This is a genomic window from Mesorhizobium sp. B2-1-1, from assembly GCF_006442975.2.
GTDB lineage: Bacteria > Pseudomonadota > Alphaproteobacteria > Rhizobiales > Rhizobiaceae > Mesorhizobium.
In genome coordinates this window covers 1,297,172-1,353,099 of sequence record NZ_CP083954.1, presented here as the reverse complement: position 1 = coordinate 1,353,099, position 55,928 = coordinate 1,297,172, and the positions used below count along the sequence as shown (strand labels likewise).

Annotated in this window: 55 protein-coding genes and 1 tRNA gene (2 of these 56 running past the window's edge); 21 read left to right on the top strand and 35 right to left on the bottom strand. The window is 63.2% G+C overall.

The annotated features are described in order from the left end of the window. The 4 genes from FJ972_RS06605 to FJ972_RS06590 all read right to left on the bottom strand — a co-directional run. A protein-coding gene (locus FJ972_RS06605) for an extracellular solute-binding protein (protein ID WP_140525482.1) crosses the window boundary here: on the bottom strand, positions 1–931 show its 5' portion. 146 nt of this gene lie to the left of the window's left edge; the window shows 931 of its 1,077 coding nt (coding positions 1–931); its start codon is at positions 929–931; its stop codon lies off the left edge, out of view. Positions 932–1,037: 106 nt separating this feature from the next. After that, complete coding sequence (locus tag FJ972_RS06600) at positions 1,038–2,138, bottom strand: ABC transporter substrate-binding protein (protein WP_140525481.1); 1,101 nt, start codon at positions 2,136–2,138, stop codon at positions 1,038–1,040. Positions 2,139–2,172: 34 nt separating this feature from the next. After that, positions 2,173–2,859, bottom strand: a complete 687-nt coding sequence (betI, locus tag FJ972_RS06595; RefSeq protein WP_140525480.1) for a transcriptional regulator BetI — start codon at positions 2,857–2,859, stop codon at positions 2,173–2,175. A 27-nt stretch (positions 2,860–2,886) separates the two neighbouring features. Further along, positions 2,887–3,687, bottom strand: a complete 801-nt coding sequence (locus FJ972_RS06590; RefSeq protein ID WP_140517901.1) for a class I SAM-dependent methyltransferase — start codon at positions 3,685–3,687, stop codon at positions 2,887–2,889. A gap of 201 nt (positions 3,688–3,888) precedes the next feature. Between FJ972_RS06590 and FJ972_RS06585 the strand changes: the two genes are divergently transcribed. Genes FJ972_RS06585 through FJ972_RS06570 form a run of 4 tightly spaced genes read left to right on the top strand, consistent with a single transcriptional unit; the run spans position 3,889 to position 8,592 of the window. Next, a complete protein-coding gene (locus FJ972_RS06585) occupies positions 3,889–5,508 on the top strand; it encodes a phytoene desaturase family protein (protein ID WP_140525479.1) in 1,620 nt (539 codons plus the stop codon). Then, positions 5,495–7,060: a phytoene desaturase family protein gene (locus FJ972_RS06580; RefSeq protein WP_140525478.1), complete on the top strand. Its 1,566-nt coding sequence runs from the start codon at positions 5,495–5,497 to the stop codon at positions 7,058–7,060. Before FJ972_RS06585 ends, FJ972_RS06580 begins: the two co-directional genes overlap by 14 nt. Positions 7,061–7,111: 51 nt before the next feature. Further along, positions 7,112–8,335: an aminomethyltransferase family protein gene (locus tag FJ972_RS06575; RefSeq protein WP_140525477.1), complete on the top strand. Its 1,224-nt coding sequence runs from the start codon at positions 7,112–7,114 to the stop codon at positions 8,333–8,335. 2 nt (positions 8,336–8,337) lie between these two features. After that, the gene (locus FJ972_RS06570) at positions 8,338–8,592 is read left to right on the top strand and encodes a hypothetical protein (protein ID WP_140500602.1); all 255 of its coding nucleotides are present in this window, start codon (positions 8,338–8,340) and stop codon (positions 8,590–8,592) included. Between the two features lie 5 nt (positions 8,593–8,597). On the opposite strand, the gene FJ972_RS06565 is transcribed toward FJ972_RS06570, so the two are convergent. The 4 genes from FJ972_RS06565 to FJ972_RS06550 form a co-directional block, all read right to left on the bottom strand. Next, positions 8,598–9,656: a dipeptidase gene (locus tag FJ972_RS06565; RefSeq protein WP_140525476.1), complete on the bottom strand. Its 1,059-nt coding sequence runs from the start codon at positions 9,654–9,656 to the stop codon at positions 8,598–8,600. Positions 9,657–9,808: 152 nt separating this feature from the next. Beyond that, positions 9,809–10,108 carry a GNAT family N-acetyltransferase gene (locus FJ972_RS06560; protein ID WP_140500600.1) on the bottom strand — a complete coding sequence of 100 codons (300 nt, stop codon included), beginning with the start codon at positions 10,106–10,108 and terminating at the stop codon, positions 9,809–9,811. Next, positions 10,101–10,730: an alpha/beta hydrolase gene (locus FJ972_RS06555; RefSeq protein ID WP_140525475.1), complete on the bottom strand. Its 630-nt coding sequence runs from the start codon at positions 10,728–10,730 to the stop codon at positions 10,101–10,103. The genes FJ972_RS06560 and FJ972_RS06555 overlap by 8 nt, the downstream gene beginning before the upstream one ends. Then, a complete protein-coding gene (locus FJ972_RS06550; RefSeq protein WP_140500598.1) occupies positions 10,727–11,674 on the bottom strand; it encodes a VOC family protein in 948 nt (315 codons plus the stop codon). Before FJ972_RS06550 ends, FJ972_RS06555 begins: the two co-directional genes overlap by 4 nt. Positions 11,675–11,895: 221 nt before the next feature. Here FJ972_RS06550 and FJ972_RS06545 point away from each other — a divergent pair, with 221 nt between their 5' ends. Then, complete coding sequence (locus FJ972_RS06545) at positions 11,896–13,461, top strand: alkaline phosphatase family protein (RefSeq protein ID WP_140525474.1); 1,566 nt, start codon at positions 11,896–11,898, stop codon at positions 13,459–13,461. 62 nt (positions 13,462–13,523) lie between these two features. Here the strand turns inward: FJ972_RS06545 and FJ972_RS06540 are convergent, their stop codons facing one another. Further along, positions 13,524–14,834, bottom strand: a complete 1,311-nt coding sequence (locus FJ972_RS06540; RefSeq protein WP_140517892.1) for a PRC-barrel domain-containing protein — start codon at positions 14,832–14,834, stop codon at positions 13,524–13,526. 276 nt (positions 14,835–15,110) lie between these two features. Here FJ972_RS06540 and FJ972_RS06535 point away from each other — a divergent pair, with 276 nt between their 5' ends. After that, a complete protein-coding gene (locus FJ972_RS06535) occupies positions 15,111–16,031 on the top strand; it encodes a diacylglycerol/lipid kinase family protein (protein WP_140525473.1) in 921 nt (306 codons plus the stop codon). A gap of 29 nt (positions 16,032–16,060) precedes the next feature. On the opposite strand, the gene FJ972_RS06530 is transcribed toward FJ972_RS06535, so the two are convergent. Continuing rightward, positions 16,061–16,234: a hypothetical protein gene (locus FJ972_RS06530; RefSeq protein WP_181165417.1), complete on the bottom strand. Its 174-nt coding sequence runs from the start codon at positions 16,232–16,234 to the stop codon at positions 16,061–16,063. 203 nt (positions 16,235–16,437) lie between these two features. Here FJ972_RS06530 and FJ972_RS06525 point away from each other — a divergent pair, with 203 nt between their 5' ends. After that, positions 16,438–17,925: a sensor histidine kinase gene (locus FJ972_RS06525; RefSeq protein WP_181173497.1), complete on the top strand. Its 1,488-nt coding sequence runs from the start codon at positions 16,438–16,440 to the stop codon at positions 17,923–17,925. A gap of 43 nt (positions 17,926–17,968) precedes the next feature. On the opposite strand, the gene FJ972_RS06520 is transcribed toward FJ972_RS06525, so the two are convergent. The 3 genes from FJ972_RS06520 to FJ972_RS06510 all read right to left on the bottom strand — a co-directional run bounded on the left by FJ972_RS06520 (position 17,969) and on the right by FJ972_RS06510 (position 19,725). Next, positions 17,969–18,433 carry a hypothetical protein gene (locus FJ972_RS06520; protein ID WP_140500594.1) on the bottom strand — a complete coding sequence of 155 codons (465 nt, stop codon included), beginning with the start codon at positions 18,431–18,433 and terminating at the stop codon, positions 17,969–17,971. A gap of 10 nt (positions 18,434–18,443) precedes the next feature. Further along, on the bottom strand, positions 18,444–18,770 hold the full coding sequence (locus tag FJ972_RS06515) for a DUF883 family protein (RefSeq protein ID WP_140517891.1): 327 nt from the start codon (positions 18,768–18,770) through the stop codon (positions 18,444–18,446). Positions 18,771–18,963: 193 nt separating this feature from the next. Then, on the bottom strand, positions 18,964–19,725 hold the full coding sequence (locus tag FJ972_RS06510; RefSeq protein WP_140525472.1) for a Crp/Fnr family transcriptional regulator: 762 nt from the start codon (positions 19,723–19,725) through the stop codon (positions 18,964–18,966). 44 nt (positions 19,726–19,769) lie between these two features. Between FJ972_RS06510 and FJ972_RS06505 the strand changes: the two genes are divergently transcribed. Further along, the gene (locus FJ972_RS06505; protein WP_140500637.1) at positions 19,770–20,219 is read left to right on the top strand and encodes a response regulator; all 450 of its coding nucleotides are present in this window, start codon (positions 19,770–19,772) and stop codon (positions 20,217–20,219) included. Positions 20,220–20,296: 77 nt separating this feature from the next. On the opposite strand, the gene FJ972_RS06500 is transcribed toward FJ972_RS06505, so the two are convergent. After that, positions 20,297–20,848, bottom strand: a complete 552-nt coding sequence (locus tag FJ972_RS06500) for an RNA polymerase sigma factor (protein WP_140500591.1) — start codon at positions 20,846–20,848, stop codon at positions 20,297–20,299. 3 nt (positions 20,849–20,851) lie between these two features. Further along, positions 20,852–21,055, bottom strand: coding sequence for a NepR family anti-sigma factor (locus tag FJ972_RS06495; protein WP_181165418.1), 204 nt, complete (start codon positions 21,053–21,055; stop codon positions 20,852–20,854). 219 nt (positions 21,056–21,274) lie between these two features. Here FJ972_RS06495 and FJ972_RS06490 point away from each other — a divergent pair, with 219 nt between their 5' ends. The 5 genes from FJ972_RS06490 (at position 21,275) to FJ972_RS06470 (ending at position 24,357) form a co-directional block, all read left to right on the top strand. Then, the gene (locus FJ972_RS06490) at positions 21,275–22,069 is read left to right on the top strand and encodes a response regulator (RefSeq protein WP_140500589.1); all 795 of its coding nucleotides are present in this window, start codon (positions 21,275–21,277) and stop codon (positions 22,067–22,069) included. A 183-nt stretch (positions 22,070–22,252) separates the two neighbouring features. Beyond that, a complete protein-coding gene (locus FJ972_RS06485) occupies positions 22,253–22,417 on the top strand; it encodes a DUF1328 domain-containing protein (RefSeq protein ID WP_006203859.1) in 165 nt (54 codons plus the stop codon). A 177-nt stretch (positions 22,418–22,594) separates the two neighbouring features. Then, the gene (locus tag FJ972_RS06480) at positions 22,595–23,629 is read left to right on the top strand and encodes a sensor histidine kinase (protein ID WP_140500587.1); all 1,035 of its coding nucleotides are present in this window, start codon (positions 22,595–22,597) and stop codon (positions 23,627–23,629) included. A gap of 129 nt (positions 23,630–23,758) precedes the next feature. After that, a complete protein-coding gene (locus FJ972_RS06475; protein WP_181168298.1) occupies positions 23,759–23,929 on the top strand; it encodes a hypothetical protein in 171 nt (56 codons plus the stop codon). Between the two features lie 182 nt (positions 23,930–24,111). Next, entirely contained in the window at positions 24,112–24,357 is a 246-nt protein-coding gene (locus FJ972_RS06470) for a YMGG-like glycine zipper-containing protein (protein WP_140500585.1), read from the top strand. A 202-nt stretch (positions 24,358–24,559) separates the two neighbouring features. Here FJ972_RS06470 and FJ972_RS06465 read toward each other — a convergent pair whose 3' ends face one another. From FJ972_RS06465 to xylF, 4 genes are all read right to left on the bottom strand, one after another. Then, a complete protein-coding gene (locus FJ972_RS06465) occupies positions 24,560–26,182 on the bottom strand; it encodes a CHASE domain-containing protein (RefSeq protein ID WP_140525471.1) in 1,623 nt (540 codons plus the stop codon). Between the two features lie 136 nt (positions 26,183–26,318). Further along, positions 26,319–27,119, bottom strand: a complete 801-nt coding sequence (locus FJ972_RS06460; protein WP_140500582.1) for an ATP-binding cassette domain-containing protein — start codon at positions 27,117–27,119, stop codon at positions 26,319–26,321. 15 nt (positions 27,120–27,134) lie between these two features. Then, positions 27,135–28,487 (bottom strand): sugar ABC transporter permease, encoded by a 1,353-nt coding sequence (locus FJ972_RS06455; protein ID WP_140500580.1) that lies wholly within the window; start codon positions 28,485–28,487, stop codon positions 27,135–27,137. A gap of 142 nt (positions 28,488–28,629) precedes the next feature. After that, positions 28,630–29,670, bottom strand: coding sequence for a D-xylose ABC transporter substrate-binding protein (xylF, locus tag FJ972_RS06450; RefSeq protein ID WP_140500579.1), 1,041 nt, complete (start codon positions 29,668–29,670; stop codon positions 28,630–28,632). 259 nt (positions 29,671–29,929) lie between these two features. Between xylF and FJ972_RS06445 the strand changes: the two genes are divergently transcribed. Continuing rightward, entirely contained in the window at positions 29,930–31,171 is a 1,242-nt protein-coding gene (locus tag FJ972_RS06445) for an ROK family protein (protein ID WP_140525470.1), read from the top strand. A 7-nt stretch (positions 31,172–31,178) separates the two neighbouring features. Here the strand turns inward: FJ972_RS06445 and phoB are convergent, their stop codons facing one another. The 8 genes from phoB to FJ972_RS06405 form a co-directional block, all read right to left on the bottom strand. Beyond that, on the bottom strand, positions 31,179–31,868 hold the full coding sequence (phoB, locus tag FJ972_RS06440) for a phosphate regulon transcriptional regulator PhoB (protein ID WP_010911896.1): 690 nt from the start codon (positions 31,866–31,868) through the stop codon (positions 31,179–31,181). Between the two features lie 19 nt (positions 31,869–31,887). Continuing rightward, positions 31,888–32,595, bottom strand: a complete 708-nt coding sequence (gene phoU / locus FJ972_RS06435) for a phosphate signaling complex protein PhoU (RefSeq protein ID WP_140500575.1) — start codon at positions 32,593–32,595, stop codon at positions 31,888–31,890. Between the two features lie 25 nt (positions 32,596–32,620). Then, entirely contained in the window at positions 32,621–33,424 is an 804-nt protein-coding gene (pstB, locus tag FJ972_RS06430; RefSeq protein WP_140500574.1) for a phosphate ABC transporter ATP-binding protein PstB, read from the bottom strand. Beyond that, positions 33,421–34,272, bottom strand: coding sequence for a phosphate ABC transporter permease PstA (gene pstA / locus FJ972_RS06425; protein WP_140500572.1), 852 nt, complete (start codon positions 34,270–34,272; stop codon positions 33,421–33,423). Before pstA ends, pstB begins: the two co-directional genes overlap by 4 nt. 3 nt (positions 34,273–34,275) lie before the next feature. Further along, positions 34,276–35,265, bottom strand: a complete 990-nt coding sequence (gene pstC / locus FJ972_RS06420; protein ID WP_140500571.1) for a phosphate ABC transporter permease subunit PstC — start codon at positions 35,263–35,265, stop codon at positions 34,276–34,278. Between the two features lie 65 nt (positions 35,266–35,330). Next, positions 35,331–36,389 (bottom strand): phosphate ABC transporter substrate-binding protein PstS, encoded by a 1,059-nt coding sequence (gene pstS, locus FJ972_RS06415; protein ID WP_140500569.1) that lies wholly within the window; start codon positions 36,387–36,389, stop codon positions 35,331–35,333. Between the two features lie 517 nt (positions 36,390–36,906). Continuing rightward, positions 36,907–41,043: a PAS domain-containing protein gene (locus FJ972_RS06410; RefSeq protein WP_181173495.1), complete on the bottom strand. Its 4,137-nt coding sequence runs from the start codon at positions 41,041–41,043 to the stop codon at positions 36,907–36,909. 608 nt (positions 41,044–41,651) lie between these two features. After that, positions 41,652–42,575, bottom strand: coding sequence for a DUF2865 domain-containing protein (locus tag FJ972_RS06405; protein ID WP_140525468.1), 924 nt, complete (start codon positions 42,573–42,575; stop codon positions 41,652–41,654). A 304-nt stretch (positions 42,576–42,879) separates the two neighbouring features. On the opposite strand from FJ972_RS06405, the gene FJ972_RS06400 reads away from it, so the two are divergent. Continuing rightward, a complete protein-coding gene (locus FJ972_RS06400; protein ID WP_140500562.1) occupies positions 42,880–43,083 on the top strand; it encodes a hypothetical protein in 204 nt (67 codons plus the stop codon). A 179-nt stretch (positions 43,084–43,262) separates the two neighbouring features. Here the strand turns inward: FJ972_RS06400 and FJ972_RS06395 are convergent, their stop codons facing one another. The 4 genes from FJ972_RS06395 to FJ972_RS06380 all read right to left on the bottom strand — a co-directional run bounded on the left by FJ972_RS06395 (position 43,263) and on the right by FJ972_RS06380 (position 45,027). Next, positions 43,263–43,640 (bottom strand): hypothetical protein, encoded by a 378-nt coding sequence (locus tag FJ972_RS06395; protein ID WP_140500560.1) that lies wholly within the window; start codon positions 43,638–43,640, stop codon positions 43,263–43,265. Between the two features lie 403 nt (positions 43,641–44,043). Next, positions 44,044–44,118: transfer RNA gene (locus FJ972_RS06390), tRNA-Glu, on the bottom strand. An 89-nt stretch (positions 44,119–44,207) separates the two neighbouring features. Next, complete coding sequence (locus FJ972_RS06385; RefSeq protein WP_140525467.1) at positions 44,208–44,615, bottom strand: VOC family protein; 408 nt, start codon at positions 44,613–44,615, stop codon at positions 44,208–44,210. A 13-nt stretch (positions 44,616–44,628) separates the two neighbouring features. After that, positions 44,629–45,027, bottom strand: coding sequence for a fimbrial protein (locus FJ972_RS06380; protein ID WP_140517879.1), 399 nt, complete (start codon positions 45,025–45,027; stop codon positions 44,629–44,631). A gap of 25 nt (positions 45,028–45,052) precedes the next feature. Between FJ972_RS06380 and FJ972_RS06375 the strand changes: the two genes are divergently transcribed. Continuing rightward, positions 45,053–46,108, top strand: a complete 1,056-nt coding sequence (locus tag FJ972_RS06375; protein WP_140517878.1) for an RluA family pseudouridine synthase — start codon at positions 45,053–45,055, stop codon at positions 46,106–46,108. 211 nt (positions 46,109–46,319) lie between these two features. Beyond that, on the top strand, positions 46,320–47,231 hold the full coding sequence (rpoH, locus tag FJ972_RS06370) for an RNA polymerase sigma factor RpoH (RefSeq protein WP_027023478.1): 912 nt from the start codon (positions 46,320–46,322) through the stop codon (positions 47,229–47,231). A gap of 86 nt (positions 47,232–47,317) precedes the next feature. Here the strand turns inward: rpoH and FJ972_RS06365 are convergent, their stop codons facing one another. The 4 genes from FJ972_RS06365 to FJ972_RS06350 form a co-directional block, all read right to left on the bottom strand. Beyond that, positions 47,318–48,190 carry an MBL fold metallo-hydrolase gene (locus FJ972_RS06365; RefSeq protein ID WP_140525466.1) on the bottom strand — a complete coding sequence of 291 codons (873 nt, stop codon included), beginning with the start codon at positions 48,188–48,190 and terminating at the stop codon, positions 47,318–47,320. A gap of 219 nt (positions 48,191–48,409) precedes the next feature. Next, entirely contained in the window at positions 48,410–49,069 is a 660-nt protein-coding gene (locus tag FJ972_RS06360; protein WP_140500553.1) for a peroxiredoxin, read from the bottom strand. A gap of 169 nt (positions 49,070–49,238) precedes the next feature. Beyond that, positions 49,239–49,604, bottom strand: a complete 366-nt coding sequence (locus FJ972_RS06355; protein ID WP_140500552.1) for a cell division protein ZapA — start codon at positions 49,602–49,604, stop codon at positions 49,239–49,241. 4 nt (positions 49,605–49,608) lie between these two features. Next, positions 49,609–49,881, bottom strand: coding sequence for a DUF4164 domain-containing protein (locus FJ972_RS06350; RefSeq protein WP_140500550.1), 273 nt, complete (start codon positions 49,879–49,881; stop codon positions 49,609–49,611). Positions 49,882–50,140: 259 nt separating this feature from the next. On the opposite strand from FJ972_RS06350, the gene tkt reads away from it, so the two are divergent. The 4 genes from tkt to FJ972_RS06330 all read left to right on the top strand — a co-directional run. Beyond that, the gene (gene tkt / locus FJ972_RS06345) at positions 50,141–52,132 is read left to right on the top strand and encodes a transketolase (protein WP_140525465.1); all 1,992 of its coding nucleotides are present in this window, start codon (positions 50,141–50,143) and stop codon (positions 52,130–52,132) included. Positions 52,133–52,337: 205 nt separating this feature from the next. Beyond that, a complete protein-coding gene (gene gap / locus FJ972_RS06340) occupies positions 52,338–53,348 on the top strand; it encodes a type I glyceraldehyde-3-phosphate dehydrogenase (RefSeq protein WP_140500546.1) in 1,011 nt (336 codons plus the stop codon). 213 nt (positions 53,349–53,561) lie between these two features. Continuing rightward, positions 53,562–55,445 carry a potassium/proton antiporter gene (locus FJ972_RS06335; protein WP_140500544.1) on the top strand — a complete coding sequence of 628 codons (1,884 nt, stop codon included), beginning with the start codon at positions 53,562–53,564 and terminating at the stop codon, positions 55,443–55,445. Positions 55,446–55,615: 170 nt separating this feature from the next. Beyond that, positions 55,616–55,928, top strand: the start of a protein-coding gene (locus FJ972_RS06330; RefSeq protein ID WP_140500542.1) for a phosphoglycerate kinase. Its footprint extends 884 nt past the window's final position; only the first 313 of its 1,197 coding nucleotides appear in the window; it begins with the start codon at positions 55,616–55,618; the stop codon falls past the right edge of the window.

Below are 55,928 nucleotides of genomic sequence, written 5' to 3'. Positions count from 1 at the left end.
CCATGCCGGCGCTGTTGCCGTGGCCGTAGCCGAAGGTCTTCACCAGATAGTCCGAAACGGCAGAAGCGTTGACTGCATTCAGAAAGTCATAGGCCTGATCGAGCTTGCCGGGTGCATCCTTCATCAGCACATAGCCGCACACCCAGGTCGAGATGCCTTCCTTGCTGTCGCGGTTCATGGCGATCGGCAGGCCTTGCCCCTTCAGCGTCACATAGGTCTCGTTCCAGCCCCAGACGAGATCGACCTCATTGCCGATGAAGGCCTGGTTGAGATCGGTGTCGTCGGTCCAGTAGAAACGGATGTTCTTGTGCACGTCGCGCAGGAAGGCGGACGCCTTCTGGAACTGGGCATCGGTCATCCCGGTCCAGTCTTTCAGCCCGATGACCAGGCTCGCCAGCGCATAGGCGTCGTCGACATTGTCGCCGATGGTGACGCGGCCCTTGAACTTCGGGTCGGCGAAGATCCTGAGCGATTGCGCCTGCTCCGGCGTCACCTTGTCGGTGCGGTAGAGAAGCGAGGTGTTGCCCCAGTCGAATGGCATGAACCACGCTTTGCCGTCGTCGGTGGTGGCGAGATCCTTCATCGCCATGATGCCGGGATTGAGGTCTTTCCAGCCTGCTATCCTCGACGTGTCGAGCGGCTGCAGTAAGCCCGCCTCGCGCCACTTGACCACGCTTTGCGAACAGGGATGCGCGATGTCGGCCTTGAAGCCGGCCCGCATCTTCTCGAAGGCCTCGTCCTCGTCGCCGAAGAAGGCGAAGGTCGGCTCGGCGCCGTATTTGGCGGCATAGGCAGGGTGCAGCAGCGGGTCCTCATAGCCGGACCAGTCGAACACGACGAGGTCGCCGCCACCTTCCGCCCAGGCATAGACGGCGCCGGCGCCGATCACGCAGGCGGCGGCAAGGGCAAGGCTGCGTAGCACTGGCTTCATGGTGCGAATTCCCCCGTCGCGAAAGGCTGCCGCGAGGTTATGAGAATTCGCCTCTCTTGGCGAGCCCACCCACCATCTCCGCAGGCGGGCGGGCGGCCGAACCGGCTCAATATCCGGCTTTGATCTTCTCGAATTCGGCGATCATCTTGAGCTTGAGCTGCGAGGGCACCGGCGACTGGAACAGCGTCTTGTCGACGAATTTCTGCACATCGTCATAGCCTTTTTCCTTCAGCACGGCCTGATCGACGCCGGCCATGCCCTTGGCGTTGGCCTGGCCATAGCCCCAGTCCTTGACCAGCACCTTGGCGGTTTCGGGATCGTTGACGGCGTTCAGATAATCATATGCCTTGTCGACATTGCCGGGCGCATCCTTGAACAGCACATAGCCGCAGACCCAGGTCGAAATGCCTTCGTCCGTGTCCTTCTTGGCTTTGATCGGCACGCCGGCGGCGACCGATTGCACGGTGGCGTCGTTCCATGCCCAGGCAAGATCGACCTCGCCGCCGCTCAAAAGCTGCACCACGTCCGTTGTGTCGGTCCAGTAGGAGCGCACGTTCTTATGCACCTGGCGCAGGAAATCCGACGCCTGCTTGAACTGGTCGTCGGTCATCTTGGTCCAGTCCTTGACGCCGATGGCCAGGCTTGCCAGCGCATAGGCGTCGTCGACATTGTCGCCGATCGAAACCCGGCCCTTGAACTTCGGATCGGCGAACGCCTTCAGCGACTGCACGTCCTTGGCGTCGACCTTTTCGGAATTATAGGTGAGCTGGGTGTTGCCCCAGTCCCAGGGCATGAACCAGGCCTTGCCATCGGCCGTCGTGGCGAGATCCTTCATCGCCATGATTCCGGGATTGAGATCTTTCCAGCCTGTTATCTTCGATGTGTCGAGCGGCCGCAGCAGGCCGGCCTCGCGCCATTTCACCACGCTCTGCGAGCAGGGATGGCCGAGATCGGCCTTGAAACCCGAGCGCACCTTTTCGAACGCCTCGTCCTCGTCGCCAAAGAAGGCGAAGGTCGGCGAATCGCCGTTCTTTTCGACATATTTCGGATGGAAGCTCGGATCCTCATAGCCGGACCAGTCGAACACGACCAGGTCTTTGTCGGCGGCAACCGCCAGGGCTGCGGCCGAGGCCGCCAGCACGCCGGTCAATGCCAGAGTCAATGTCAGGCGTCGGGCCAATGTCAGCCGCTGGATTGATGTCTTCATTGCTGTTCCATCCTCTTTTATTTTATCGATTGCTTCATGCCTTGCGACGGGTGGCGGCTGCTCCCTGGTAATGTTTAGGGAATGCGGCCGACAGGAATTCGTTGGCTGCCTGCAAGGCGCTCTCGCGGGTAGTGTCTTCGGTGCCCATCATCAAGCGCAGCCACAGTCCCTCCAGCATCGCGCTGAGCGCCAGCGCCATGACCTGCGGCTCATAGGCATAGCCGCCGCTTTGCTTGAGCGTCGCGCAAAGCTCGATGAAGATGTTCTGGTAGACGGCATCGCGGGCGCTGCTCAGCGCCTGATAGGTCGGCCGCGACTTGGCCTCGCCCCAGAAGGCGCACCAGGCCGCCAGCTTGCGCTTGTTGCAGATCGAACGGTCGAAATCGGCCGCGACCAGGGTCCGCAACTGGTCGGCGGGGTCGTTACCCGCTTTCTCCAAGGCATTGCGCCAATGCGCCGAGTACTCGTCATACATATGTTGCAAGGTCGCGATCAGCAGTTTTTCCTTGCTCTCGAAATGGAAATTGACGATGCCGCGCGACAGGCCCGCGCCATCGGCGACGTCGGCCATCGTCGTCTCCGAATAGCCGCGCTTGGCCAACGAATCGATCGTCGCCTCGATCAGCTGAAGCTGCCTGACCTCCTTGGAAGCCTTACGCCCGCGTTTCTCGGGTTCGCTCGATGCCTCGGCGGACTGCTCTTGGCGTGCTGCAATTTTCATGGGTGCGGTCATGCTCCACATCGCCGGCTAGCCGACCATCTTCGGTTTTTGCCCGCGAAGATGAGTGGGACGGTGCTCGCCACTGTCAAGCACCTTCTGCATGGCCTCCCAGGTTCGTATGTTCTTGTCGACATAGGCGGCGCCCACTGCCGCCGCGACCGTCGGATAGAGCGGCCCCTTCAGCCTTTCCAGTTCGCCCCGCGCCACCTCGCGGTACCAGGGATTGCGGTCGCGAACCGCGATCTCGGCAAAGCCCGCCTGGCGCATCGCCTGTGCGTAACGCGCCGGCGAGGCCATCGCGAAGGACAGCCCTTCGGCGGCGACATAGGCCTTCATCTCCGGTGATGGTTCGCCGTCATGCGAGATCATCCAGTTTGATGCCGCAAAGGCGCCGCCGGCCTTGAGCACGCGGAATATCTCCGCAAACAGCGCATCCTTGTCGGCGACATGCAGCAGCGCATCCTTGGAGAAGACGACGTCGAACGACTGATCCTCGAAAGGCAACCGCCCAGGCGGCGCCTGGATGAAGCTGGCGCGGTCGGCAAGCCCGCGGGAGGCTGCCCGGCGCCTGGCCGTTTCGATCACCGGCCGCTCGACATCGAAGCCGGTGACGTGCGCGGCGCCATGCCGTTCGACCAGATGCAGCGTGATGCCTCCGGACCCGCAGCCGATGTCGAGCACGGTCTTGCCTGCGAGCGAAAGTCCCTCGAGCACGCGGTCGACTTCGTCGGGCCCGCCCGGCGACAGGTAGCCGTCGCCCCACAGCGCCTCGAGGAAGCGGATGGCGGCTCCGTCATACTCCGGCTCGGCCTCGGCCGTTTCGATCATCAACCCTCGATCCCCAATCGACGAATGTCCGTCTCGAACGCCTGCAAAGCCTAGCCCATGTCTGGGAAAACGCAACATCATTTGTTGAACATTCATTCAATATAGCTGGACAAAACGACGACTACCATGCCAAATTTCGCGCATTGAGGGGACGGATTACGCCAAGATGAACAGCGGATCGCATGGAAAGACTGGGCCAAAATGAAAGCTTGGGATGCGATCGTCATCGGCGGCGGACACAACGGACTGGTCAATGCCTGCTATCTCCAGCGCGCCGGGCTCGACGTGCTGGTGGTGGAGAAGAATCCCTGGGTCGGCGGCGCCGCCACCAGCCGGGAACTGACGCCGGGCTTCCTCTATTCCAACTGTTCCTATGTTTGTTCGCTGTTTCGCCCTGAAATCATGCGCGACCTCGAACTGCCGCGCTTCGGCCTGCAGGTTATTTCCTATGAGGGCGGCGCGGTGTTCACCAGGGATGGCGATTATCTCGCCAATTACCGGGACCATGATGCACACCGGCGCGAATTTGCGCGCTTCTCGAAACGCGATGCCGAAGCCTACGACCGTTATGCGCGCGACGTGACGCGCCAGTGCCGTTTCATCCAGCCGCTGTTGATGCGCACCGCGCCCGACCCGACCAGTCTGCGGCCGCGGGATCTGGGCGAGCTCCTTTATCTGGGCAAGAAATTCGCGGGCCTGTCGGCGGAGGAAATGGCGCTGACGCTGCGCTTCTGGACCATGTCGATCTCGGACTTCCTCGATGAATATTTCGAGACCGATGTCGTCAAGGCCAATTTCGCTTTGTCCGGCATCATCGGCACGGCGCTCGGGCCGATGTCGCCCGGCACGGCTTATGTGCTGCTGCACCACTATATGGGCGAGGTCGACGGCTCGGTCGGCGCCTGGGGCTATGCGCGCGGCGGCATGGGCGCGGTGACAAAAGCGCTGGCGGCATCCTTCAAGGCGTCGGGTGGAACCATTCGCACCGGCGCCGAGGTCGACCATGTTCTGGTGAGCCGCGGCAAGGCCAAGGGTGTGGTGCTGGCCGGCGGTGAGGAGATCCGTGGCAAGCTCGTCGTCTCCAACGCCGACGTGAAGCGAACCTTCCTGAAACTGGTCGAGGAAAAGGAACTGCCCGAGATTTTCCTGCGCCGGGTCAGGAACTTCAAGATCCGAGGTTCGTCCGGCAAGGTCAACATCGCGCTGGACTCGATGCCCGAATTCCCGGCTCTGCCGAAGGATTCGCCGGTCTATCGCGGCGACATGCATTTCACCGATTCGATGGAGCGCATGGAGCGCGCCTATGACGACTGGAAGGCCGGGCGCTGGTCGGCCGATCCTTTCCTCGACATGGTCATCCCGACGACGCTCGACCCGACGATGGCGCCGCCGGGAAAACACTTCATGAGCTGCTTCGTGCAATACGCGCCGCCCAAGGTAAACGCCCATGAATGGTCCGACGCCGATCGCGACGGATTCGCCGAAAGCGTGATCGCGCAGATTGCCGACTACTCGCCCGGCTTTCGCGACCGCATCGTCCACATGGAGGTGCGCACGCCGCGCGAAATCGAGGCCGAGGTCGGGCTCACCGAAGGCAACATCTTCCAGGGCGAACTGACCTTCGACCAGCTTCTGTTCAACCGCCCGGTGCCGGGCTACGCGCAATACCGCTCGCCGGTCGGCGGTCTTTATATGTGCGGCTCCTCGACCCATCCCGGCGGCGGCGTCATGGGCGCGCCCGGCCGAAATGCCGCGGCCGAGATCCTGCGCGATCTCGCCAAATCGACCTCGCATATGAGCCCGGCCCATGACGTCATATGATGCAATCGTCATTGGCGGCGGCCATAATGGCCTCGTCACTGCTGTCACGCTGGCGAAGGCAGGGCGCAAGGTGCTGCTGCTGGAAGCGGGAGCCGATCTCGGCGGCGCCGCGCGCACGGAGGAATTCGCGCCGGGTTTTCATGTCTCGTCGATCGCCCATCTGCTGAACCGCCTGCATGCCGACGTGGTGAAGACGCTGGAGCTGGAGAAGCATGGCTTGCGGATCACCCCAGACGACTTCGCGCCGTCGGTTGCGCTGTCGATGGACGGCCCCTCGCTGGTCCTGCACGGCGCCTATGGCGAAATGCTGACCGGTGCAAGTTCGTCGGAGCAATCCGCGTGGAAGCAGTTGCGCGCGCAGCTGCTGCGCTACGCCGGCATCCTGGAACCCTTCCTCTCGCGTCGTCCGCCCGAGCTGGCCGGCATGTCGCTGCTGGAGACAGCGGCGCTCGGCCAGGCCGCACTGGCGCTGAAAAGGCTCGGCAAGGAAGACATGCGCGATTTCCTGCGCGTGCTCTTGATGAACGTCGCCGACCTGCTCGACGAGCAGCTTGCCGACATCAGGCTGAAAGGGCTGCTGTCCTTCGACGCGACGCTCGGCAGCCATCTCGGTCCGCGCTCGCCCACCTCGCTGCTCGGCCTCTATTACCGGCTGGCCGGCGAGGCCGGCGGTGCGGCCGGCGCGCAGATAGTGCCGAAGGGCGGCATGGGCGCGGTGATCGCCGCCATCCGCGCCTCGGCCGAAAAGGCCGGCGTGAACGTCCGCACATCGGCGCCTGTCGCAAGGATCATTGTCGAGAAAGGCCGTGCCGTCGGTATCGCATTGGACAATGGCGAGGTGCTGCGCGCCAGGACGATCGTCTCCGCGACAAATCCGGCGACGACTTTGCTCGACCTTGTCGGTCCACGCGAACTCGACACCGGCTTCGTGCGCAAGGTGAACAACATCCGCATGAAGGGTGATGTCGCCAAGCTTCACCTGGCGCTCGACAGGCCGCCGCAATTCACAAATGTCGATGCCGCCGGCCACAGGGGGCGGCTGGTTATCGCCCCCTCGCCCGATCATGTCGAGCGCGCCTTCAATCCATCCAAATACGGCGCGTTCTCGCCCGACCCGGTGATGGAGATCACGCTGCCCAGCCTCGCCGATCCATCGCTCGCGCCCGACGGCGCCTGCGTGCTGTCGGCGGTGGTGCAATACGCGCCCTATGCGCTGAAAGAGGGATGGTACGCCGGCAAGGCGAAATTCCTGGAGGCGATCATGGCTCAGCTCGAAGCCTACGCGCCAGGCATCGGCAAGACGGTGCGCCACACCGAGCTCTTGACGCCCGCCGATATCGAAACGCGCTACCGTATGCCGGGCGGCCACTGGCACCATGGCGAATTGCAGGCCGACCAGATGCTGATCTCGCACCCGGTCTCGGGCTGGTCCGGCTACGACACACCGCTCGACGGGCTGTTCCTCGCCGGTGCCGGTTCGCATCCCGGCGGCGGCGTCTCCGGCGCGCCTGGATTGAACGCCGCTCGACGCATCATCGCGATGAAGGGGTAAGGCGATGTTTCAGTTGGCCGCGGTCGCGTTCTACGGCGAAGGATCGCCAGCATGAATCAGCAACCATCATCCGCCCGCATCGCCGCCCAATCCCACTTCCACACGTTGCGTCTCGGCACGCCGTTCCAGCCGCGCATCGATGCTCTGGCCAAGACCCAGGATTGGTACAACTGGGCGGGCTACCGCGCCCCGCATTCGCTGTGGGACGAGGAGCTGGAATATTTCGCCATTCGCAGCCAGGCGGCACTCTTCGACATCTCGCCGATGACCAAGTACCGCGTCGAGGGACCGGACGCCGAGGCCTTCCTCGACCGCGTCACGCTGCGCGACGTGACCAGGCTGAAGCCGGGCCGCGTCCATTACACCGCGTGGTGCAACGACGACGGCTTCGTCCTCGATGACGGCACGCTGTTCCGGCTCTCGCCAAGGCGGTTCCGACTGTGCTCGCAGGAGCGGCATTTGCCTTGGCTGCTCGACAGCGCCCTCGGGTTCGATGTGACGGTGGAGGAAGAGACCGAAGCCGTCGCGGGCCTGGCACTGCAAGGTCCGACCTCTTTCGCCGTGCTGCGTGATGCCGGTTTTGCCGATGTCGAAAAGCTGAAGGCATTCGACCTCGCCGAATTCCCGCATGATGGCGAAACCGTCACCATCTCGCGCACCGGCTTCACCGGCGATCTCGGCTATGAACTGTTCATGCCGGCCGACAAGGCGCTGAGCCTGTGGGACCGGCTGATGGCGGCCGGCGAACTGCGCGGCATCCGCGCCATCGGCTACACCGCGCTCAACCGCGCCCGACTCGAAGCCGGGCTGATCGTCGCCAATGCCGACTTCACGACAGCCGAACACGCCATCCGCGCCGACCGCTTGCGCATGCCCGACGAGATCGGGCTCGGCTTCATGATTGATCTGGAAAAGGCCCATTTCAACGGCCGTCGCGCCATCTTCGAGGCGCGCGCCAAGCGCAAGCTGCGGCATGTGCTGGTCGGGCTGGAGATCGAAGGCAACATCCCGGCCGAACACGCCATCGTCTATCACAGAAAGAGCCAGGAGGTCGGGCTGGTCAGCGCCGCCATGTGGTCGCCGATGGCCAAGCGCAACATCGCCATCGCTTCGCTGGTGCGACCATATGGTGATACTGTCGTCGACGACCTCTGGGTCGAGATCTACGCAATGCGCGAGCTGCAATACCAAAAGCTGATGAAGCGGGCCAAGGTGGTGCCGCGGCCGTTCATCAAGCTCGATCGCCGCACCGCCAATCCGCCGGCGGATTTCTGACCATGGACGAGGAAGCCGACAAGCAGCAAGAAGAGGCGGCCGAACAGTGGGAACTGGTCAACACGCCGCTCGGCGAAAAATGGTCGGGCCGCACACGCTATGCCGCCGCCATGTTCTTCTACAAGCGCGGCGAGATGAGCGCCGAGACGCTTGAGGTCTACCGCATCTGCGCGCGGCTCGATTCGGAAAACCCGCTGCCGATCATCCGCGACCGCGGCGTCGGCAAGGACTGGCTGAAGCGCATGGGGTTCGGCTGACCTGCCTATCCTATGGTTCTTTCCAGCATGGCCAGCCAGTTTCGGTAGGCGATCTTTTCGATCAGCGCGCGGCCGAAGCCGCGTGCGGCGAGCGCATCGATGAGCTTCGGCAGACCGGCGGCGTCGCCAATGACGGCCGGGATCATGGCTCCGTCGAAATCGGAGCCGAGGCCAACCCCATCCTCACCCAGCGCCTGCAGCAGGGAATCGATGTGGCGCACCATGATGTCGAGGCCGGTATCGGCATTCATCTTTCCGTCCTCGCGCAGGAAGCCGGTGGCGAAGTTCAGCCCGACCATGCCGCCGGTTTCGCGAATCGCGCCGAGCTGCCAGTCGGTGAGATTGCGTGAGTGGCCGCAGATCGCATGCACGTTGGAATGGGTCGCGACCAGCGGCGCATCGCTGAGCGCGGCGACATCGCGAAAGCCCTTCTCGTTGAGATGCGACAGGTCGATCATGATCCTGAGTTGGTTGCAGGCCTTGACCAGCGCCTTGCCGGCATCGGTCAAGCCGGGACCGGTATCGGGCGAGGACGGAAAGCGGAACGGCACGCCATGGCCGAAAGCGTTCGGGCGGCTCCAGACGATGCCGAGCGAGCGCAAGCCGGCGGCATGCAGCACGTCGAGCATGGTGAGTTCGGGATCGATCGCCTCGACCCCTTCGATATGGAATACCGCAGCGATCGAGTCGCGCACCATGGCGCCGCGCACATCTGCGGCATTGCGGCAGACGCTCAGCGCTCCGGCCCGTTCCAGCCTGAACAGGATCGAGGCCATCGCGATCGTCGAGGCCAGCGCATCGCTGTGCGGGAGTTCGGGCGGCAACGGCTCGGCATCGCTGGGCGTCGACGGGACAGCGCCGCGCCGGCCTCTCTCGACAGGGGGCGGGAAGATCGCGAACATGCCGCCGGCGAACCCGCCGGCCCGTGCGCGCGGCAGGTCGATATGGCCGCCCGATTTCCCTTCCATGAACAGCTTTCCGACGTCCGGGTCTTTCGACTGATAGAGTCTGAGCAGCGTGTCGTTATGGCCGTCGAAGACGGGAACGAGATCGGTTTCGGTCATGAAGGGATCATTCGGTTCGATGTGCGCACGCCGCCCGCGATATATCATATCTACTTAGGCAAGATGGGCCGAGCGTGCAAATGCCAAAGCCGTGCTGGCCTATCACACTGTTTTACTCCCGAGGGTCCGGACTGGCAAAGCGCCGGCTGATCCTACCCCTTCAGCACGTCGGCCCACTCCGGATGACGGCGGAACTGGGCGTTGGCAAAGGGACAGAGCGGGATGATCTTCTTGCCCGCCGCGCGCGCGTCCTCGACGGCGCGGGTGACGAGCCGAAGCCCGGCACCCTGGCCGCGAAACGCGTCGGGCACTTCGGTGTGGTCGATGATGATCTGGTGCTCGCCGATCCTGGTGAAGGTCATCTCCGCCTCGGCGCCGCCCGGACCACGCAGCACGTAGCGGCCCTTGGAACCACGATCTTCGAGTTCGATCTCCGGCAGTTGGTCAGGCATCACTTACTCCTTGGGCCACGCCGGCAAGGAGCTGCCGCGCCGCCTCGATTTCGTTCGGCCGCACTTCGTGCCCGCCTTCATGCCACTCCACTGTGACATCGGCGCCATCGGCGCGCAAATAGGCTTCGAGCCGCGAAGTCAGGTTCGGCGGACAGATCGGATCCCGCCTGCCGGCGGTCACCAGAATGCGGCGCCCGGCAAGACTGCCGTTCACCTCCGGTTCGAACGGGATCAGCGGGTGCATCAGCACCGCCGCGTCGAACAGGTCAGGGGCTTCGAACAGCAGCGACGCCAGGATGTTGGCGCCGTTGGAGTAGCCGAGAGCGTGTATCGCCGACGGCTTCGCCGCTGCTATCTGCGCCTTGACGAAGCCCGCCATCTTCCGAGTCGCGCGCGCCAGGTCCTGCATGTCATAGACGCCCTCGCCGGTGCGACGGAAAAAGCGCGCAGCGCCTTGTTCAGACACATCGCCGCGTGGCGAGATGATGGTTGCCTGGGGCGCGAGATCGCGCCCCAGCGAGACGAGCTGGCCCTCGTCGCCTCCGGTGCCATGGAAGACGAAGAGCAGCGGACCGCCCGGCGAACCGGGCAGCACCTTGTGGATGTAGCTGTCTGTGCTCATGACCCCGCCCCTCGGTCTTCCAGCTTCTGCAGATGCTGTTCGAGATAGGGCCGCAGGTGTTGATGCTGCGCCGGCAGCTTCAAAGCTTCACCGAGATGGGCGGTGTCCTCGTCGCGGTCGAAGCCCGGCTCGTTGGTGGCGACTTCGAACAGAACGCCGCCCGGCGTGCGGAAATAGATCGCCCAGAAGTAATCGCGGTCGATCACTGGCGTCACCTGGTAGCCGGTATCCATCAGCGCCTTGCGCACTTCGAGCTGCCTGGCGCGATCCTCGACGGCGAAAGCGACGTGATGGACCGAGCCCGCGCCGAGATCGGCAAAGGCGGCACCGGGTAGCGATTCGATGTCGACGACGTCGGCGCCATTGCCGTTCCTGATCGCCAGCCGCCTGACATTGCCGGATTTGTCGAGCTCCTCATAGCCCATGAACTTCAAGAGTTCCTCGGTGGCGCCGCCATCCTTCAGGCGCAGCGACACGGAGTGAAAGCCCCGGATCGCCTCGTCGGCGGGAATGCCGCCCTTCGCCCATGGCGCGCGCGTGTCGGCCCTGTCCTCGACGAGCGCGAAACCGTCGCCGTCCGGTCCGGCGAAGGCCAGACGCTTCTCGCCAAAGGTCTCTTCGCGCGAAAGGCCGGCGATACCTTCCTCGGCGAAGCGCCTTTCCCAATAGGCGAGCGTGCCTTCCGGCACCGAATAGGCGGTGGTGCCGACTTCGCCGACGCCGTGACGGCCCTTGCCGATATTGGGAAACGGAAAATAGGTCATCACCGAACCCGGCGTGCCGAGCTCGTCGGCATAGTAGAGGTGGTAGACGTCGGGCGCGTCGAAATTGACCGTTTTCTTGACCCGGCGCAGGCCGAGCTTCCCAGTGAAGAACTCATTGTTCTGGCGGGCATCGCTGGCCATCGAGGTGACGTGATGCAAACCCTTGATCTGGTCGAGCATGAGTGCTGCTCCCTTGTTCTATTGCGGCCCCTGCCGCTGTCCTCGCCAATATGAGCATCGGCCTGTTCCCGTCAAAGGCGACAAAGACGGGATGGACTGTACTCTGGAAGTGAACAATCGAAAGCAGTTTGTTCACCGAACCACCAGCAGCCCGGGCTTGCGCCGGGGCGGGATTTCGGTTCCATGAGCGACGCTCGCACATTAGCCAAGGATTATCGCCAGTGACCGGAAAAGGCAGGCGTCCGAACGTTCTCCTGATCACCTGCGACCAATGGCGCGGCGATTGCCTTTCGGCGGCCGGCCATCCCCTGGTGAAGACGCCGAATGCCGACGCATTGGCAGCGGAAGGCGTATTGTTCAAGCGGCACTATGGCGGCGCGGCACCCTGCTCGCCGGCCCGTGCCTGCCTCTATACCGGCCTCTACCAGATGAATAACCGGGTTTGCCGCAACGGCACGCCGCTCGATGCCCGTCACGGCAATATAGCGCTTTCGGCGCGCGCGCTGGGCTACGATCCGACGCTGTTCGGCTACACCGACGTATCGCTGGATCCGCGCCGGCTCGCTCCGGCTGATCCGCGGCTGCGAAGCTATGAAGGCGTGCTTCCTGGTTTCACGGTGCGCCAATTGCTGCCAGAGCATCAGAAGCAGTGGCTGTCATGGCTGGGAATGCAGGGCATCGATACCGACGCCGGCTCCCCCGCGATCCATCGACCGGCGAACGGGGCAGGCGACGCCGGCTCCGTGACGACTGCGCCGCCCGTCTATTCGAAGGAGCAGACGCCGACGGCTTTTCTTGCCGGCGAATTCATCCGATGGCTGGGCGAACAGGATCATGCCGCGCCCTGGTTCGCGCATCTCTCTTTCATCAGCCCACATCCGCCCTTCATCGCGCCTGCACCATACGACGCGATGTACGACCCCGCCGACGGCCCCGGCTTTCGCCGCGCGGCAGGCTGGCAGAAAGAGGCGGACAGCCATCCCTATCTCGCCTACGATTTCGGCAGGCAGAAAAAGCACAAGTTTCGACCTGGCGCCGCCGGCAGCGTACATGACTGGAGCGAGGATGATTTCCGCCGCATCCGCGCGATCTATTACGGCATGATCTCGGAAGTCGATGCGCAGCTCGGCCGTATCTGGCAGGCGGTCAAGACGGCGGGCGCGTGGGACGACACGATCGTTGTGCTTACCTCCGACCATGCCGAGATGATGGGCGACCATTTCATGCTGGGCAAAGGCGGCTTCTTCGACGCTAGCTATCATATCCCCCTGGTCATCCGCGACCCGCGTCACGGCCACACCGCAGGCGTGGCCGTCGACCGCTTTACCGAGGCGGTGGACATATTGCCGACCTTGCTCGACCTGCTGGGCGGCGAACCGGCGCCGCATCTCGACGGTCACTCGCTGCGGCCGTTCATCGTCGGCGAGGAGCCGTCGGACTGGCGCGACGCCGCGCATTGGGAATTCGATTTTCGTTCGATCGCGGAAGGCGAAGCCGAACGGCATTTCGGCCATGCCTCGCGCCAGTGCAATCTCGCCGTGATCCGCACGGAAAAATTCAAATATGTGCATTTCGGCGGCGGCCTGCCGCCCTTGCTGTTCGACCTGGAGAAGGATCCCGCCGAGCTCGCCAATCTCGCCGCCGATCCCGCCTATCTCCCGACCAGGCTCGAGTTCGCCGAACGGCTGCTTGCCTGGCGGGCCGAACATCTCGACCAGTCGCTGGCGCTGGCGGAGCTGACCAGGGATGGCGTTGTGGGCTGTGTAAGTAGGGCAGTAGGGGAATAGGGAATCCCTACTGCCCTACTGCCCTACTGCCCTACTGCCCTACTGCCCTACTGCCGTTGTTGCTATCTCACGATCATCCGCTGCTGCTCGCGGTTCTGCGCATAGCTGCCTTTGTCATAGGCGGCCTGGGCCTCGAGCTGCTCCTTGGTGAAGGTCGTGTAGAGATATTTGTTACCGTCCTTGTCGGTCATGAATTTCAGGTTGTCCATGCCGACGGCGACTTCCTTCTCGCCGACGCCGAGGAAACCGCCGACATCCACGATGACCGCGTCGGTCTTGTTGTCGGGCGTCAGCACGACATCGCCGATCTCGCCGACCTTGACGTCGTTGGCGCCATAAACTGTGGTACCCTTGAGATCGTCGCCCCTGACCTCGCCGACAGGCATTTCGGTCAGTTTGGATTTGTCGATCGCTGCGGTCTTCGTCTGGTCGGGAGCGGTCGCATCAGGCGTGGAGGCGGACGGGGCCTGCGCCGTCTTGTCCATCGGAGCCGTATTGGTTGTCGGCGCGACGGCCGGGGTGGACGCAGCAGGTGCGTTGGATGCGGTCGTGACCGGAGCCGGATCATAAGCCTTGCGGTTGAAGTCCGGCAATGCCTGCAGCTCTTCCTTGGTGGTTTGGGCCACCAGCCAGCGGTCGCCGTTTTTCTCGGCCCACTGGGCCTTGCCGAAATCATAGGTGACGTTCTTCTCGCCGATGCCGAGGAAGCCGCCGACGCCGATGACCAGTGATTGCGCCTTGCCTTCCTTGGTCAGGACGATGTCGTTGACGTTGCCGATGTTCTGCGCATCGTCGCCGGTCCCGTTATAGACGCTCTCACCGATGATATTGGTGGCGAGATTGCCGTCGGCGCGCTTCACCGGTTCCGCCGGAGCCGCGTTCATGTCGACTGGCGCCTGGGCGGTATCGCTCGGCGCGGATGTTGACGGCGCCTGTGCCGCTGTCGATGCGGCCGGTGCCGGAGCATAGGGCTTGGTGTCGAACTCCGGCTGCGCCGTCAACTGGTCCTTGGTCGTCTGGGCGACCAGCCAGCGGTCGCCGTTTTTCTCGGCCCACTGCAGCTTGTCGTAATCGAACGCGACATTCTTCGTCCCAACGCCCAGAAAGCCCCCGACGCCGATGACTATGGATTTGGCCTGACCGTCCTTGTCGAAGACGATGTCGGTTACTTTGCCGATATTCTCGGCATTGTCGCCGGTGCCGTTATAAACCGATTCACCGATGATGTTGGTGGCGATGCTGCCCTCGGCGTGCACCACAGGAGCGGCGGGTTGCTCCGCGCCAGGCGCAGCCGGTGTCGGAGTTGTCTGCGCATGCGCGCCCGTCGCCACGAACATGGCAAGAGCAGTCGTGGCTAAAAGATTGCGGATCATGATGGTGTCTCCTCGTGCCTGATTTCATGCATGCCGCACCGGCCTCCGCCGTCACCGGCGACGGGCGAACGCGGCATTCGCCTGATCACAACGTCGTGACTGCGCCCATTGTTCCGACAAAAGCCAGGACGCATATTCTCCGCACACGCGGCTCGCAACTTGCGTCCTGCAAAGGGAAATTCGCCGCATCATCCGGAACCTTTTTGCCACTTGCGCCGTTCAGCCGACGGCTGGAGCTTCTCCGGCTCGGAGTTTTTTTGAGAACACGGAGGGGACATGCGGTTTGCGGCGGTGCTGAACCGGGACGGTGGCACCTTGCGCACCCTCGACCTGGATGGCTTTCGCGATCGCATGCGCGACCTGCTGGAGGCAGCAGGCCATTCCATCGATATCGACGTGGTTGCCGGCAAGGACATCGTGCCGGCATTGGACAACGCGGCTTCGCGTCGCGGCATCGACGTGATTCTCGCCGGCGGCGGCGATGGCACGATATCGGCGGCGGCGGCGCGGCTGATGGGCAAGAAAAAGGCGCTGGCCATATTGCCCGCAGGCACCATGAACCTCTTCGCGCGCGGGCTCGGCATCCCGCAGACGCTCGATGCGGCTTTGCGATCCTTCGCCGATGGCGAGGTGATGGCGGTGGACATCGCCACCGCCAATGGCCGGCCTTTCGTGCATCAGTTCTCGATCGGCATGCACGCCAAGATGGTGCAGCTACGCCAGAACATGGAGTTCGGCTCCCGGCTGGGCAAGATGCGGGCATCCGCGAAAGCGGCTTGGCAGACGATCAAGAATCCGCCGGCGATGACGGTCACCCTGACCATTGGCGAGGCCGAGATCACGGCGCGAACCACCGGCGTCGGCGTCACCAACAACCTGTTTGGAGAGGGTCACCTGCCCTTTGCCGACAATCCGGCGGGCGGCGTGCTCGGCATTTATGTCACGGTCGCGCGGCAGCGCGCCGAACTGGTCAAGTTCTTCTTCAACGTCGCGCGTGGCAAATGGCGGGACAATGAACATGTCGAAATCCATCAGACAGAGCGGGCTGTGCTGAAGATCCGGTCGGCGGCCAGGAAATACCGCGCCGTCCTCGACGGTGAACTTATCAAGCTCGAGGACGAAATTACCATCGAAATCCACCCGGGCGCCTTGAACGTGCTGGTGCCGCGGCACGCCATGCGGGCAAAGGCGGCCTGATGCAGGGGCAGCCGACGAGGAACAGAAGACTAGCCGCTCGGAGCGCTGCCTTGTTCGGTGGTCGGGGATTTCGTGTACTCGCCGTAAATCTCGACGATGCCCCAAACGACAAAGGCCAGGAGAAGTCCCGCAATCAGGATCCGCAAGCCGTGCCAGCCCCAGTGTCCCTGACGCGCTTTGTTTTCAGGAATGGTCTTGGGCATAGCCGGCCTCGATGCGATGTGGACGCGTTGAGCGTCTCTGGCAAAACATCTTCGGGTAACGGTTCCTTGCTACGAAGGTTCCGCGTTTGGCCAAGCCCTTCGCCGGCAAGTCGGGAAGGCGAAGTCGGAGGGCTCGCGAGGAAGCGTCGGGGGCGCTGGTGAACAAGGCGGCGAAATTGGCGCCGGGCCTTCCGGCCGAAGTAATGCACGTCGTCAACGACGCCGGCCGGCTGGCCGTGCTGCACGGCTTGCAGGCGCTGGATACGATGGCTGACGCCGACTTCGACGGCGTCAGCCGCCTTGCCGCGGCCGCCATGCGCGCACCGATCGCGCTGGTTACGCTCGTCGACGTCGAGCGGCAATGGTTCAAGTCGCGTGTCGGCCTGGACGAGATCGAGACCGCAACCGACATCTCCTTCTCCGCCCATGCGATTGCCGCGGGCGGCGAACTGATGGTGGTACCCGACGCGACCTTGGATCCGCGTTTTAAAGCCAACTCACTGGTCACGGGCAAGCATCACATCCGCTTCTTTGCGGGCGCGCCGGTGACCGTCGCCGGCGCCAGGATCGGAACGCTCTGCGTTTTCGACCGCAAGCCCCGTCCCTTTCCATCGCGCGTCAGGCTCGACCAGTTGAAGGCGCTGGCCGGCCTAGCCGCCAGCCTGTTCACGCTGAAGGATGCGACGCGCAGCGGCGCCATCGCCGAGGCGGCGCTGGTTCGCGAAGAAAAACGGCGCGCCATAGCGCTCGACGCGGCATCGCTTGCCAGCTGGGCCTGGGACATCCGCACCGACATGATCGAATGCGATGGTTTGCTGCCGGAATTGTTCAATCTGCCGCGATCGAACCGGTTGCGGGCGCGCGACATCCTGATGGCAATAGATCCACGCGACGTCTATCAAACCGAAACCCGCTTCCGCGACGCCTTGGCCGGCGGCGACGACTATTTCGGCGAGTACCGCGTGAAAGGCTTCCATCCACCCCGCTGGCTGGCGACGCGCGGCCGCGTCATCGAGCGCGATGGCGACGGCAAGCCGACGCTGATCTTCGGGGTCAATTACGACATATCCGAACGCAAGCTTGGGGAGGAAAGGCAAAGGCTGCTGCTTCGCGAACTCAATCATCGCGTCAAGAACACGCTGGCGACCGTTCAGGCGCTGGCGACGCAGACCGTGCGCCATGCCCGGCAGCCGAGCGCTTTCCTGGAAGCCTTCGGCGCCCGGCTCCAGGCACTCGGCATTGCCCATAATCTCCTGTCCGACCGGGAATGGCGCGGCATCGGCATCCATGAACTCATCCAGATCGAGGTGAGGCCCTTCGACACCGCCGAGCAACTGCGCATGACGATCACCGGTCCCGATCTGTTGCTGTCGCCGGACCAGGCAGTGGGGCTGGGCCTGATCTTGCACGAACTGGCCAGCAACGCCCTACAATATGGGTCGCTGTCGGCAACATCCGGCAAGGTCGATCTGAGCTGGAAGACACAAGGCAGAAAAAGCGACCGGCGCCTTGTCTTGACCTGGCGCGAAAGCGGCGGTCCTGCGGTTGCCCCGCCCGAGCGGCACGGTTTCGGCTCGATCCTGATCCGCCGCAGCCTGGCCAAGGTCATCTCCAGCGAAGTGGCGCACGAGTTCCGGCCGGAAGGCGTCTTTGCCGAAATATCCATGCCGCTGGAGGATCTCTCCAAGTGACCGGCCCAGCTTTAATCCGGACGCAGCCTTCATCCGGTCAGCCTCAATCAGGATCGCCGCCAGCCGGCCCGCCGGGACCTGGTTTCACGTTCTCGCGGTAGATGGCATAAGCCGCCAACGCCACGGCGGGACCGAGAATGGCCCCGAGGCCGCCCTTTCCCTTGAGCAGCGCCGGCAGAGCGGCCAGTGCGGCGGTGACCCCGATTGCGGTCATGTCCGCCTTGCGCCGTTCTGCCCGGCGCCGTGCGCGCGAGCCGGCCGAGAAGCGATAGATCAGCAAGATCAGGCCCGCGACGATCAGAAAGCCGACGCCGAAGCCCAACGCCGCCGCGAGCGGCCCATAGCGGTCCGCAGCCCATATATAGCCGGCCCCGATCAGGAAGCCGAGACCGCACAGCGCCGCGAGCGCGGCAAGCGCATAGACAATTGCAGCCGTGCGCGCGCGGCGCATGGCTGCAACGGTTTCGCCCGAAGCCAGGCCCGAGACAAGGGAAGCCAGCAATCCCATTTGAGCGGGACTAGCGGCGCGCCAGGAGCGCGAACAGGAAGCCAACGCCGGCGGCGATCGCCAATGAAGTCACCGGCTTCTCGCGCACGCTTGCCGCTATCTGCGCCTCTATATCCCTGGTGTTGCTGCGCAGGCTATCAAAGGCTGCCTCGCCTTGGGCGCGCAGATGCTCGACACCTTCGGCGGCGGCACGGCGGGCGGTGCCGTATCCATGCTCACCTGTCTTTGCCAGCTGCTTCGTCAGCTTGTCGATATCGGCCTTCAACTGCCTGATATCGGCTTCGAGGTCCGAGTTCGCCCGCGCTTCGCTTGCGTTCTTTCCTGCGGCAGCTGCCATCGCTTAACTCCCTGTGATTGCTTTGATTTCAACGCGCTGCATGTCTCAAGGTTCCGAGCCCCTCGGATAAACGGGCATGATCCCGCAAAGCGGGTGTCGGTTTGCCAAAAGATCACGCTCAATCCAATGGATAGAGGCCGTCCCGGTTCCATCGATCTGGACCCTAGCTCAAAACGGGGCCTCCTGCATCCGATCAGATCAGTGGCCGTCGTTCCTTGCCCAGCCCCTCCCAGCCAGCAAGCTGCTTCAACCCTTCATGATCGATGATCTCGCAGCCGCCATCGCGCCAAGCGATCAGCTTGCGATCCATCAGTTTGCGAATCGTCTTGTTGGTATGGACCAACGACAGCCCGAGCGTATCGGCGATGTGCTGCTGCGTGAACGCGATCCGGGTGAGCCGCCCGCCATTGAGGCCAACGGCCTTGGCCCGGCTGCCGATGAAGGCGATGAGATAGGCGGTGCGCTCGATCGCGCTGCGGCGGCCGACGCTGAGCAGGTTCTCATCCAGCATCCGCTCCTCGCGCGACGCGATCCAGGTGATGTCATAGGCCAGGCCCGGATGGTTGCGGAAAAGCTCATGCAGGGACTCCCGCTCGAACACGCAAAGCAGCATCGGCGACAAGGCTTCGACGGAATGCTGCATTTCGCCCATCACGCTGCCTTGCAGCCCGATGAGATCTCCAGGGATGGCGTAGTTGAGGATTTGACGGCGGCCATCCGACAACAGCTTGTAGCGGAAAGCCCAGCCCGACAGCACCGTGTAGAGATGAGTGCTGCGGCGTCCTTCCACCAGCACCGTTGCGCCCTTGTCGACCGCGAGCTCGCCTTTCTTCAATTTGTCGATGAAGGCCAGTTCCGATCTCTCGAATTTGCGGAAACCCGGCAGCGGCCGCAGCGGGCAATTCTCGCAATCATACCGGCGGCTGGAGGAAGCAAGGCCGTTCTGGATTGACATTTCGACCGCTCCTCGAGAACCGCGGGCTCAGCCGCTGCGGTGGCATGTCTTTTTTAAATGACAGCGCGTCAAATAGCGATCATGACTCGCTGCGTTTCAAGGAGCCATTGCCTGTGTCGCCTTTGCTTGACGGATTGCGCATTCTTGTCCTGGAAGATGAATTTCTCATCGCCATGGATGTCGAGCAGCTTTGCCGTGATCACGGCGCCGACGACGTAGTGCTTGTCCGCGACCTGGCCGAGATCGATGGTCGACAGGTTGCCACCCAATTCGATGCGGCGATCGTCGACCTCATGCTGGGGGGCACTCCGACTTTCGACTTTGCATCGCGCCTGCGTGAAACGGGCGTGCCCTTCGTCTTTGCCTCCGGTTATTCGGATGCGGACGAGATCAAGGTTGCCTTTCCAGGGATAAGGCTGGTCAGCAAACCTTATTCGGGCGAAGATCTTGTGGAAGCGGTGGCCCGGGCCTGCGGACGAGTCCCGCCCGCCTGACGACGTCGCGTCGCGTCGCGTAAGAGTCAGAGCGGATGCGATGGCGATTCTGTCAGCCGTTTCGATGCGACGCTTTTTTAGTGCGCCGCCGTGCCCGTGACCTGTGCTGAGATCGCATCGGGACCGTACTCGTCTTCGCCGGAGATTTTCAGTATCTCCTGCAGGCGCGTGCGGGCTCGGCTGACGCGGCTCTTGATCGTCCCGACCGCGCAACCGCAAATCTCGGCCGCCTCCTCGTAAGAGAAGCCCGAGGCGCCGATGAGGATGATGGCCTCGCGCTGGTCTTCGGGCAGTTGCTCGAGCGCACCGCGGAAATCCTTGAGGTCGAGCTGGCCGTGCTGGGCGGGATGCACCGCAAGCCTGGCTGTCATGATGCCGTCGCTGTCCTGCACCTCGCGGCCGCGTTTGCGCATCTGCGAATAGAACTCGTTGCGCAGGATGGTGAAGAGCCATGCCTTCAGGTTGGTACCGGGCTGAAAGCTCTCATGCTTGTCCCAGGCCTTGACCAGCGTTTCCTGCACGAGGTCGTCGGCCTTGTCGGCATTCTGCGTCAGTGACACTGCGAAGGCACGCAAGCTCGGTATTGCCCCAAGCAGATCGGTCTTGAAGCCTTGTGAGACCGTTGCCATGCCTCAGTCCTTTTTCTGTGCGGGCTCGGCCCGCTCCAGTTGGCTGAGCAACTGCGCGAAACGATCCGGCACATCGTCGGAGACCAGCTCGTCGTAATACTGCTTGAGTTTGCGTCCGATTTCGGAATTCGGCCCGAGCGGGTCGCCCACGCCGTTCCGGCGCCTGATTGAGGCGCCAGTCAAGACATCTTTCGTCATTTCCTTCATTTCGCCCTTTAATCCAGCCCCATAGCCGCTCAACATAACTCAACACAACACAAGCGGCATCCTCGTCTGGTTGCCCATCCCCAATTCAAACGCCGTTCAGGCGTATTAGTTCCCGGGGCCGGAACTTTTTGCGAAAGCCCGCGTTTGTGTCGTTGGGGCTTGCAATGGGGCTTGACCTGCATTTTTAGTCAATCACGTCATCTGAGGGAGACGTCCGTCATGAGTTTATCCGCCACCATCGCTCCGCACCTGCCGTTCCTGCGCCGCTTCTCGCGTGCCGTATCGGGATCGCAGGAGAGCGGCGACGCGCTGGTTGCCGCGATGCTCGAGGCCATCATCGCCGATGTCGACATTTTTCCCGAGGCATCTAGCGACCGAATCGCGCTGTACAAGGTCTTCGCCAAACTGTTCACGTCCGTCGCCATCCGCGTTCCACAAGAACAGGCGCAATCGGCATGGGAACAGCGCGCCGCGGCCAATCTCAATGCGATCGCGCCGCTTCCCCGCCAGGCCTTCCTTCTGGTGGCCGTCGAGGGTTTCAGCGAGGATGAGGCGGCCGAAATTCTTGGCGTCGGCGAACAGGAATTCTCAGAACTGCTTGCCCAGGCGAGCAACGAGATTTCCCGCCAGGTGGCGACCGACGTGCTGATCATCGAGGATGAACCGCTGATCGCCATGGATATAGAGGAGATGGTCGAGAGCCTGGGCCATCGGGTCGTCGGCACCGCCCGCACCCATGCCGAAGCGGTGACGATGTTCGGCAAGACGCGGCCGAAGATGGTGCTCGCGGACATCCAACTCGCCGACGGCAGTTCGGGCATCGAGGCGGTGAACGAGATTCTGTCGTCGACTTCCGTGCCGGTGATCTTCATCACCGCCTTTCCCGAGCGTCTCCTGACCGGCGAGCGGCCCGAACCGGCTTTCCTGGTGACGAAGCCGTTCAACCCGGACATGGTCAAGGCGTTGATCAGCCAGGCTCTGTTCTTCGACCGGCAGGCGAAAGCAGCCGCATAGCCATGCGCAACTGAAGTCGCAAACGCGCGCAAAAGCAGGGCGCGACCAGCCGGAAGGTTCCGCTGGCCGCGCCTTGCTTTTCCGCGCCACGATGGTGCGCGGGGGGATCGTCTTTTTCGGCAAAAAGTGGAACAAACCGCATCCACCCACGTTTTTCTCACATAGTTGGAAGGAGATGGAACCATGCTTTACTGGGCGCTCGTATTTCTCGTCGTGGCAATCATCGCCGGCGCGCTTGGTTTCGGCGGCATTGCCGGTACATCTGCCGGGATAGCGCAGATATTGTTCTTCATCTTTCTCGCTTTCCTCATCATTTCGCTTCTCGCCGGCCTGTTCAGACGGGCCTGAGGGTTATCAGGCGAACACTGGAAGCCGCACCCCTCAAACGGTTTCCAGCCACCGCCGGGTGGTGTCCCACAAGGACGCCGCCCGGCGGACCGCTTTTGGGCGTCTGGTTCCCGTAAAACCTGCCTTGGAACCCATTGGACGGTGAGCCGTTCAGCCTGAGTTGGGTGAACAGGTCGGATGCGTTCCAGGGCTCGAGATACCAAGAAGAACGAGCGGGGGGACGAGGTCATCGCCCTGCATCCCGCCGAAAGCGGCATGCAACTTGGCCGGGCGCTTCTCCACGCACTCCACAATGCCGGCATTTCCGTCCTCTACCAGGACCGCGACATGAAAACGGTCTGGGCGCGGAACATGCGTGCGCCCTGGGCCGCCGACAGCAGCGAGGGCGACGGCATCCTGCCGCCGGCACAGGCCGACCGCATTGGCGCTGCCAAGCGCAACGTCGTCGCAAGCGGCGATCCGCAGCGCCTCGAGATCGGCGTCCCGATGGAGGACGGCATGCGCTGGTTTCAGGTCTGGATCGACGCCGACCATGGCGAGGCCGGCGACGTGCAAGGTGTCGTCACCACCATGGTCGAGACGACCGAGCAGCGACGCCGCGAACAGACGCTGACGACGCTGTTGCGCGAAGTCACGCACCGCTCGAAGAATTTGCTGGCAATCATCCAGAGCATCGCCACCCAGACGGGACGCTATTCCGACAGCATCGGCGATTTCCTGACCCGCTTTCGCGGCCGGCTCCAGTCGCTGGCCTCCTCCCAGGATTTGGTAACCTCCTCCAACTGGCGCGGTGCTGCCCTTCGCGAACTCGTCGCCGGTCAGGTCGGCCGCTACGGGACGGACGCGTCGCACAGCCTTCGCTTCCGCGGCGCAAATCCTTACCTCAACCCCAACGCCGCGCTGCATATCGGCCTTGCGATGCATGAACTGGCCGTCAACTCGGTCAGCTATGGCGCCCTGTCGCGGCCGGAGGGCTTCGTCGAAGTGACCGCCGTCCTCGACACCGCCGCCGATGGCGGCATTGCCCTGTCGCTGACCTGGGCCGAAACCATAGGAACCGACAGCAACCAAGAGGGCAAAAAGCGCTTCGGCAGCGTCGCACTGGAACGCGTAGTGCCCTCTTCCCTGAACGGAACGGCGCGCCTCGAGATCGCGGATGGTCGCCTCGAATACCATCTCGTTGTTCCGCACGGCAATTTCGAGACGGAGTAGGCGACCGCCATTTTTTAACCGGCTGTTCACCATAGAAGCAGATGCTGTTTTTGCCAGATACCGATGGAACTGCCGAGCCGACGAGCATGCTTTCGAGGGCTTTGCCGCAGCATAGTGGGGAGGAGCGCCTTGACGGTCGCCGATATCAACAGACTCGAGCAGGCCGCTCGCATTTCGATGGGCGAATTCCAGGATCCCGAGACATCCACGGCATCGCCGGTTGCTCATGGCATCCTGCCCATCGTCGCTCCGGCGTTGGCCGCGGCAATTGTCCTGATCGCCCTGTCCCAGCTGGCCTGATCCCGCCCCCACGTTCGCGCGCGCACATCGCTCGGGTTTTTCGGCGGCCGAGGCATCGGAAAGCTGCGCCCAGAAAAAGACTCTCTTCACCAACAATAAATTGGAGCAGCAAAGGTCGTTTTTTCATGCTAAGTGACGGCTGGAGCTTATTAAAGTGAGGACACGAAGTGAGGAGTGACCCTATGCGGAAAATTCTTATTGCCATGGCTGCCGTGGTCGCCGTCAGCGGCTGTACCTCGACCGAGCAGGATGTCGTCGGCGGCGGCTTGATCGGCGCCGGCGTGGGCGGCTTGGTCGGCGGCGGCAAGGGCGCGCTGATCGGCGCGGCCGTCGGTGCCGGCTCCGGCCTGCTGGTCCGCAACCTGCGCAATGGATACTGCCAGTATCGCGATCATCGGGGTCGCATCTACACGGCTCGCTGCAACTAAGGTAATTCCGGCGGGAAAAGCGCGGAGCGGTTTTCCCGCCGGAATTGCGAGCAAGGAGCGGATCGGCGATCTATCAGACGCTGAACCGCTCCGAGCAACTTGAATCGCCGCTGTCGGGCTCATTCGCGAACCCGGCAGCGGTGCGGCAATTTATTGGCCGCCGCGGGAAGCCTGGAGCGATTCCGCCAAGGCCCGATGGCATTCACGCCGGCAGCGGAATCCTGATTTCCACATTCAATCCGTCATCGCGATAATCGCGGTGGATCGTGCCACGCAGCTCACGCGTGACATTGAGGTCGATCAATTTGGTGCCGAAGCCGGTCGTGGCCGGGGCGTCGACCTTCTTCTGCCCGGTTTCCTGCCAGCTCAGAGCCAAGACCCGGTCACGCCCGCGCCCTTCGACCGACCATTCGATCCTGAGGGCGCCGACCGTATTGCCGGCCTCGCCATATTTCAGCGCATTCGTTGCCAGTTCGTGAAAGGTGAGGCCCAGTGCCTGCGTCGTGGTTTCGTCAAGCAGCACCTCCGGCCCGGACAAAAGCTCTTCCGGCAGCTCCTTTCCGAACACTTGGCCAAGCTCGATGCGCAGGAGATCGCCGAGATCCGCCTTCTGCCAGCGCGAGCGCGTCAGCATGTCCTGGGACGCGGCCATTGCCTGTAGCCGGGCCGAGAAAGATGCCGAGAACTCATTGACGTCGCTGGCACGTGACGCGGTCTGGCGCGCGATCGCCAGCACTCGCGTGATCGAATTCTTGATGCGATGCTTCATCTCCTGCAGCATCAAATCCTTTTCGAGCAGGCTCTTTTCCGTCGTCTCATGCAGCAGCGATGCTGCCTCGTAGGCTCGCTCCTGATAGCGCGCGACAAGCGCGATGGCGCCGGCCAGCAGCAGCCCGAACAGGCCGAGCATGATCGGGATGGCCCGCGACGATGGCTGCGAGAAGGCGCTTGTCGGCCTGAACTGCACGGTCCACGGCCGGCCCGCCACGCTGATCTTGCGGGTGACCAGCAGCCTGTCGCCAAAGCCCGAGACGGGCGGTGTCTCCGACCGGAACAGCAGATGATCCGGATCGACGCCGCCATCGTAGATTTCGGTGTTGACGGGCAGCAGCGGCGCACGGCTGAGCGCGATCTGGAACAGCTCCCTGGCCCGGAAGGCCGCGTAGAGAAAGCCTACCGTCGAGGATCGCGATGCGTTTATGGCATCAGGTGCGGTCTCGACGTTGAGCCGCACGAAGACGAGAAAGCCGGTGAAGGTCTGTGCTGCACCCGTGTCCTGGCCGAGTTGCACCAGCCCGCTCGCGTGCTGCTGGTCATCTGCCATTGCCTTCTCGATTGCCGCGCGCCGCACGGGCTCGGTGAACATGTCATAGCCGATGCTGGCCTTGTTGGACGGATCGAGCGGCTCGAACAGCACAACGGGCGTGCGCCATGGCTGCGTCGTATCCGGATAGATCGCACGCCTGACGCCCTGGTCATGCAGCATGTCGCGTTCGACCGTTGCCTCGTCGCCTGCTTTCACCAGCCGGAGAAAGCCGATGCCGCGCAGGCCGGCGAAATTGGTATCGACATTGAGGGCATTGAAGAACGCTTTGAACTCGCTCTGCGAGATGTCGCCATTGCGGGCGTCGAACAAGGCTTGCGACGAGCGCAGCAGCGACAGCTGCAGGTCGATCCGGCTCTCGATACGGTTGAGCGCATCGTCCGCGGTCGCGTCGAACTTGATGCGAGCCGCCTCTTGCGTCGCGAAATAGGCGAACCCCGCCATTGTCATGCTGATCAGCGCAACGGCAACGAAAGCGACGATTGGAAAAAGCTTCTTCAACGGATAATGCGGCCTATCAGCATGTGAGCCCTTTATGGGCAAGTCGCCCGGTCAACACAATGGCAAGGCCAAGCCATCCCGCCGGCTGGCATATCACCTGATCGGCAGATCGGTAACGGGCTCAGGCCAGCAGGCTTCAGGCAGCGATCTTCAACGCGCCTGGTCCGGGAATGGCGCCAGGCGGACATTTGCCCAGGATGATCATGCCCAGCACCTCGTCCTGGGTCACATCGGTGGTGCGGGCAGTGCCGACGACCTGGCCGTTTTTCATGACGCACACCCGGTCGGCCAGTTCGAATACGTCGTGAATGTCATGGCTGATCAGGAAGATGCCGATGCCGTCGGACTTGAGCTGCCTGACCAGTTCCCCGACCTGGGCCGTTTCCTGCGGTCCAAGTGCTGCCGTCGGCTCGTCCATGATCAGGATGCGGGCGTTGAACAGGATCGCGCGTGCGATCGCCACCGACTGCCGCTGTCCGCCCGACAGCTTGATCACCGGCTCCTTGAAGCGCTGGAAGCGGGGATTGAGCCTGCCCATCACCTTGCGCGCCTCGGCCTCCATGGCGACATCATCGAGCGTGCCCCAGGCGGTCCTCAGCTCGCGGCCGAGGAACAGGTTGGCGGCGGCGTCGACATTATCGGCGAGCGCCAGGGTCTGGTAGATCGTCTCGATGCCGTATTTCTTGGCATCGCGCGGGTTGGAGATCGAAGCCTCTTCGCCGTTGACGAAGATTTGGCCCGCGTCACGCTTGTAGGCGCCCGACAGGATCTTGATCAGTGTCGACTTGCCGGCGCCGTTATGGCCGAGCAGGGCCACGACCTCGCCGGGGAAAAGATCGATCGAGGCATCGTCGACGGCGCGAATGCCGCCGAACGCGATTGAGATGTTGCGCATGTCGACCAGCGGGTTGCCGGCGGGAGCGATCCTGTCAGCCATGATTGTCCTCCTCCCTCAAACGCGTTTGCGATAGACGGTGTCGAGCCACACCGCGATGACCAGCACGGCGCCGACGACGATGCTCTGCAGCGGCGAGTCGACGCCAAGCAGCACCATGCCGGATTGCAGCGACTGCATCAAAAGCGCGCCCAGCATGGCGCCGATGATTGTTCCCGAACCGCCGGCGAGCGATGTGCCGCCGATGACGGCCGCCGCGATCACCAGCAATTCATCGAGCGTTCCGAGCACGTTGGTGGCCGAGTTCTGCCGGGCTGACGAGATCGCGGCGGCGATCGTGGCCAGCACGCCCATGATCATGAACACTTTCATCGTGATCCAGCGTGTATTGATGCCGGCGAGGTTGGCTGCTTCCGGATTGCCGCCAATGGCAAAGACATAGCGACCAAAACGGGTGCGTTTGGTGATGAAGGTCATGACCAGCCCGACGGCGATGGCCATCAGCACCGGTATGGCGATGCCGTGGGCGATGAACAGGCCGCCCTCGGGCACGGTTATGTTGTTGGCGGCTGCATATCTGTTCACGATGCCGACTGGCCACGGATAGGAATTGGCCAGCCAAACCGCGCCCATGATGACGGCGCAGGTCAGCACGCCGATCAGCGTCTCGGCCCAGATCGGACGCAGCGGGAAACGGAAGCGCTTGCGCTGTACCCGCCCGTTGAACAGCGCAAGCACCACCGCAAGGCAGGCGGCGATACCGACCACCCAGCTCCAGGTCGCGCCGATCGATCCGGCCGGGCCGCCGCCCATCAGCTGGAACGTCGCGTTGAGCGGCGCCACCGTCTGGCCGCTGGTAACCCACCATGCCGCACCGCGCCAGACCAGAAGCCCGCCCAGCGTCACGATAAAGGCCGGCACTTCGAGATAGGCGATGACAAAGCCCTGGAAGGCGCCGATCAACAGACCGAGCACCAGGCCGATGACCAGCGCCAGCACCCAGATCCATGGGTTGCCAAGCTCAAGCCCGACGAAGCGCACTAGGAAATGCACCTGGGCGAAGCCCATGACCATGCCGATCAACCCTTCGGCGGAACCGACGGACAGATCGATATTGCGCATGACGATGACCAGCACCATGCCGCAGGCCATGATGGCGACGGCCGAGGTCTGCACCGACAGGTTCCACAGATTGCGCGGCGTGAGAAAGGTACGGCTGTCGAAATCGAGCGGATTGACGCCGAGACGCAGGCTGGACAAGACATGCAACCCGATCCAGATCAGCAGCAGCGCGCCGATCATGCCGAGCATGCGCGTGTCGATCTCGGTCGCCTTAAGGAACCGGGCGACGGCGCCGAGTTCCGACGCACGCGCGGTGTCGGCCTGCGGGTTGGACGTCGTATCGGTCATGATTTTCTCCCACCGGCCTGCCCGTCCGATGCGGGATGCCGGAAGCCAGCCTAGAAGTTACCCGCCCGGGGCGGAAAAACAAATCTTCTTGAAAAAACGCCGCGGCTTGGCAGCCGCGGCGTTCATCGCATGAAATGGAAGATCAGTTGCAGGCCGCTACGCTGCCCGCCGCGACGCCGGCACAGACCTCGTCTTTCTTGATCCAGCCGGCGTCGATGACGACGTTGAGATTGTCCTTGGTGATCGCAACCGGGGTCAGGAACAGCGATTTGACGGTGTTCCCACCGGGCGTTGTGAAGTCCTTGACGCCGGCGATATCGGTCATCTTCTTGCCGTCGGCCAGCTGCGAGGCGATCTCGGCGGCATTCTTGCCGAGTTCACGCGCGTCCTTCCACACCGACACGGTCTGCGTGCCGAGCGCGATGCGGTTCAGCGCCGCGTGGTCGCCGTCCTGGCCCGAGACCGGAACGGTACCGGCCAGGCCTTGAGCCGTCAGCGCCGCGACGACGCCGCCGGCAGTGCCGTCATTGGCCGCGACCACCGCGTCGACCTTGTTGTCGTTGGCGGTCAGGAACTGCTCCATGTTCTTCTGCGCGTTGGCCGGCAGCCAGCCATCCGTATAGGCTTCGCCGACATTCTTGATCTTGCCGCTGTCGATGGCGTCCTTGAGCACTTCCATGGAGCCCGAGAACAGGAAATCGGCATTCGGATCGGCACCCGAGCCCTTGATGAAGACGTAGTTGCCTTCCGGCTTCACCTTGAACACTTCGCGGGCCTGCATGCGGCCGACTTCCTTGTTGTCGAAGGTCAGATAGAAGACGTCCTTGTTCTCGATCAGGCGGTCATAGCCGACGACCGGAATGCCTTCGTCGAGCGCCTTCTGCACCGCCGGGCCGATGGCGGAGGCGTCCTGCGCCAGGATGATCAGCGAATTGGCGCCCTGGGAGATCAGGCTCTCGACGTCGGTGAGCTGCTTGCCGGGATTGGACTGGGCGTCGGCGGAAATATACTTGTCGCCGGCGGCTTCGATCGCCTTCTTCATGGCGGCCTCGTCGGTCTTCCAGCGCTCTTCCTGGAAGTTCGACCAGGAAACGCCGATGACCTTGTCCTTCGCCTGCGCGACCGACGCGAGCGTCAGCGACATGGCGACACCCGCCAGGATGGCGGCTGTGAATCTCTTCATCTTAATCCTCCCTGCGCCGCGTATGGCGCGACCAAACAGGCCCGTAGGCCGGCACAAAGGCTCTATTTTTTCGAGCCTCGAAAAAACACTGGTCCATCGTCGGAACGCTGTCAACGTCGATTCTGATGTATTTTGATGTCCTCGTGAATTTTTTTCGAGCTCCGGAATAAATAATGACAGCCAAGGCCGGTTCTGCCAGTATTTGACGGTCGTCGGGATCCTGGGGAGAGAACGCGGCGACGGGGAGGATGCGAGAAACATGTCGGTCGGAATCCGCCACGACGATTTGCGCCGACGCAACCGGGCGATGGTGATCGCGGCCGTGCGCCGTGCCGGGCAGCCCTCGCGCACCGAGATTGCCGCGACCACCGGGCTCAGCCATTCCACCATATCGGCGATCTCCTCCCACCTGATTGGCGAAGGCATCCTGGCGCAGAGCAAGCCGAGCGAGGCCGGTGCGCTGAAACGCGGCCGGCCGCAGGTCGGCCTCAGCCTCAACCCTGAAGCCGCGGCGGTGATGACCGTGGTGCTGTCGCTGAATTTTCTCTCCGTCGCCGTCATCGACTATGCCGGCCAGGTGATATCTGAAGAGCAGCGCCGGCTGGACACGCTCACCCTGTCGCGCGAGGCGCTGATCGGCGAATGCGTGGCCATCGTCAGGCGGCGGTTCGAGGATCCCGACCTCGACGTCGGCAGCATCGCCCGTATCGCGCTGGCGATCCAGGGCATCACCGACACGGATGCGCGCACCATGCTGTGGTCGCCGATCACGCCGCAGACCGACATCGCCTTCGCCGACATACTGGAGGCCGAGTTCGGCATTCCCGCCACCATGGAGAACGATTGCAACATGATGGCGGTGGCGCTGCGCTGGCGCGATCCCCAGCGCTACCGCGACGACTTCATCGCCATCCTTTTGTCGCACGGCATCGGCATGGGCTTGGTGCTGAAGGGTGAACTGTTCACCGGCACCCATTCATCCGGAGGCGAGTTCGGCCACATGATCCATCGCCCCGGCGGGGCGCTCTGCCGCTGCGGGCGGCGCGGCTGCGTCGAGGCCTATGCCGGCAACTATGCCATCTGGCGCAACGCGAGGCAGCTTGGCGAGGACACCGAGCCCGTCGACGTCAGCGACGCCGACATGCGCACCCTGGCGGCCTCGGCGCGCGAAAAGGACGGGCCGGAGCGCGAAGCCTACCGCAAGGCCGGCGAGGCGCTGGGTTACGGCCTTGGCAGCCTGTTCGCGCTGATCGATCCGGCGCCGGTCGCCATGGTCGGCGTCAGCGCCGCCGCCTTCGACCTGATCGAGCCGGCTCTGCGCGAGGCCATTGCCCAGACCGCCGGCGGCCAGCACTCGAAATCGATTTCCTTCGACACCGAGCCGAACGAACTGCCACTGATCCGCGAGGGCTGCGCCATGCGCGCGCTGACCTTCGTCGACCAGGAGATTTTCGCGCCGGGGGCACAGGCGAAATCAGGCGTGGGCGAGAACGTTGCGTGACATATCCCTAGTCTTCGCGAATCGCATACCCCGCGCCCCGAATGGTGCGGATCACGTCAGGCATGCGGCCATTGTTGACCGCCTTGCGCAGCCGGCCGACATGCACGTCCACGGTGCGCTCGTCGATATAGATCGTTTCGCCCCAGACATTGTCGAGCAGTTGGCTGCGCGAGAACACGCGGCCGGGATGTCGCATCATGAATTCGAGCAGGCGGAACTCGGTCGGCCCGAGCCGGATCTCGCTTTTCTTGCGGTAGACCCGGTGCGATTCACGGTCGAGCACGATGTCGCCGACCTTGAGCACGCTGGACAGAACTTCGGGCTTGGCGCGGCGCAGCAGCGCCTTGACGCGTGCCATGAATTCCGGCGTTGAGAACGGCTTGACCAGATAGTCGTCGGCGCCGGTGGAGAGACCGCGCACCCGGTCGCTTTCCTCGCCGCGCGCCGTCAGCATGATGATCGGCAGCCGCTCGGTCTCGGGCCGCATGCGGAGACGGCGGCAGAGCTCGATGCCGGACACCGCCGGCACCATCCAGTCGAGCACAAGAAGGTCAGGGACATTCTCCTGCAAGCGGATCTCGGCTTCGTCGCCGCGCGTCACCACCTCTACCTGATAACCCTCCGATTCCAGATTGTAACGGAGCAGCACACCCAGCGGCTCCTCGTCCTCCACCACCATGATGCGTGGCGCGATCATCGACTGGTCACCCCTGCCGTCAAGCCGCTGGCGCCGACATCGCCGTCTCGTCCTGCTTCGGGCGATTGGCGGGCAATTGCGTGCCGGTCAGCACATAATAGGCATTTTCGGCAATGTTGGTCACGTGATCGCCGATGCGCTCGAGATTCTTGGCGCAGAACAAAAGATGCGTGCAGGCGGTGATGTTGCGCGGATCCTCCATCATGTAGGTCAGCAGCTCGCGGAAGACCGACGTGTATTTGACGTCGATGCGTTCATCGTCGGCGCGCAGCTTGGCAAGTGCCGCGGCATCGCGCGCCGCATACTCCTCGATCACGCCTTGGACCTGGATCAGCACAAGCTGCGCCATGGCGTCGATGGAGTGCGACAGGTCGCGCGGCGTGGCGGCAAGGCCGACGGTGCCGACGCGCTTGGCGATGTTCTTGGCGAGATCGCCGATGCGTTCGAGATCGCCCGCCATGCGGATCGAGCCGACGACATGGCGCAGATCGTCCGCCATGGGCTGCCGCTTGGCGATCAGGGTGATGGCGCGGTCGTCGAGTTCGCGCTGGCGCGCATCCATGATCGCGTCGTCGGAGACGACGCGCTGGGCGAGCGCGTTGTCGGAATTCAGGAGCGCCTTGGTCGCGCCGCCGACCATCGATGAGGCGAGATCGCCCATGTCGCGGATCAGCCTGCTGATCTGTCCGAGATCTTCGTCAAAGGCTGCGACTGTGTGTTCGGCCATGATCTTGGTCCTCGTATGCCTGGGATCAGCCGAAGCGGCCGGTGATATAGTCCTGCGTGCGCTTCTCGCGGGGCGACGTGAAGATCTTCTCGGTGCGGTCGAACTCGACCAGCTCGCCCAGATACATGAAGGCGGTCTGCTTCGACACGCGCGCCGCCTGCTGCATGTTGTGGGTGACGATGACGATCGTATAATCGGCCTGCAACTCGTCGATCAGCTCCTCGATCTTGGCGGTCGACAGCGGATCGAGCGCCGAGGCAGGCTCGTCGAGCAGGATGACCTCCGGCTTCACCGCCACCGTGCGGGCGATGCAGAGGCGCTGCTGCTGGCCGCCCGAAAGGCTGAGGCCGCTGGCGTTGAGCTTGTCCTTGACCTCGCTCCACAGTGCCGCGCGCTTCAGCGCCTGCTCGACACGGCCGTCCATCTCCGCCTTGCTGAGCTTCTCATAGAGCCTGACGCCGAAGGCGATGTTCTCGTAGATCGACATCGGGAACGGCGTCGGCTTCTGGAACACCATGCCGATCTTGGTCCTGAGCAGGTTGAGATCCTGCGAACGGTCGAGGATATTCTGGCCGTCGAGCAGCACCTGGCCCTCGGCGCTCTGCCTCGGGTAAAGCTCGTAGATGCGGTTGAAGACGCGCAGCAGCGTCGACTTCCCGCAGCCCGAAGGCCCGATGAAGGCGGTGACGCTGCGCTCGGGCAGCGACAGGCTGATATCCTTCAGCGCCTTCGACTGGCCATAGTAGAAATTGAGGCCCTTGACCTCGATCTTGGCTTTCTCGACCGCGACTTCGGGCGTATTCAACTCGGTGGACAACATCGGTTTCATCTGTCCTCTCTGCGTCCGGTAAGGCTGCGGGCGAAGATGCTCAGCCCGAGAACCGTAAGGGTGATTATGAGTGCGCCGGTCCACGCCAGCTGCTGCCATTCCTCGTAGGGGCTGAGAGCGAACTGGAAGATGGTGACGGGCAGGCTGGCCATCGGCGCATTGAGATTACTCGACCAGAACTGGTTGTTGAGCGCCGTGAAGAGCAGCGGCGCCGTCTCGCCGGAAATGCGGGCGATGGCCAGCAATATGCCTGTGACGATGCCCGACAGCGCCGCACGGTAGGCGACCGAGCGGATGACCACCCAGCGCGGCGCGCCGATCGCGGCGCCGGCCTCGCGCAAGGCGTTCGGCACCAGGTTGAGCATGTCCTCGGTGGTGCGAACGACGACCGGGATGACCAGGATGGCCAGTGCGACGGCACCGGCGATCGCCGAGAAATGTCCCATCGGCCGCACCAGCAGCTCGTAGACGAACAGGCCGACGATGATCGAGGGTGCCGACAGCAGGATGTCGTTGATGAAGCGCACGACGGTGGTGAGGCGCGAGAAGCGGCCATATTCGGCCATGTAGGTCCCAGCGAGGACACCGATCGGCGTGCCGACGATGACGGCGATGACTGTCATCATGATACTGCCGTAGATGGCATTGAGCAGGCCGCCGGCATCGCCGGGCGGCGGTGTCATTTCGGTGAACACAGAGAGCGAAACACCCGACAGGCCCTTATAGAGCAGTGCGCCGAGGATGAGCGCCAGCCAGGCCAGGCCGATGCCCGCCGCCGTGACGCATAGCGTCATCATCACGGCATTCCTGCGCTTGCGTCGATTGTGAAGCGATGTGGCCGTCGACATCGGTCAGGCTCCCGTGCGGCTGTCCATGCGCAGCAGCATGTAGCGCGCAAGGGCAAGGATCAGGAAAGTGATGACGAACAGGATCAGGCCGAGCGCCACCAGCGAAGACGTATAGAGATCGCCGTCGGCTTCGGTGAACTCGTTGGCGATGGTCGCCGAGATCGTCGTGCCGGGCGCGAACAGCGAGCCGCTGATGCGGTGGGCGTTGCCGATGACGAAGGTTACCGCCATGGTTTCGCCGAGCGCGCGGCCGAGGCCGAGCATGACGCCGCCCATGATGCCGACGCGGGTATAGGGGATGACGACGCGGCGCGTGACCTCCCAGGTCGTGCAGCCGATGCCGTAGGCCGATTCCTTCAGCACCGCCGGCACCGTGTCGAAGACATCCTTGGTGATCGAGGTGATGAAGGGCAGGACCATGATGGCAAGGATCATCGCCGAGGTCAGAAGGCCGATGCCGTAGGGCGGGCCGGCAAACAGGCTGGAGAGTCCCGGCACGTCGTGGAAAAGCTTGATGATGAAGGGCTGCACCGTCGTCTGCAGGAACGGCGCGAACACGAACAGGCCCCAGATGCCGTAGATGATTGAGGGTATGCCGGCAAGCAGCTCGACGGCGATGCCGATGGGGCGCCGGAGTGGCCGCGGGCAGAGTTCGGTAAGGAAGATGGCGATGCCGATGCCGATGGGAACGGCGATCAGGATAGCGATGGCGGCGGTGACGATGGTTCCGTAGATCGGGGCCAGCGCCCCGAAATTCTCGGTAACCGGGTTCCACGATTCGGTCGTCAGGAAGGAGAACCCGAATTTCGACAGCGCTTCCCACGAGCCGGCAAACAGCGAAATCGCCACGCCGCCGAGGATGAGCAGGACGAGGATGGCGGAAAAGCGTGTCGCCGTTCGGAAAATCGTATCGGTGAGCGCGAAGCGTCGGACCGTCGCTTCCCTGGCCCGCATGGCGGCCGACGATGGCATGGCTTCGGAGACGGCGGTCATCTGGCCCTCGCGTTTCAAGGAAGACAGGGAGGGCGCCGTGAAGCGCCCTCCTCGTTCAGCAGGGATTACATGGCGGAATAGAGCGGCTTGCCGTCTTCGCCGACGATGTCCTTGGCCCACATGTCCTCGACGCTCTTGACGACCGCGTCGGGGATCGGAACGTAGTCCAGCGCCCCGGCCATGTCGTCGCCCTTCGCGTAGGACCAGGCGAAGAACTTGAGCGCTTCACCGGTCGCCGCCACGTCGCCGGGCTTCTTGTAGACCAGGATCCAGGTCGCCGACGTCATCGGCCAGGATTCGGCGCCCGGCTGGTTGGCCAGGATGACGCCATAACCAGGCTGCGAGCTCCAGTCGGCATTGGCCGCCGCCGCCGAGAACGCCGCCGCCGTCGGCTCGACCTTCTTGCCGTCCTTGTTGATCATGTCGGCATAGGTCAACTTGTTCTGCTTGGCGTAGGCGTATTCGACATAGCCGATCGAGCCACCGGTCTGCGAGACGTTGTTGGCGACGCCTTCATTGCCCTTGGCGCCGATGCCAACCGGCCATTCGAGCGCGGTGTTGACGCCGACCTTCGACTTCCAGTCGGCGCTGACGTCGGCCAGGTAGTAGCTGAAGTTGAACGTGGTGCCCGAACCGTCGGAGCGATGCACGACGGCGATCGCCTGGTCGGGAAGCTTGACGTCGGGATTGAGCTTGGCGATCGCCGCGTCATTCCAGTTGGTGATCTTGCCGACGAAGATATCGGCCAGCGTCGGGCCGTCGAGCACCAGTTCGCCCGGCTTGATGCCTTCGAGATTGACGACCGGAACGATGCCGCCCATCACCATCGGGAACTGTGCAAGTCCGGTGGATTCGAGATCCTCGCCCTTCAGCGGCGCATCGGAAGCGCCGAAGGTGACGGTCTTGGCTTTGATCTGCTTGATGCCGCCGCCCGAGCCGATCGACTGGTAGTTGAGACCGATGCCGGTCTCCTTCTTGTAGGCATCGGCCCACTTCGCATAGATCGGGTAAGGGAAGGTGGCGCCGGCACCGGAGATGTCAGCTGCCATTGCCGCGGAAAGGGTGAGGGTGGACGCCGCAGCCATTGCGATCGCAACGGCCGCCGAGCGGATCAAATGTCTCATATGGCCTGCTCCTGTTCGGAAGATGGTCTCTCGGCGCCATTCCTTGCCAGCGCCCGCTGAGGCCAATAGCGTTCGATTATAACAGTCGCATGACAGTTTCGTGTCAGCCCGGTAACGCGTCGCCGGCGCCTGGAAAGGCGATGGCGATTAGCGGCTGCGGCATGGCGCCGGTTTGCCTTCGGGAATCAGGGACTTGCGCTATCCGGCCACCCAAACAGCCATCGGATTCGGCATGGATCGCTGATCGAAGAAAAGCCGGACGGGAGCGCGTCGCTCGAGGCCAGAGGATGTCTTGGCCGGGCCATCGCCAAAAACAGGTCCGTTGGGGTAGATTGACGCTGCTTCATACTGGCGGTCGCTGCTCCCGCCCGTAACTAGAAGAGAGCGGAAATTCGATGCCGTCATTGTCCCGGCTGGACGCCGGCTTTGATATGGTGCGATCGCACCATAGTCTTGCTCGAAGGGCTGCAGCCGGCCCCGGGTGATTCTCGCCGCAATCCGGCCGAAGGCGCAAAGTCTATCCCGCGTTGCGCCGGGCCTGGCGACCAGCGCCGACCCAGCGCTCGACCTTTTCGAGCAGGGCCCTGGGGCTGATCGGCTTGGGCAGATAATCATCCATGCCGGCGTCCAGGCAGCGTTCGCGATCGCCCTTGAGCGCATGCGCGGTGACCCCGACGATCGGCACATGCGTGCCGGTTTCCTCTTCCAGCCGGCGGATGGCGGCGGTTGCCTCGAGCCCGTTCATCTCCGGCATCGAGACGTCCATCAGGATCATGCAGGGATTGAGCCTGCCGAATGCGTCCAGCGCCTTGCGGCCATTGCCGACGATCTCGAAACCGTAGCCGGTCTCGCCGAGGATCTGGGTGAAGACCATCTGGTTGACCTCATTGTCCTCGGCCACGAGGATGTCCAGCCGCTGCTCGCCGCCAGTCGCGGCAAGCCGGGGCCTGACCGGCGGCGGCTGCAGCAACGCGCGTTGCCCCGACGCAGCCGCTGGCGATGGTTGCGGACCTTTCCCCCCTTCTCCCTCGACAGCAAGCGGCCGGGCGACATGCGTGGCGTGGCGATGCCGCTGGATGGTGGCGACCAGCGTTTCCAGGAGCACCGAGGAGCGTGCGGGCTTGATTAGCTGGGCATCAATGCCGAGATCGCGGTAACTGGTGTTGGCCAGCGACTGGTCGACGGAGGTCAGCATGATGATCGGCGTGTCGGCAAGCCCGGCGGTGTTGCGCACGACACCTGCCATCTCGGCGCCGCTCATCTCGGGCATCTGATAATCGAGCACGACGCAATCGACCGGCACGCCGTAGGCGGCGGCCGCGATCAGCACTTTCAGTCCCTCGGCGCCGCTCTCGGCCGCGCAGGAATCGAAGGTCCATGACGTCATCTGCTCGGTCAGGATGGCGCGGTTGACGGCATTGTCGTCGACGATCAGCACCCGCGCGCCGGTCACGTCCACCGGCATGATGCGCTGCGCGTTCTGTTGTCCGGCCCTGGGCAGCGTGACCGTGAACCAGAAGGTCGACCCCTTGCCTTCGGCGCTTTCCACGCCGATGTCGCCGCCCATCAATTCGACCAGCCGCGAGGTGATCGCGAGCCCGAGCCCAGTGCCCTCATGCCGCCTCGTCGAGGAGGTGTCGACCTGGCTGAATTTCTCGAACACCTGTTTCAGCTTTTCCTCAGGGATGCCGATCCCGGTGTCGGTGACCGAGATCGTCAGCCTGGTTCCGTCCGGCACACTTTCGCCGGTGACGTCGACGAGCACATGGCCTTCTTCGGTGAACTTCACCGCATTGCCGAGCAGGTTGGTGACGATCTGCCGGATGCGGCCGACATCGCCGATGAACAGGCTTTCGAGCCCAGGCTCGATGCGCACGATGAGCTCGAGGTCCTTTTCCTTGGCCCGCGTCGACACCAGCGTCGCCACGTCCTCGATCGCCTCGGCGAGATTGAAGGGGGCGGGATCGAGCACCAGCTGGCCGGCATCGATCTTGGAGAAATCCAGGATATCGTTGATGATGGTGAGCAGCGCGTTGCCCGATTTGACGATGATGTCGGTGAAGGTCTTCTGCTTCGGATCGAGATCGGATTTGGCCAGGAGTTCGGCCATGCCCAGCACGCCGTTCATCGGGGTGCGAATCTCATGGCTCATATTGGCGAGGAATTCCGACTTGGCGCGGTCGGCAAGTATGGCGCGCTGGCGCGCCTCGCGCAGTTCCGCCTCGCGCAGCTTCAATTCGGTGATGTCGGTGGTCGACCCGATCAGGTAGAGCGACCCGTCGGACGCGATCATCGCGCCCTTGCGGGCGAACTGGTGGCGCACGCTGCCGTCCGGGAGCATCACCGTCTCCTCGACCTCCTGGGTTTCGCCGCTGCGCAGCACCGCGAGGTCGCCATTGACGAAGGCTTCGCCGTCGGGCCCGAAAATTTCGATATCGGTCTTGCCGATCGCGTCCTGCTTGCTGAAGCCGGTGAGATCGCACCACCCCTTGTTGACGTAGAATTGCCTGAGATCGGAGCGTTTGGCATAGATCGACACCGGCACGTTGTCGATCAGGCTGCGGAATACCTCGTTCTCGCGCATGCTTTCTTCCAGCGCCCGCTCGCGCGCCTTGACCTCGGTGATGTCGGTGCTGGAGCCGACCAGATGCACCGATCCGTCCAGCGCCACCAGCCGGCTCTTGCGCGTCATCAACTGCCGCACCGTGCCGTCGCGATGGGTGACGGGCTCCTCGACCTCCCTGACGCTGCCCGTGAGGGCGACCTCGGTGTCGTCCAGGCTGTAGCTCTCTCCATCCTCGTCGCCGAACAGCTGCCGATCGGTGCGGCCGATGACGTCTTCCTTGGCGAGCCCGGTGATCGCGCACCAGGCCTTGTTGACGAACTCGATGCTGAGGTCCTGCGCCTTGATGAAGGCGGCCACGGGCAGTTCGTCCAGCACGTGCCGGAACAGGTCGATCTGCCGCATCGAATCGTGCAGCGCCTTTTCGCGGCTCTTGATCTCGGAGATATCGACACGCACACCGATGAACGTGCCGTCGTCGGTGCGCATGTCGTAGACCTGGTACCAGCGACCGTCGGGATTGAGACGTTCGAAGGATGAGTATGGCAGGTGGTAGCGGGCGAGGATGCTGTCCAGCCAGGGATCGAGATCGCCATCATAGAGCGCATCGACCTGCGGATCGCCGCTCGAGCGGAAATAGCCGGCCGAATGACCGAGTGCCAGCGCGTCGCGGAAGGTGCGGCCGGGCTGCCACGCCGGCTTCAACGCCGGCAGCGTGTCCTGCATCTTGCGGTTGGCGAAAACGAAATTGTCCTCGCGGTCGTAGATGATCACGGCGGCCGGCAGCGATTCCAGCACGCTGGCCAGGTGTTTGCGGGCGTCCTGCGCCTCGGTCTCACGGCCCTTCATGTCCGAGACGTCGAAGAGGAAGCCGGCCACGTAGTTGCGGCCGCTTACCATTCTAACGCGGTTCTTCCTGACGACGCGCGAGCGGTTGACGCCGTCGACCTCGAAGCTTTCCTCCACCTCGTAAGGCCGCCCGGTCGCCAGCACCTCGCGCTCGCTTTTCTCGAACAGCGCAACCTCGGCCGGCGCGAGAAAATTGCCGCCGGGCTTGCCAAGCATGGTTTGCGGCGTCTGGCCGAACAGGCCCGCAAACGCCTCGTTGACGAAGACGAAGCGCAGATCGTCATCCTTGACGAAGATCGGATCCTTGACGCCGTTGATCACCGCTTCCGCCAGTCGCGCCTTTTCCAGCGCGTCGGCCAGCTCGGCCTCGCGATCCTTCATGTCGGTGACATCGACATAGGAGATGAGCCGCTTGCCGCCGGCCAGCGGGGCCAGCGACGCAACCAGGGTACGCCCGTCATTGCGCGGCAATTGTCTCGAGCCGGCGACGCCGGCCCTGATCTCGGCCTCGCGCTCGGCGGTATGACGCTGCCAGGCAACGTCGTCGGCGCCGTAGGAATCGGCGGCGCGGCTGGCCTCCATCAACTCGCGGAAGCCCGAGCCGATCCCGGCGCGCTGGGGATCGATTTTCCACAAATTGTAGAAGGCCTGGTTGATCACTTCGGCGCGCAGGTCGGCGTCGAGGACCATGATCCCGATCGGCATCGAATCGACCATCGTGCGAAGGTCGGGAAGGCCTCCCGAAGACGCCTCTCCTTGCTGCTTCTGCTCCAGTTCTTCGAAGGCGACGGCCAATCCCGTGACATTGCGTCCAATGCCACGATAGCCGGCGAATTTCCCCTCGTCATCGAAGCGTGGAAAGCCTGAGGTCAGCACCCAGCGGCAATCGGCGCGACCTCCCTTCAGTTCGTAGACAAAGTCACGGAACGGCCGATGCGCCTGCAGATCCTCCAGATGCATTGCCGCGCTGCGGTTGCCGTTCAGGACCTGCTTCAGGAAATCGAAACGGAAGCGGCCGAGCACGGCGGCCGGGTCGATGCCCGTGACCGCCTGGTAGTTGTGCGAAAGCCAGGAAAAGCGCAGCTCGGCATCGGTCTCCCAGATCCAGTCCGAGCCCGTCTCGACCAGCTGGCGTAGCATGGCCAAATCCATGCCTGCGGTGAACGAGGCCGCGTCGTTCACTGTCATTTCGCCCGACCCGCGCTCGCCGCGCACGCCGGCTGTCTCGTTCGCTTCAGCCATGCCGTCCCCACCCCGAATCCAAGGCCGAACCCTCCCTCCGCGGTTCGTCGGCGGAATGTGCCCGAGAAGCATTAACGATCCGCTAACCTTAACAAGCCGTTGCGCACCGGACGGGCCCTGGCCTGCGCCATTGCGCCCGGTTGTCGGCCGGATCGAAGCCGCGCTATAAGCCAATACAGGGGTGTTGCTGATGTTTGGACGGATTGTGCCTTGCTTGCTGAGCGCGGCGCTGCTTTTCGGCAGCGGCTGTTCGCGCAGCTATGACGGCACCGTCGTCATTCCGCGCCCGCTCGATGCCCGGCGTTTCTGGGACCGGCCGCCGCCCAATGTGGAATACGGGCCGTCCGGAATGGAAAACGGCGCTTTTCCGGCGCCGCCACAACCGCCAACCCGGTTTTCCGAGCGCAGGCCCGCGCCGCGCGCCGCACCGAGACGTCATCTTTCAAGAGTTTCGAGGCCACCTCCGCCGTCCTCCGATGAGGAAAAGCCCCTGGCATGCAGGAATGTCAGCGAACCCGGAAAGAGGGTTCGCATGGTCTGCGACTGATGGGTGCCACCCAAAACTGACCTTGGCTGAGAAACCGGCGCCTACAACCGGAGGCGGATGATCATTCGGCTGGGAAGAAGGCCGGGCCGACTATTCTCACCGGCCGCTTGCCGGCCTCTATCGACTGATGCTGGGCCGCCCCGGAGGCTTCGGCGTCCGCCGCGGGAATTGCCGCGACGCTGCCGAGGTCCGGCTTGGCCGACGGCAAGGGGATGATGGCATTGGTCATGTTTGTGGGCGTTACCGTTCGGGCCCTCAATTCGGCGACCCTGCTGTAGTAGCGTTTTAGGTCACATGCCTTGAAATTGACGTCGTCGCGGTAGCGGAATGCGGTCGGCAGATCGGTGTAGGGCTTGCGCGTGTCGAGAGAGACCATCTTTTCGGTTTCGAGGCTGACGTCGCTGAGCGTATAGAGGTCGACGCCCGGCTCGTCGCAGATGTAGCGGCATTGATCGGCCATATCCTTCACATCGTCGCTGCCGGCGAACTGCGACTTGGGTGCTGGGAAGAAATATCCATCCGAAAGGCGCACGCAGAACAGCATCGCGTTGCCGGCGCCCGTTGCCCTCGCCGCTGGCGCCGCCGCAGACACCGATTGGGTCTTCGCCGCCGCGCGCTTTGCCGCTGGCGCGCAGCCAAGCGCGACAAAGCGTGCCCGCAGCCCCGACATGTCCCGGCCTGAATTGGAGGCCGCAGCGATCTGGCGCTGCACCTCGCTCCTGTTCCTGGCAAGATCGGCGCATGCGTTGAAGAAACCACCGAGGGAATTTTTCGCCGTACACTTGCGCTGCCTCTCGATGCCTTGGATCGCGGCAAGCTGGCGGTGCAACTGGGCAAGCTCGGGGCTCGTGCCGCCGCCACGGCCGGCCGAAGACAACTGATTTCTTATTGCACTGCAACTGTCGGCATAAGAACTGGACATGCCGAGCGCGAGCACGGTCAGGGTGACGAACGCGATCATCATGGGGGACCAGAAACGGATCATCGGAAGGACGCGGTCCTTGTTGCTGAGAACCTGGAATGACAACTCTTTCGACTTCGGTAAGCTTTCGCTAAATGAGTTTTATCTAATCTTTCTAGTCTCCATGCATTGAGAGACTTGTCTTTAGTTTAATAGAAGAACCTCTGTGAATTCAATATTGCATTTTTATTTCAAGGTTGAGACGAACTGCAAAACAATGCAGCCGGACCGACGGCTGGCAGGCCTGCCGAATCACTCCGGCGTTACCGGAAACGGGCCCTGAAACCTTTGCCCGTCCTTTCGCGTTGAAGCGCGAAGGAGAACGCAGATGTCGATCCAGGTCACGGTATCGGAACTGACAAGAAATCTTTTTCATTCCCTGGGACTTGATCCGAGGCCCCTGAGCGCCGAGCAAAACCTGCTGCTGGAATGCTATCTGGCCGGGCAAATCCCGGAATCGGCTTGGAACGACTACGTCTTCGAGACACCCGACCTGGCGCGGCACGCCGAGGCGCGGCGTACCAGCCACTGACCGGTGAAGGCGGTGCTGGGCGAGATGGTTTGGTGGTAGTCGCTACCTGAGCGGCTGGCTGGCAGACGTTTTCCGTCAGGATTGCGTAAAAAATTGAAGCGGGATCGGCGATCCGAACGCCGAACGGCTCTAGCGCATTAAGCCGCGGCGCGCCCTGCGCGGAGAGTTGCGGAAAACAGCTATTGGCCGATCTTGGGAGATACGAATTGCAAGGTGAACACGTTGCCGGCAATCCCTTGCGCCAGTTGCGGCGAAAGGCTGAGCGGCGTGCAATTCTTCACCGCGGTCATTGCGGCGTCGATGAACGACTTTCGCGCCTTGTCGTCGCCGGCCACCTTGGCGGCGGTCGGCCGTGGCGGACCAAGCAGCGTGCCGTCGCGCTTGAAGCTGAAGCTCAGAGTGACGATGGAATTTCCAGCATCCGCCGGCGGCGTCCAGCATGCCTGGATCGCCGTGCCGACTTCGTCCATCGTGTTGAGCTGGGCGGCAGCCGACGGGCAGGTGGCGCCAATCGCCAATGCGCCGCTAATCAGGAGCATTCCAGCGGTTCTTTTCATTGCAATTCCTCCACCGTCGACCCTTCCGGCCGCCCGCGTGCGATCGTCAGGATTGATGGTAGGGCTGGAGATGGCAAGGGCAATATGCTTTGGCGAAAGCTCTTGCCGAAAGCATTGGAGGCAGCCCTGCCCGCAGCGGCCGGCCAAAAAACAAAAGGCCGGCAGTGGGCCGACCTTTGTTTTCACCGCAGCGCCAGTACATCCGTGGTCGCGGGTGAATTGTCTCCAATAGACAGATTATAGGTAAACGAAACGTTAATCGAAGCCGCCATGCCATAGCTCCGAGCCCGGCTTTTGCCAGCGCTCCATGCGGTCATATGCGCGCATATGACGAAGCTTCCGCGGAGGCCTTGAACATTGTTTGATGCTGGAGGGATCATCAACGGCTGAGCCGTCGCCTTCTTGGTACGCCCAAGGGGAATCGAACCCCTGTTCCCGCCGTGAGAGGGCGGTGTCCTGACCGCTAGACGATGGGCGCGTTCAAGAACCGGCGATATAGGCTGGCGGCGGAGAAAAAGCAACTGGGGTCCGCCGGCTTTCCCGGGATCAAGAAAAAGCTGGCTGCTGCTAGCGTTTTGGCTCGATCAGGTCCCATAGATTGCCGTGGAGATCGGCGAAAACCGCCACCGTGCCGTAGGGCTCCAAGCGCGGTGGCTCGCGAAATTCGACGCCCTTCGCCACCATCGCCGCATGATCGCGGGCAAAGTTGTCGGTTTCCAGGAAGAGAAAAACCCGCCCGCCGGTCTGGTTGCCGATGCTCTTCCTTTGTGCCTCGTCGGAGGCCTCGGCCAGAAGCAGCCGCGCGCCGCGCCCGCTGGCCGGCGCGACCGTCACCCAGCGCTTGCCGCCGCCAAGGTCCACATTCTCCAGGAGCACAAAGCCCATTCGCTCGACATACCAGTCGATTGCTTCGTCATAGCTGTCGACGACCAGCGCAACGGTGGCGATATGACGGTTTTCGGCAAAGCCGGTCATTGCGCGCCGGGCTTCATTTGTTGCGGATTGCGAAGCGGCCGATTATGCGCCGCTCGCCCATATCGTAGACGAAGATCGTGCGGCTGCCATCGACAAGTTCGGCCTCGATCGAGACGCGATTGCCGGATAGCGACTGGCTGACCACCCTGGCGCCGACCGGCAGCACGATGTCTCCGCTGAGCGGTTCGCCGGCGGGCACCTGGATGTCGCCGGCCAGCGGCGGGCTCACCGGCGCTGCCTTGCGTGATTTGTAGACAATCGCCGCGATCACCACCATAAGGGCCAGCAAGAGCAGGCCGAGATTGATGGCCATGAAGCGGATGAGCCTGCCGCGCACCTTTTCGATCTCGGGGTTGAGCGGCTTTTCCCCGCCTTCAACAACGGCGTCTTCGTCGGCGGCGGGGCGGGCCATGGCAAACATTCCGGAACGATTCTCGATGAGCGCTCATAACGAAGAGGCCCCCGGATTGATAGAGGACCAATTCATGCAGGCAGAACCGATCGTGCTCGTGGCCGGCGCCGACGATGCCGGCCAGCGCATCGATCAGTGGCTGGCAGGCAGGCTCGGCCCGGAAATGTCGCGCAGCCGCGTGCAGATGCTGATCAGGCAGGGCGCGGTCTTGGTCGACGGCAAGGCCGTTGTCGAGACCAAGTGCAAGATGTCGCCGGGCGAAACTGTCTCGGTCGCCATGCCGGAGCCGGAACCGGCGGAGCCACAGGGGGAAAACATCGCCCTCGATATCCTCTATGAAGATGACGAACTGATCGTCATCAACAAACCCGCCGGGCTTGTCGTCCATCCCGGCGCCGGCAATTGGACCGGCACGCTGGTCAATGCGCTGATCCATCATTGCGGCGACAGCCTGTCCGGCATCGGCGGCGTGCGCCGGCCGGGCATCGTTCATCGCCTCGACAAGCAAACCAGCGGCGTCATGGTCGTGGCCAAGACCGACCGCGCCCACAAGGCGCTTTCGGAGGCCTTTGCCGATCACGGCCTGACAGGCGATCTCGAGCGCGCCTACCTGGCGCTGGTCTGGGGCATACCGCAGCGGCCGGCCGGAACGGTGGATGCCCCACTCGGCCGCGCCGCCGACCGTGTACGTCGCGCCGTAGTACCCGAAGGACGCGACGATGCCCGCCACGCCGTCACCCATTTTGCGGTGCAGGAGCGCTTCGGCGAAAACCAAAAGGAATTCGCAACCGCAAGTCTGGTTGAATGCCGGCTGGAGACCGGCCGCACCCATCAGATCCGCGTCCACATGGCCCATATCGGTCATCCGGTGCTCGGTGATCCCGATTACGGCCAAGCCTTTCGCACCAAGGCCAACCGGTTGCCCGAACCGCTGAGAAGCCAGGTCAAGGCCTTCTCCCGGCAAGCTTTGCACGCCTGGCTCCTTGAATTTCGCCATCCGACTACCCATCTATCGATGAGGTTCGAGGCACCGATACCGAGGGACATGGAGGAACTCGTCGGCGGCTTTCGCAGTCTTTGAATCCGCCGCCCGGCAAGCTTCAAATCAACCATCAAAAAACCTGACTGGCGTTGTTCACTTCAGCGTGACACACTGTTTCGTGTTGAACAAATGCCTGTCTTTTCTGGTTTTGTTCCTGTATATATCTGATGTCGCGAGCGAGCCTTTGGTGCTCGCGTCACATGCCCGCCGCGTTTCGGGGGCATCACTCCAATAGAGAGGGGGCGCTATCATGGCCCAGTCACTACCCAGTATCGTTTCCGGCGAAGGCGGCCTCAGCCGCTACCTGGAAGAGATCCGCCGCTTTCCGATGCTTCAGCCGCAGGAAGAGTACATGCTCGCCAAGCGTTATGCCGAGCATGAGGACACTTCCGCAGCGCACAAGCTCGTCACCAGCCATTTGCGGCTCGTCGCCAAGATCGCCATGGGCTATCGCGGCTACGGCCTGCCGATTGGCGAAGTGATCTCGGAAGGCAATGTCGGCCTGATGCAGGCCGTCAAGAAATTCGAGCCAGAGCGTGGCTTCCGCCTCGCGACCTACGCCATGTGGTGGATCAAGGCCTCGATCCAGGAATACATCCTGCGCTCGTGGAGCCTGGTCAAGATGGGCACGACCGCCAACCAGAAGCGTCTGTTCTTCAACCTGCGCAAGGTGAAGGGCAAGATCCAGGCGCTTGACGACGGCGACCTCAAGCCCGACCAGATCGCCGAAATCGCCACGCGGCTGAACGTCTCGGAAGCGGAAGTCGTGTCGATGAACCGCCGCCTGTCGGGCGACGCCTCACTCAACGCGCCGATCCGGGCGACGGAAGGCGAGTCCGGCGAATGGCAGGACTGGCTGGTCGACGACCACGAAAGCCAGGAAGAGATGCTGATCGAGCAGGACGAGCTGGAAAACCGGCGCGGCATGCTGTCGGGTGCTCTTGCGGTGCTCAACGAACGCGAACGGCGCATCTTCGAGGCGCGCCGCCTCGCTGATGAGCCGCTGACCTTGGAAGAACTGTCGGCTGAGTTCGACATCAGCCGCGAGCGCGTGCGCCAGATCGAAGTGCGCGCTTTCGAGAAGGTACAGGATGCGGTCAAGGCCGCCGCCAAGCGCCAGACCCAGGCGCTGCGTACCATCGAGGCGCAGCCGGCGGCTTAAAGCCGGCATCGGCAACAAGATAAAAAGGCGGCGTCAGGAGACTGGCGCCGCCTTTTTCGTATACCGCAGCGGGTGCCGTGATTGCTTCAAAGCCCATCCAGCGGAAATTTCAGATACCGTCGGCCATTGGCTTCCGGTTCCGGCAGGCGTCCGCCATTCATGTTGACCTGCAGCGCATGCAGGATCAGCCTCGGCATCGGCAATGTCCGGTCGCGCGCCTCGCGCAGGGCAACGAATTCGGCCTCGCCGCGCGCGGCGGCAAGATGTATGTTCTCGGCTTTCTGCGCGGCAACCGTGCTCTCCCATAACGCCTGGCGCCCGCCGGGCTGATAATCATGGCCGACAAAGACGCGCGTGTCCTCCGGCAGGGCCAGAATGCCCTGGATCGAGTGCCACAGGCGCGCGGCGCTGCCGCCGGGAAAATCCGTCCTTGCCGTGCCGCTGTCGGGCATGAACAGCGTGTCGTGAACAAAGGCTGCATCCCCGATCACATAGGTGATCGACGCCAGCGTGTGCCCGGGCGAGAAAAGCACCCTTGCTGGAAGCGTTCCCACCCGAAAAACCTCGCCGTCGCCGAACAGCCGGTCCCACTGCGAGCCGTCGGCGGGGAAATCCGGCCAGTTATAGATCGCCTTCCACAATTTCTGGACCTCGACGATCCTCTCGCCGATCGCCGTCGGCGCCGCGGTCCTTTGCTTCAGGTACTGCGCGGCCGAGAAATGATCGGCATGCGGATGGGTGTCGAGAATCCATTCGACGCTCAGTCCCTCCGCCCTGACGAAATCCAGCAGCGCATCGGCATTGGCTGTCGAAACTGCGCCGGACTTCTCGTCGAAGTCGAGGACCGGATCGATTATGGCACACCGCTTCGTCACCCGGTCGGCGACGACATACTGGATGGCGCCGGTCGGCTTGTCGTGGAAACCGGTGACCTTAGGCTTTGCCGAACCTATGTCCAATCCGACGTCCCCTCCGTTAGCCAGACAGGAATGATTTTCTCTGCCAGAGCAACATAAGAGCATGCTTGTCTAGCGGGGCCCTGCCGTCAAGCACGCCTTGCCAGAAAAGCGACGGAAGTCGAAAAATGCCGGCCAGGCAACTGGAGCAATTCCAAGCGGTTTCCCGGGAAAAGCGCATAGCGCTTCGCCCAGGGAACTGCGCAAAAACAAAGAGATGGTCTACGCGGAAGGCTGCTTGGTCTTCCTGAGATAGGGCAGGATGGTCTCGTAGGCGCCGAAGCGCTTGATGGCGTCCTCGTTGGAAACGGCCGCGGTGATGATGACGTCCTCGCCCTGTTTCCAGTTCGCCGGCGTCGCCACCTGGTGCTTGGCGGTCAGCTGCATGGAATCGACCGCGCGCAGGATCTCGTCAAAGTTGCGGCCCGTGGTCATCGGATAGGTCAGCACCAGCTTGATCTTCTTGTCGGGCCCGATGACATAGACCGAACGCACGGTGGCATTGTCGGCGGGCGTGCGGCCTTCCGAGGTCTCGCCGGCACCAGCAGGCAGCATGTCGTAAAGCTTGGCGACCTTGAGATCCTTGTCGCCGATCAGCGGATAGTTCACCGAATGGCCGGTCGCCGTTTTGATATCGTCCTGCCATTTGCCGTGGCTTTCGACCGGATCGACCGAAATGCCGATGATCTTGACATTGCGCTTCTTGAACTCGCCCTCGAGCCCCGCCATCGTGCCCAACTCGGTCGTGCAGACGGGAGTGAAATTCTTCGGGTGGCTGAACAGCACCGCCCAGCCGTCACCGATCCACTGGTGAAAGCTGATCGGTCCTTGCGTGGTCTCGGCGGTGAAATCCGGGGCGATATCGTTGATGCGAAGGCTCATGTTGTTTCCCTACCCTTGAAATATTGCCGGCAACGGCTGGCGAGCGCTCAAATCTTTTTAACACCTCGGCGGCAACCCACAAATGCCTAAAGCCACAGGCGCCCGTCGCGCTCGCGAAAAAATTTCTCTTCTTGCCGCCAAGTTCGGCAGGAATTTCCGAGGAGACCGCTTATGCCTTGTTGACGGCCAGCGTCGCCGCAAGATCTTCCATGCGCTGCGCCAGCGCGCCAAGCGCGTTGGTCAGCACGCTGTCGCTCTTGTCGGCCTTGGTCAGCGCCTCGTCGCGGGTCTTGCGCAAGGTCAGCACTTCGCTTTCCATGCCCTTGACGCGCTTCTGCAGCTCCGAGAGTTCATCCATGACCATGATGCCGGCCATGACCGTCAGCCGCTGGTCGCCGATCTCGCCGAATGAATCCTTCAGATGCGAGACGTAGCGGTCGAAACGCTCGGCGAGATCGATCAGATGCTCTTCCTGGCCTTCGTCGCAGGCCATCCGATACTGCTTGCCGTCGATGGAAACCGTGACCTGTGCCATCAGCCTACCTATCCAACACAGCGCGGATGGTTTCCATGGCGGTCACCAGTCGTCGCGACACTTCCTTGTTGGCATCCTCCAGCCGCTCGGCGCGCGCCTCGGAACTGTCGAGCTCCTGCGCCAGCCGCGAGCGGTCGGCATTCATCCGCTGCACCTCGGCCTCGGCTTCCGAATAATCGCGCTCATGCTCGAGCTTGGCCGCGACGGCGTTTTCCAGGCCTTCCATGGCCTTGCCCAGCCTTGCGATGACTTCCTTGAGTGTCGTTTCCCCGGTCATGGCCTCGTCCTGTGCCCTGCCCATCACCGAATCGCTCGCGTTCAGAACGCGTTATCTCTGAAACATTAGGCACCGGGTGAAGGCGACGTCAACAAAGCTCTCGCGACTGTCCCCTGCTAACGCTAATATAGGCCTGCCCGCGGCATCACAAGGCCGGCAAATGCGCACCGGTTTGTTGACTAAAAGTGCGCGCCTGCTATGTGTCGCGCACGCTTTTCAAGGGCTCTCCCAAGGCCCCAAACCCCACCCCGGAGGAACCATGACGTCGCGTGAACAACATGACCGGATGGCCAATGCGATCCGCTTTCTCTCCATGGACGCGGTCGAGAAGGCGAACTCCGGCCATCCCGGCCTGCCCATGGGCTGCGCCGACATTGCCACGGTGCTGTTCACCCGTTTCCTGAAATTCGACGCCAAGGCGCCGCATTGGGCCGACCGCGACCGCTTCATCCTGTCGGCCGGCCATGGCTCGATGCTGCTCTACTCGCTGCTCTACCTGACCGGCTACGAAGACATGACGATCGACCAGATCAAGCACTTCCGCCAGTTGGGCTCGAAAACCGCCGGCCATCCCGAATATGGCCACGCCGCCGGCATCGAAACGACCACCGGCCCGCTCGGCCAGGGCCTTGCCAATTCTGTCGGGTTCGCGCTCGGCGAGCGCATCATGAACGCCGCCTTCGGCAACGACCTCGTCAGCCACTACACCTATGTGCTGGCCGGCGACGGCTGCCTGATGGAAGGTGTCTCCCAGGAGGCGATCGCGCTTGCCGGGCACCTCAAGCTCAACAAGCTGATCGTGTTCTGGGACAACAACAACATCTCGATCGACGGCCCGGTGTCGCTGGCTGACAATACCGACCAGGTCGCGCGCTTCCAGGCTTCCGGTTGGAACGCCAGCCACATCGACGGCACGGATCCGGAAGCCATCGCCTATGCGATCGAAGCCGCCCGCCATTCCGACAAGCCGACGATGATCGCCTGCAAGACGACCATCGGCTTCGGCGCCCCGACCAAGGCCGGCACCAACAAGGCGCACGGCTCGCCCCTCGGCGCCGACGAGATCGCCGGCGCGCGCAAGTTCTTCAACTGGGAGTCACCCCCCTTCGAGGTTCCAGCCGACATCCTCGATGCCTGGCGCACGGCCGGCACGGCCGGCGCCGAGGCGCGCGCCGACTGGGAAGGTCGCCTCGCCAAGGCCGACGCCAAGCTCAGGGCAGAGTTCGAGCGCCGCGTTGCCGGCAAGCTGCCGTCCAACTTCGACGCCGTCATTGCCGACTACAAAAAGAAGCTCTCCGCCGACAAGCCGAAGGTCGCCACCCGCAAATCTTCCGAAATGGCGCTGGAAGTCATCAACGGCGCCGTGCCCGAAACCATCGGCGGCTCGGCCGATCTCACCGGCTCCAACAACACCAAGACCAGCCAGACCAAGAACATCACCCCGGACGACTACGGCCAGCGCTATGTCCACTACGGCATCCGCGAACACGGCATGGCTGCCGCCATCAACGGGCTGACGCTGCATGGCGGCCTGATCGCCTATGGCGGCACTTTCCTGTGCTTCTCAGACTATGCCCGCCCCTCGATGCGGCTGGCCTCGCTGATGGGCATCCGCTCGATCTTCGTCATGACCCATGACTCCATCGGTCTCGGCGAAGACGGCCCGACCCATCAGCCGGTCGAGCATGTGGCGGCACTGCGCGCCATCCCCAACCACAACGTGTTCCGTCCGGCGGACGCGGTCGAGACCGCCGAATGCTGGCAGTTGGCCCTTGAATCGGAAAAGACGCCGTCAACGCTGGCGCTGACCCGACAGAACCTGCCGACCGTGCGCACCGAATTCACAGAGAAGAACCTGAGCAGCCAGGGCGCCTATGAGCTCGCCGCCGCCAGCGGCGAAGCCGCGGTGACGATCTTCGCCACGGGTTCGGAAGTCGAGATCGCGCTCGGCGCCCGCGACCTCCTGGAGAAGCACGGCCATCCGACCCGCGTCGTCTCGGTTCCTTGCTTCGAACTGTTCGATAAGCAGAGCGAGGACTACCGCCGCAAGACGATCGGCAATGCGAAGGTGAAGATGGCGATCGAAGCCGGCATCCGCCAGGGCTGGGATCACCTCATCGGCTCCGATGGCATCTTCATCGGCATGACCGGCTTCGGCGCCTCGGGAACGATCGAGCAGCTCTATCCGCATTTCGGCATCACCGCCGAGGCGGCCGCCAAGGCGGCGGAAGCCCGCCTGCATGGCAAGTAAGGCCTGCTTGTTGCCCAAAAGTGTATCTCGATTTTGGGACAGCGACATGTATGAAACAAGAACGCTCGGCGAAACCGCGTACAGCGGTTCCGCCGGACTGACCTAATCGATTTAAATCCACGTCGCCGCGGCTGGATTCTTTCCGCTTCCGCCGCTATGAAGCTGCGGACCAATCGTCTGCCCTCCAGCTCCCAAGGAGAGAAAAATGACCGTCAGAGTTGCCATCAACGGATTCGGCCGCATCGGCCGCAACATCCTGCGCGCCATCCATGAATCCGGCCGCAAGGACATCGACGTCGTCGCCGTCAACGACCTCGGCCCGGTTGAAACCAACGCCCACCTCCTGCGCTACGACAGCGTACACGGCCGCTTCCCGCACGAAGTATCGGTTTCCGGCGACCAGATCACCGTCGGCAAGGAGACGTTCAAGGTCACCGCGATCAAGGATCCGACCCAGCTGCCGTGGAAGGAGCTCGGCGTCGACATCGCGCTCGAATGCACCGGCATCTTCACCGCCCGCGACAAGGCAGCCGCACACCTGACCGCCGGCGCCAAGCGCGTCCTCGTTTCGGCGCCCGGTGAAGGCGCCGACCTCACCGTCGTCTACGGCATCAATCACGACAAGCTGAACAAGGACCACATCGTCATCTCGAACGCGTCCTGCACCACCAATTGCCTGGCGCCGCTGGCCGCAGTCCTGCACGAGACGGTCGGCATCGAAAAGGGCATGATGACGACGATCCATTCCTACACCGGCGACCAGCCGACGCTGGACACCATGCACAAGGATCTCTACCGCGCCCGCGCCGCGGCACTCTCGCAGATCCCGACCTCGACCGGTGCCGCCAAGGCCATCGGCCTGGTGCTGCCCGAGCTCAAGGGCAAGCTCGACGGCATCTCGATCCGCGTGCCGACGCCGAACGTCTCGCTCGTCGACTTCAAGTTCATCGCCAAGCGCTCGACGTCGGCGCAGGAGATCAACGAGGCGGTGATCGCCGCCTCCAATGGCAAGCTCAAGGGCATCCTGTCGGTTACCCATCATCCGAACGTGTCGATCGACTTCAACCACGACCCGCACTCCTCGATCGTGGCGCTCGACCAGACCAAGGTGATGGACGGCAACTTCGTTTCGGTGCTGTCCTGGTACGACAATGAATGGGGCTTCTCCAATCGCATGGGCGATACCGCGGTCGCCTTCGGCAAGACCATCGCCTGATCGCGGGCCCATCTTCCAGAGACTTGAAACGCCCGGTTTCGTCCGGGCGTTTTCGTCGGAGTGCTCGGCAACGCGTCGCTTCGCTCCTGCTAAGCCCAAGGACGATGAAGTTGTGGGGCTTCGGCCCAAAAAACCGCTCTCCCGCCTTGCGCCGGCCATGCCTTCGCCCCACTCTTCCTTGAATCGAGAGAAGAGGCAGGGGACAAGTCACGGATGGAGCATGCGATCTATCTCGTCACGCTGGTGGGCACCGCGCTTGTCGTCGTCGCCGCGTTTTCGAGCCTGATCGCCTTCCGCTTCGGCGCACCGCTGCTGCTTCTGTTTCTCTGCATCGGGCTCGCCACCGGGACCGATGGCCTCGGCATCGAGTTCGACAATGCCCGCATCGCCTATTTTGCCGGCTCACTGGCGCTGGCGGTGATCCTGTTCGATTCCGGCTTCGGCACGCCTCTCAATGCCTTGCGGCAGGCAGCCGGGCCGGCGCTGTCTCTGGCCACATTCGGCGTGATCCTCACCACTGGCCTGTTCGGCGCCGCCGCCTACTATATGCTCGATCTCACCTGGCTGGAATCCTTCCTGCTCGGTGCCGCCGTCGCCTCCACCGACGCGGCCGCCGTGTTCTTCCTTTTGCGCGCCGGCGAGATCAATCTGCGCGAGCGCGTGCGCTCCACGCTGGAGGTGGAGTCCGGCACCAACGATCCGATCGCCATCTTCCTGACCATCACCCTGGTCGAGATCATAGCCGCCCATGCCGACCCCGAGGCCAATGTCCTGGTCACCAACCTCGTCCTCGGCTTCCTCATTAACATGGGCCTGGGCGCCATTGTCGGCGTGCTGGGGGGCCTCGCCATCGTGCGCCTCGTCGACCGGCTCAATCTCGACCATGGCCTGCTGCCGATCTTCGTGCTGACCCTATCGCTGATGGTCTTCGCCGCCGCCGGCGCCATCGGCGGCTCCGGTTTCCTGGCGGTCTATCTTGCCGGTCTCATCGCGGGTAATTCCGACATCCGCGCCGTCACCATCCTCAAGCGCTTCCAGGACGGCATGTCCTGGCTGGCGCAGATCATCATGTTCCTGATCCTCGGCCTGTTCGCGACGCCCTCGCAATTCCCGGCGATCATGGTGCCGGCGGTGCTGCTTGGCCTGTTCCTGATGTTCGTCGCCCGGCCGATCGCGGTCTGGCTTTGCCTGGTCCCGTTTCGTCTGCCGCGCCCCGAAGTCGCCTTCGTTTCCTGGGTCGGCCTGCGCGGCGCCGTCTCGATCCTGCTTGCCATCACTCCCTTGCTCGGCGGGCTGGAGAATGGCCGCACCATCTTCAACGCCGCCTTCATCATCGTCCTGGTGTCGCTCGTCATCCAGGGCTGGACCGTTGGTCCGCTGGCGCGCCGTCTCGGCCTGATCGTGCCGGCGCGGCTCGGACCTCTGGACAAGGTCGAGCTCGAACTGCCGGGCTCGGCCCATCACGAGCTCCTCGCCTACCGCGTCGCGCCGGGCAGCCCGGTGGCGCGCGGCGAGCGCATCCCTCGCTGGGCGCGGCCCTCGCTGGTGTTGCGCGACGGACGCTCGATGCGTTTCCAGGACATGGGCAGGCTTGCCGCCGGCGACCAGGTCTACATCTTCGTGCCGGACCGCTATCCACGCCTGCTCGACAAGCTGTTCGCCAGCCGCGCCGTCGTCGACCCCGAGGACGCCGATTTCTTCGGCGCCTTCGCCGTCGATCCGGCGCGTTCCGCTGCCGAACTGGAAGCCGCATACGCGCCGGGCCTGAGCGAGGCGGAACAGAAGCTCACCGTCGGCGCCCTGGTCACGGCGCGGCTCGGCGGCCATGCCGAATATGCTGACCGCGTGCTGATCGGCCCGATCGAGCTGATCGTGCGCGATGTCGATGACAAAGGCAGGATCACAGGCCTGGGCCTCTCCTTCGAACCGACCGCGCCCGTTGCGCGGGTACCGGTCTTCCTCAGCGCCGGCGAGATCGCCGACCGGATCAAGGCCTTCGTCCAGACCTGGCGCAAGCCGGTGGAACCACCGATCGCAGAGGCACACGCGGACGAGAAACCGGAGCCGGCGGCGGAAAAGGCGACGACCGAGAGCTGACAACGGCGACCCTTTGCGGCCCCCCCTCATCCGCCTGCCCTGACGCTTCGCGACGTCAACGCCCTCGCCTTCGCCTTCGCCTTGAAAATTTCGCGCCCTCCCCAGCCAAGTCTTGCATCGTCGTCGGTGCGGGGTATGGTCCCGGCGATTTCTCAGCGAAAGGAACCAGCATGGCCAGCTTCAAGACACTGGACGATATCGGCAACATCAATGGCAAGCGCGTGCTGGTGCGCGTCGACCTCAACGTTCCCGTCGCTGACGGCAAGGTCACCGACACGACCCGCATCGAACGCATCGCGCCGACCATCGCTGAATTGTCAGGCAAGGGCGCCAAGGTCATCCTGCTCGCCCATTTCGGCCGGCCCAAGGACGGTCCCTCGCCGGAATTCTCGCTGGAGCCGATCGCCAGGGCGACGGCCGAGGTGCTTGGCCGTCCCGTGGGCTTTGCCGGCGACTGCGTCGGCGACACGGCGGGAAGTGCGG

Coding starts and splice junctions, on each gene's coding strand:
- FJ972_RS06600 (WP_140525481.1), bottom strand. CDS start 2,138: ATGAAGACATCAATCCAGCGGCTGACATTGGCCCGACGCCTGACATTG.
- betI (WP_140525480.1), bottom strand. CDS start 2,859: ATGAAAATTGCAGCACGCCAAGAGCAGTCCGCCGAGGCATCGAGCGAA.
- FJ972_RS06590 (WP_140517901.1), bottom strand. CDS start 3,687: ATGATCGAAACGGCCGAGGCCGAGCCGGAGTATGACGGAGCCGCCATC.
- FJ972_RS06585 (WP_140525479.1), top strand. CDS start 3,889: ATGAAAGCTTGGGATGCGATCGTCATCGGCGGCGGACACAACGGACTG.
- FJ972_RS06580 (WP_140525478.1), top strand. CDS start 5,495: ATGACGTCATATGATGCAATCGTCATTGGCGGCGGCCATAATGGCCTC.
- FJ972_RS06575 (WP_140525477.1), top strand. CDS start 7,112: ATGAATCAGCAACCATCATCCGCCCGCATCGCCGCCCAATCCCACTTC.
- FJ972_RS06570 (WP_140500602.1), top strand. CDS start 8,338: ATGGACGAGGAAGCCGACAAGCAGCAAGAAGAGGCGGCCGAACAGTGG.
- FJ972_RS06565 (WP_140525476.1), bottom strand. CDS start 9,656: ATGACCGAAACCGATCTCGTTCCCGTCTTCGACGGCCATAACGACACG.
- FJ972_RS06560 (WP_140500600.1), bottom strand. CDS start 10,108: ATGCCTGACCAACTGCCGGAGATCGAACTCGAAGATCGTGGTTCCAAG.
- FJ972_RS06555 (WP_140525475.1), bottom strand. CDS start 10,730: ATGAGCACAGACAGCTACATCCACAAGGTGCTGCCCGGTTCGCCGGGC.
- FJ972_RS06550 (WP_140500598.1), bottom strand. CDS start 11,674: ATGCTCGACCAGATCAAGGGTTTGCATCACGTCACCTCGATGGCCAGC.
- FJ972_RS06540 (WP_140517892.1), bottom strand. CDS start 14,834: ATGATCCGCAATCTTTTAGCCACGACTGCTCTTGCCATGTTCGTGGCG.
- FJ972_RS06535 (WP_140525473.1), top strand. CDS start 15,111: ATGCGGTTTGCGGCGGTGCTGAACCGGGACGGTGGCACCTTGCGCACC.
- FJ972_RS06530 (WP_181165417.1), bottom strand. CDS start 16,234: ATGCCCAAGACCATTCCTGAAAACAAAGCGCGTCAGGGACACTGGGGC.
- FJ972_RS06525 (WP_181173497.1), top strand. CDS start 16,438: ATGCACGTCGTCAACGACGCCGGCCGGCTGGCCGTGCTGCACGGCTTG.
- FJ972_RS06520 (WP_140500594.1), bottom strand. CDS start 18,433: ATGGGATTGCTGGCTTCCCTTGTCTCGGGCCTGGCTTCGGGCGAAACC.
- FJ972_RS06515 (WP_140517891.1), bottom strand. CDS start 18,770: ATGGCAGCTGCCGCAGGAAAGAACGCAAGCGAAGCGCGGGCGAACTCG.
- FJ972_RS06510 (WP_140525472.1), bottom strand. CDS start 19,725: ATGTCAATCCAGAACGGCCTTGCTTCCTCCAGCCGCCGGTATGATTGC.
- FJ972_RS06505 (WP_140500637.1), top strand. CDS start 19,770: ATGTCTTTTTTAAATGACAGCGCGTCAAATAGCGATCATGACTCGCTG.
- FJ972_RS06500 (WP_140500591.1), bottom strand. CDS start 20,848: ATGGCAACGGTCTCACAAGGCTTCAAGACCGATCTGCTTGGGGCAATA.
- FJ972_RS06495 (WP_181165418.1), bottom strand. CDS start 21,055: ATGAAGGAAATGACGAAAGATGTCTTGACTGGCGCCTCAATCAGGCGC.
- FJ972_RS06490 (WP_140500589.1), top strand. CDS start 21,275: ATGAGTTTATCCGCCACCATCGCTCCGCACCTGCCGTTCCTGCGCCGC.
- FJ972_RS06485 (WP_006203859.1), top strand. CDS start 22,253: ATGCTTTACTGGGCGCTCGTATTTCTCGTCGTGGCAATCATCGCCGGC.
- FJ972_RS06480 (WP_140500587.1), top strand. CDS start 22,595: ATGCGTTCCAGGGCTCGAGATACCAAGAAGAACGAGCGGGGGGACGAG.
- FJ972_RS06470 (WP_140500585.1), top strand. CDS start 24,112: ATGCGGAAAATTCTTATTGCCATGGCTGCCGTGGTCGCCGTCAGCGGC.
- FJ972_RS06460 (WP_140500582.1), bottom strand. CDS start 27,119: ATGGCTGACAGGATCGCTCCCGCCGGCAACCCGCTGGTCGACATGCGC.
- FJ972_RS06455 (WP_140500580.1), bottom strand. CDS start 28,487: ATGACCGATACGACGTCCAACCCGCAGGCCGACACCGCGCGTGCGTCG.
- xylF (WP_140500579.1), bottom strand. CDS start 29,670: ATGAAGAGATTCACAGCCGCCATCCTGGCGGGTGTCGCCATGTCGCTG.
- FJ972_RS06445 (WP_140525470.1), top strand. CDS start 29,930: ATGTCGGTCGGAATCCGCCACGACGATTTGCGCCGACGCAACCGGGCG.
- phoB (WP_010911896.1), bottom strand. CDS start 31,868: ATGATCGCGCCACGCATCATGGTGGTGGAGGACGAGGAGCCGCTGGGT.
- phoU (WP_140500575.1), bottom strand. CDS start 32,595: ATGGCCGAACACACAGTCGCAGCCTTTGACGAAGATCTCGGACAGATC.
- pstB (WP_140500574.1), bottom strand. CDS start 33,424: ATGAAACCGATGTTGTCCACCGAGTTGAATACGCCCGAAGTCGCGGTC.
- pstA (WP_140500572.1), bottom strand. CDS start 34,272: ATGTCGACGGCCACATCGCTTCACAATCGACGCAAGCGCAGGAATGCC.
- pstC (WP_140500571.1), bottom strand. CDS start 35,265: ATGACCGCCGTCTCCGAAGCCATGCCATCGTCGGCCGCCATGCGGGCC.
- pstS (WP_140500569.1), bottom strand. CDS start 36,389: ATGAGACATTTGATCCGCTCGGCGGCCGTTGCGATCGCAATGGCTGCG.
- FJ972_RS06410 (WP_181173495.1), bottom strand. CDS start 41,043: ATGGCTGAAGCGAACGAGACAGCCGGCGTGCGCGGCGAGCGCGGGTCG.
- FJ972_RS06405 (WP_140525468.1), bottom strand. CDS start 42,575: ATGATCCGTTTCTGGTCCCCCATGATGATCGCGTTCGTCACCCTGACC.
- FJ972_RS06400 (WP_140500562.1), top strand. CDS start 42,880: ATGTCGATCCAGGTCACGGTATCGGAACTGACAAGAAATCTTTTTCAT.
- FJ972_RS06395 (WP_140500560.1), bottom strand. CDS start 43,640: ATGAAAAGAACCGCTGGAATGCTCCTGATTAGCGGCGCATTGGCGATT.
- FJ972_RS06385 (WP_140525467.1), bottom strand. CDS start 44,615: ATGACCGGCTTTGCCGAAAACCGTCATATCGCCACCGTTGCGCTGGTC.
- FJ972_RS06380 (WP_140517879.1), bottom strand. CDS start 45,027: ATGGCCCGCCCCGCCGCCGACGAAGACGCCGTTGTTGAAGGCGGGGAA.
- FJ972_RS06375 (WP_140517878.1), top strand. CDS start 45,053: ATGAGCGCTCATAACGAAGAGGCCCCCGGATTGATAGAGGACCAATTC.
- rpoH (WP_027023478.1), top strand. CDS start 46,320: ATGGCCCAGTCACTACCCAGTATCGTTTCCGGCGAAGGCGGCCTCAGC.
- FJ972_RS06360 (WP_140500553.1), bottom strand. CDS start 49,069: ATGAGCCTTCGCATCAACGATATCGCCCCGGATTTCACCGCCGAGACC.
- FJ972_RS06355 (WP_140500552.1), bottom strand. CDS start 49,604: ATGGCACAGGTCACGGTTTCCATCGACGGCAAGCAGTATCGGATGGCC.
- FJ972_RS06350 (WP_140500550.1), bottom strand. CDS start 49,881: ATGACCGGGGAAACGACACTCAAGGAAGTCATCGCAAGGCTGGGCAAG.
- tkt (WP_140525465.1), top strand. CDS start 50,141: ATGACGTCGCGTGAACAACATGACCGGATGGCCAATGCGATCCGCTTT.
- gap (WP_140500546.1), top strand. CDS start 52,338: ATGACCGTCAGAGTTGCCATCAACGGATTCGGCCGCATCGGCCGCAAC.
- FJ972_RS06335 (WP_140500544.1), top strand. CDS start 53,562: ATGGAGCATGCGATCTATCTCGTCACGCTGGTGGGCACCGCGCTTGTC.